The organism is Streptomyces cyaneus (assembly GCF_004028635.1).
Classification (GTDB): domain Bacteria; phylum Actinomycetota; class Actinomycetes; order Streptomycetales; family Streptomycetaceae; genus Streptomyces; species Streptomyces cyaneus.
This window is the reverse complement of the sequence record NZ_RQJW01000015.1, coordinates 1-57222: the sequence shown is the minus strand read 5'-3', so window position 1 is coordinate 57222 and position 57222 is coordinate 1. Positions and strand designations below refer to the sequence as shown.

47 protein-coding genes and 3 pseudogenes (1 of these 50 only partly in view) are annotated in these 57222 nt (G+C 71.3%); 18 read left to right on the top strand and 32 right to left on the bottom strand.

Annotated elements, in window-relative coordinates; genetic code table 11:
- Window position 1 carries a 1-nt sliver of a hypothetical protein gene (locus EHO50_RS37165; protein ID WP_128435735.1) on the bottom strand. Its footprint begins 551 nt before the window's first position, so a 1-nt sliver of its 552-nt coding sequence is all that appears in the window; only part of the start codon is in view: it crosses the left edge, with 1 base visible at window position 1; its stop codon lies beyond the left edge, outside the window.
- A 340-nt stretch (window positions 2–341) separates the two neighbouring features.
- Between EHO50_RS37165 and EHO50_RS37160 the strand changes: the two genes are divergently transcribed.
- Complete coding sequence (locus EHO50_RS37160) at window positions 342–776, top strand: protease inhibitor (protein ID WP_128435733.1); 435 nt, start codon at window positions 342–344, stop codon at window positions 774–776.
- A 150-nt stretch (window positions 777–926) separates the two neighbouring features.
- On the opposite strand, the gene EHO50_RS37155 is transcribed toward EHO50_RS37160, so the two are convergent.
- The 6 genes from EHO50_RS37155 to EHO50_RS37130 all read right to left on the bottom strand — a co-directional run bounded on the left by EHO50_RS37155 (window position 927) and on the right by EHO50_RS37130 (window position 4719).
- The gene (locus EHO50_RS37155; RefSeq protein ID WP_128435730.1) at window positions 927–1352 is read right to left on the bottom strand and encodes an STAS domain-containing protein; all 426 of its coding nucleotides are present in this window, start codon (window positions 1350–1352) and stop codon (window positions 927–929) included.
- Between the two features lie 185 nt (window positions 1353–1537).
- Window positions 1538–1744, bottom strand: a complete 207-nt coding sequence (locus EHO50_RS37150) for a CDGSH iron-sulfur domain-containing protein (RefSeq protein WP_128435727.1) — start codon at window positions 1742–1744, stop codon at window positions 1538–1540.
- Complete coding sequence (locus tag EHO50_RS37145) at window positions 1725–2399, bottom strand: HemK2/MTQ2 family protein methyltransferase (protein WP_128435724.1); 675 nt, start codon at window positions 2397–2399, stop codon at window positions 1725–1727. The genes EHO50_RS37150 and EHO50_RS37145 overlap by 20 nt, the downstream gene beginning before the upstream one ends.
- Window positions 2400–3431, bottom strand: a complete 1032-nt coding sequence (locus tag EHO50_RS37140; RefSeq protein ID WP_128435721.1) for an iron-containing redox enzyme family protein — start codon at window positions 3429–3431, stop codon at window positions 2400–2402.
- Between the two features lie 40 nt (window positions 3432–3471).
- The gene (locus EHO50_RS37135; RefSeq protein ID WP_128435718.1) at window positions 3472–3654 is read right to left on the bottom strand and encodes a hypothetical protein; all 183 of its coding nucleotides are present in this window, start codon (window positions 3652–3654) and stop codon (window positions 3472–3474) included.
- A 51-nt stretch (window positions 3655–3705) separates the two neighbouring features.
- On the bottom strand, window positions 3706–4719 hold the full coding sequence (locus EHO50_RS37130; protein ID WP_128435715.1) for a Ppx/GppA family phosphatase: 1014 nt from the start codon (window positions 4717–4719) through the stop codon (window positions 3706–3708).
- A 102-nt stretch (window positions 4720–4821) separates the two neighbouring features.
- Between EHO50_RS37130 and EHO50_RS37125 the strand changes: the two genes are divergently transcribed.
- Both EHO50_RS37125 and EHO50_RS37120 read left to right on the top strand, forming a co-directional pair.
- Window positions 4822–5175, top strand: coding sequence for an ArsR/SmtB family transcription factor (locus EHO50_RS37125; RefSeq protein WP_128435713.1), 354 nt, complete (start codon window positions 4822–4824; stop codon window positions 5173–5175).
- A gap of 6 nt (window positions 5176–5181) precedes the next feature.
- Window positions 5182–5712 carry an SRPBCC family protein gene (locus tag EHO50_RS37120; protein WP_128435710.1) on the top strand — a complete coding sequence of 177 codons (531 nt, stop codon included), beginning with the start codon at window positions 5182–5184 and terminating at the stop codon, window positions 5710–5712.
- A 6-nt stretch (window positions 5713–5718) separates the two neighbouring features.
- Here the strand turns inward: EHO50_RS37120 and EHO50_RS37115 are convergent, their stop codons facing one another.
- The 6 genes from EHO50_RS37115 to EHO50_RS37090 form a co-directional block, all read right to left on the bottom strand.
- Window positions 5719–7242 carry an alpha/beta fold hydrolase gene (locus EHO50_RS37115; RefSeq protein WP_246101765.1) on the bottom strand — a complete coding sequence of 508 codons (1524 nt, stop codon included), beginning with the start codon at window positions 7240–7242 and terminating at the stop codon, window positions 5719–5721.
- Window positions 7243–7440: 198 nt separating this feature from the next.
- Window positions 7441–10257 (bottom strand): NHLP bacteriocin export ABC transporter permease/ATPase subunit, encoded by a 2817-nt coding sequence (locus EHO50_RS37110; protein WP_128435707.1) that lies wholly within the window; start codon window positions 10255–10257, stop codon window positions 7441–7443.
- Between the two features lies 1 nt (window position 10258).
- A complete protein-coding gene (locus tag EHO50_RS37105; protein WP_128435704.1) occupies window positions 10259–12484 on the bottom strand; it encodes an NHLP family bacteriocin export ABC transporter peptidase/permease/ATPase subunit in 2226 nt (741 codons plus the stop codon).
- On the bottom strand, window positions 12481–13287 hold the full coding sequence (locus EHO50_RS37100) for an HlyD family efflux transporter periplasmic adaptor subunit (protein ID WP_128435702.1): 807 nt from the start codon (window positions 13285–13287) through the stop codon (window positions 12481–12483). The genes EHO50_RS37105 and EHO50_RS37100 overlap by 4 nt, the downstream gene beginning before the upstream one ends.
- A gap of 231 nt (window positions 13288–13518) precedes the next feature.
- Window positions 13519–13734, bottom strand: coding sequence for a hypothetical protein (locus tag EHO50_RS37095; RefSeq protein WP_030052098.1), 216 nt, complete (start codon window positions 13732–13734; stop codon window positions 13519–13521).
- Between the two features lie 475 nt (window positions 13735–14209).
- Window positions 14210–14623 carry a PaaI family thioesterase gene (locus EHO50_RS37090; RefSeq protein ID WP_128435699.1) on the bottom strand — a complete coding sequence of 138 codons (414 nt, stop codon included), beginning with the start codon at window positions 14621–14623 and terminating at the stop codon, window positions 14210–14212.
- Window positions 14624–14811: 188 nt separating this feature from the next.
- Here EHO50_RS37090 and EHO50_RS37085 point away from each other — a divergent pair, with 188 nt between their 5' ends.
- A complete protein-coding gene (locus EHO50_RS37085) occupies window positions 14812–16155 on the top strand; it encodes a S1 family peptidase (RefSeq protein WP_128435697.1) in 1344 nt (447 codons plus the stop codon).
- Between the two features lie 755 nt (window positions 16156–16910).
- On the opposite strand, the gene EHO50_RS37080 is transcribed toward EHO50_RS37085, so the two are convergent.
- The gene (locus EHO50_RS37080; protein WP_128435694.1) at window positions 16911–19061 is read right to left on the bottom strand and encodes a SpoIIE family protein phosphatase; all 2151 of its coding nucleotides are present in this window, start codon (window positions 19059–19061) and stop codon (window positions 16911–16913) included.
- 306 nt (window positions 19062–19367) lie between these two features.
- Here EHO50_RS37080 and EHO50_RS37075 point away from each other — a divergent pair.
- Window positions 19368–19949: pseudogene (locus EHO50_RS37075) on the top strand (LuxR C-terminal-related transcriptional regulator); the annotation flags it as partial.
- Here the strand turns inward: EHO50_RS37075 and EHO50_RS45920 are convergent.
- The 4 genes from EHO50_RS45920 to lanKC form a co-directional block, all read right to left on the bottom strand.
- Complete coding sequence (locus tag EHO50_RS45920) at window positions 19872–21821, bottom strand: ATP-binding cassette domain-containing protein (RefSeq protein WP_128435689.1); 1950 nt, start codon at window positions 21819–21821, stop codon at window positions 19872–19874. The pseudogene EHO50_RS37075 and the gene EHO50_RS45920 sit on opposite strands and share 78 nt — an antisense overlap.
- Complete coding sequence (locus EHO50_RS37065; protein ID WP_128435687.1) at window positions 21818–23509, bottom strand: ABC transporter ATP-binding protein; 1692 nt, start codon at window positions 23507–23509, stop codon at window positions 21818–21820. Before EHO50_RS37065 ends, EHO50_RS45920 begins: the two co-directional genes overlap by 4 nt.
- Before the next feature lie 108 nt (window positions 23510–23617).
- Entirely contained in the window at window positions 23618–23734 is a 117-nt protein-coding gene (locus EHO50_RS37060; RefSeq protein WP_128435685.1) for a SapB/AmfS family lanthipeptide, read from the bottom strand.
- A gap of 59 nt (window positions 23735–23793) precedes the next feature.
- Window positions 23794–26391 carry a class III lanthionine synthetase LanKC gene (gene lanKC, locus EHO50_RS37055; RefSeq protein WP_128435683.1) on the bottom strand — a complete coding sequence of 866 codons (2598 nt, stop codon included), beginning with the start codon at window positions 26389–26391 and terminating at the stop codon, window positions 23794–23796.
- 187 nt (window positions 26392–26578) lie between these two features.
- On the opposite strand from lanKC, the gene EHO50_RS37050 reads away from it, so the two are divergent.
- From EHO50_RS37050 to EHO50_RS37030, 5 genes are all read left to right on the top strand, one after another.
- Window positions 26579–29035, top strand: coding sequence for a SpoIIE family protein phosphatase (locus tag EHO50_RS37050; RefSeq protein WP_128435681.1), 2457 nt, complete (start codon window positions 26579–26581; stop codon window positions 29033–29035).
- Between the two features lie 94 nt (window positions 29036–29129).
- The gene (locus EHO50_RS37045; protein WP_128435678.1) at window positions 29130–30197 is read left to right on the top strand and encodes a glucose-1-phosphate thymidylyltransferase; all 1068 of its coding nucleotides are present in this window, start codon (window positions 29130–29132) and stop codon (window positions 30195–30197) included.
- Window positions 30194–31192, top strand: a complete 999-nt coding sequence (gene rfbB, locus EHO50_RS37040) for a dTDP-glucose 4,6-dehydratase (protein ID WP_128435676.1) — start codon at window positions 30194–30196, stop codon at window positions 31190–31192. Before EHO50_RS37045 ends, rfbB begins: the two co-directional genes overlap by 4 nt.
- The gene (gene rfbD, locus EHO50_RS37035) at window positions 31189–32070 is read left to right on the top strand and encodes a dTDP-4-dehydrorhamnose reductase (protein WP_128435674.1); all 882 of its coding nucleotides are present in this window, start codon (window positions 31189–31191) and stop codon (window positions 32068–32070) included. Before rfbB ends, rfbD begins: the two co-directional genes overlap by 4 nt.
- Window positions 32057–32854: a class I SAM-dependent methyltransferase gene (locus EHO50_RS37030; RefSeq protein ID WP_128435672.1), complete on the top strand. Its 798-nt coding sequence runs from the start codon at window positions 32057–32059 to the stop codon at window positions 32852–32854. The genes rfbD and EHO50_RS37030 overlap by 14 nt, the downstream gene beginning before the upstream one ends.
- Window positions 32855–32859: 5 nt before the next feature.
- Here EHO50_RS37030 and rfbC read toward each other — a convergent pair whose 3' ends face one another.
- Both rfbC and EHO50_RS37020 read right to left on the bottom strand, forming a co-directional pair.
- Window positions 32860–33456, bottom strand: a complete 597-nt coding sequence (rfbC, locus tag EHO50_RS37025) for a dTDP-4-dehydrorhamnose 3,5-epimerase (protein WP_128435670.1) — start codon at window positions 33454–33456, stop codon at window positions 32860–32862.
- A gap of 4 nt (window positions 33457–33460) precedes the next feature.
- Window positions 33461–35443 (bottom strand): glycosyltransferase family 2 protein, encoded by a 1983-nt coding sequence (locus EHO50_RS37020; RefSeq protein ID WP_128435668.1) that lies wholly within the window; start codon window positions 35441–35443, stop codon window positions 33461–33463.
- Window positions 35444–35647: 204 nt separating this feature from the next.
- On the opposite strand from EHO50_RS37020, the gene EHO50_RS37015 reads away from it, so the two are divergent.
- On the top strand, window positions 35648–36148 hold the full coding sequence (locus EHO50_RS37015; protein ID WP_128435666.1) for a metallophosphoesterase family protein: 501 nt from the start codon (window positions 35648–35650) through the stop codon (window positions 36146–36148).
- Between the two features lie 233 nt (window positions 36149–36381).
- On the opposite strand, the gene EHO50_RS37010 is transcribed toward EHO50_RS37015, so the two are convergent.
- Genes EHO50_RS37010 through EHO50_RS36980 form a run of 7 tightly spaced genes read right to left on the bottom strand, consistent with a single transcriptional unit; the run spans window position 36382 to window position 43889 of the window.
- A complete protein-coding gene (locus tag EHO50_RS37010; RefSeq protein WP_128435664.1) occupies window positions 36382–37002 on the bottom strand; it encodes an SRPBCC family protein in 621 nt (206 codons plus the stop codon).
- A gap of 20 nt (window positions 37003–37022) precedes the next feature.
- Window positions 37023–38123: an XdhC family protein gene (locus EHO50_RS37005; protein WP_128435661.1), complete on the bottom strand. Its 1101-nt coding sequence runs from the start codon at window positions 38121–38123 to the stop codon at window positions 37023–37025.
- Complete coding sequence (locus EHO50_RS37000) at window positions 38116–39231, bottom strand: vWA domain-containing protein (protein WP_128436128.1); 1116 nt, start codon at window positions 39229–39231, stop codon at window positions 38116–38118. Before EHO50_RS37000 ends, EHO50_RS37005 begins: the two co-directional genes overlap by 8 nt.
- Before the next feature lie 40 nt (window positions 39232–39271).
- Complete coding sequence (locus tag EHO50_RS36995) at window positions 39272–40168, bottom strand: AAA family ATPase (RefSeq protein WP_246101763.1); 897 nt, start codon at window positions 40166–40168, stop codon at window positions 39272–39274.
- A gap of 15 nt (window positions 40169–40183) precedes the next feature.
- On the bottom strand, window positions 40184–41038 hold the full coding sequence (locus EHO50_RS36990) for an FAD binding domain-containing protein (RefSeq protein ID WP_128435658.1): 855 nt from the start codon (window positions 41036–41038) through the stop codon (window positions 40184–40186).
- Window positions 41035–43419, bottom strand: coding sequence for a xanthine dehydrogenase family protein molybdopterin-binding subunit (locus tag EHO50_RS36985; protein ID WP_128435656.1), 2385 nt, complete (start codon window positions 43417–43419; stop codon window positions 41035–41037). Before EHO50_RS36985 ends, EHO50_RS36990 begins: the two co-directional genes overlap by 4 nt.
- Window positions 43416–43889 carry a (2Fe-2S)-binding protein gene (locus EHO50_RS36980; RefSeq protein WP_128435654.1) on the bottom strand — a complete coding sequence of 158 codons (474 nt, stop codon included), beginning with the start codon at window positions 43887–43889 and terminating at the stop codon, window positions 43416–43418. The genes EHO50_RS36985 and EHO50_RS36980 overlap by 4 nt, the downstream gene beginning before the upstream one ends.
- Before the next feature lie 253 nt (window positions 43890–44142).
- On the opposite strand from EHO50_RS36980, the gene EHO50_RS36975 reads away from it, so the two are divergent.
- The 5 genes and pseudogenes from EHO50_RS36975 to EHO50_RS36955 form a co-directional block, all read left to right on the top strand.
- Window positions 44143–46167 carry an elongation factor G gene (locus EHO50_RS36975; RefSeq protein WP_128435651.1) on the top strand — a complete coding sequence of 675 codons (2025 nt, stop codon included), beginning with the start codon at window positions 44143–44145 and terminating at the stop codon, window positions 46165–46167.
- Between the two features lie 44 nt (window positions 46168–46211).
- Window positions 46212–46865 (top strand): tetratricopeptide repeat protein, encoded by a 654-nt coding sequence (locus tag EHO50_RS36970; protein ID WP_128435649.1) that lies wholly within the window; start codon window positions 46212–46214, stop codon window positions 46863–46865.
- A gap of 97 nt (window positions 46866–46962) precedes the next feature.
- Window positions 46963–48822 (top strand): cellulase family glycosylhydrolase, encoded by a 1860-nt coding sequence (locus EHO50_RS36965; protein ID WP_128435647.1) that lies wholly within the window; start codon window positions 46963–46965, stop codon window positions 48820–48822.
- Between the two features lie 77 nt (window positions 48823–48899).
- Window positions 48900–49163 (top strand): annotated as a pseudogene (locus EHO50_RS36960) (TipAS antibiotic-recognition domain-containing protein); the annotation flags it as partial.
- Between the two features lie 89 nt (window positions 49164–49252).
- Window positions 49253–49602: pseudogene (locus EHO50_RS36955) on the top strand (nucleotide disphospho-sugar-binding domain-containing protein); the annotation flags it as partial.
- A 19-nt stretch (window positions 49603–49621) separates the two neighbouring features.
- On the opposite strand, the gene EHO50_RS36950 reads toward EHO50_RS36955, so the two are convergent.
- Window positions 49622–50875 (bottom strand): YncE family protein, encoded by a 1254-nt coding sequence (locus tag EHO50_RS36950; protein ID WP_128435645.1) that lies wholly within the window; start codon window positions 50873–50875, stop codon window positions 49622–49624.
- A gap of 198 nt (window positions 50876–51073) precedes the next feature.
- Here EHO50_RS36950 and EHO50_RS36945 point away from each other — a divergent pair, with 198 nt between their 5' ends.
- Window positions 51074–51736 (top strand): TetR/AcrR family transcriptional regulator, encoded by a 663-nt coding sequence (locus EHO50_RS36945; RefSeq protein ID WP_128435643.1) that lies wholly within the window; start codon window positions 51074–51076, stop codon window positions 51734–51736.
- A 32-nt stretch (window positions 51737–51768) separates the two neighbouring features.
- Here EHO50_RS36945 and EHO50_RS36940 read toward each other — a convergent pair whose 3' ends face one another.
- The gene (locus tag EHO50_RS36940) at window positions 51769–52098 is read right to left on the bottom strand and encodes a PepSY domain-containing protein (RefSeq protein ID WP_128435641.1); all 330 of its coding nucleotides are present in this window, start codon (window positions 52096–52098) and stop codon (window positions 51769–51771) included.
- Between the two features lie 118 nt (window positions 52099–52216).
- On the bottom strand, window positions 52217–53428 hold the full coding sequence (locus EHO50_RS36935) for a glycosyltransferase (RefSeq protein ID WP_128436121.1): 1212 nt from the start codon (window positions 53426–53428) through the stop codon (window positions 52217–52219).
- A 200-nt stretch (window positions 53429–53628) separates the two neighbouring features.
- Here EHO50_RS36935 and EHO50_RS36930 point away from each other — a divergent pair, with 200 nt between their 5' ends.
- Complete coding sequence (locus EHO50_RS36930) at window positions 53629–55590, top strand: RICIN domain-containing protein (RefSeq protein WP_128435638.1); 1962 nt, start codon at window positions 53629–53631, stop codon at window positions 55588–55590.
- Between the two features lie 235 nt (window positions 55591–55825).
- On the opposite strand, the gene EHO50_RS36925 is transcribed toward EHO50_RS36930, so the two are convergent.
- A complete protein-coding gene (locus EHO50_RS36925; RefSeq protein ID WP_342787033.1) occupies window positions 55826–56167 on the bottom strand; it encodes a hypothetical protein in 342 nt (113 codons plus the stop codon).
- A 5-nt stretch (window positions 56168–56172) separates the two neighbouring features.
- A partial coding sequence (locus EHO50_RS36920; protein WP_181449760.1) for a cytochrome c oxidase subunit I occupies window positions 56173–57222 on the bottom strand: 1050 nt, incomplete at its 5' end.

Below are 57222 nucleotides of genomic sequence, written 5' to 3'. Positions count from 1 at the left end.
TGTAATCACGATTACTCCGCCTCCGCATGAACGCAAGGGAGTGGCGGACGAGTCAGCCGAGAGCTCAACCGGAGGGCCCAATCGGAATGTTTCAGGCCTATTAATGAGCGTGCGAGATCCGGCCATTGGGCGACTTGGAACGATCAAGAACCGCCAAGTTACGGCGTTGGAACGTTCGAAGTCCGTTACTTCACGCCACTGATTCAATACGCAAGGTTACTGAAACGCGTGGTGTCGATGTGAGTTTCGGCGCCGGACTCGGCAGACTCCCGCTCGTCGCTCCGGCACCGATCGCGCCGGAGTCGGCACACACCCTCAACTCGAGCGGAAGGATGCACACAATGCGGAACACCGCGCGCTGGGCAGCGACCCTCGGCCTCACGGCCACCGCCGTATGCGGACCCCTCACCGGATCCGCCCTGGCCACCCCGGACGCCGCCCCCGCCTCGCTCTACGCACCCTCGGCCCTGGTGCTCACCGTGGCCCACGGTGACACCGCCGCCATGAGCACCCCGGTGCGCGCGGTCACCTTGAGCTGCGCCCCGACACCCTCCGGCACTCATCCCGACTCGGCCTCGGCCTGTGCGGAACTACGTGGCGTGGGCGGGAACTTCGAGGCCCTGACGGCCAGGGACGGTGTGCTGTGTACCAAGCAGTACGACCCTGTGATCGTCACCGTCGACGGGGTCTGGCAGGGCCGGCGCGTCTCGTATGAACGTACGTTCGCCAACGAGTGCGTGAAGGGCTCCTACGTCACGAGCCTCTTCGCGTTCTAAAGGACCGGGATCGCACGGTCCCCGTGCAGTTCGGCAGAAGGCTCGCGGATGGGGAGTGCGAGCTTTGCCGAGGGGCCCTCTGTGATCTCGCATCGGGGGTCGGCCGGGCGGAGTGGGGCCGCCCGGTCGACACCTCGGACCGCTATCGGGTCACTCGTCTTCCCCGGGGATCCGGGACAAGAGCGCAAAACGGCCCAGCAGGCCCGCGCCGTGCAGTAGCCGCCGGATCCGCGGCGCGTCGGAGACGACCCGGAGGCGGCCGCCGTGGTCCCTGGCCCGTCTCTCGGCCCGGCACAGGACGCGCAGTCCCGAGCAGTCGAAGAAGTCGACCCGCCGCAGATCGACCACCACGTCGGACTCCGGTCTCGCCGTCGCCGCGTCCAGATGCTCGGCCAGGAGCGCCGCCGTCGCCAGATCGATCTCACCCGCGACCTCGACCACGGTGAACGGGCCGCATCTGCGCGTGCGGGCATGGGCGTTCGCCGGGGGTGGCACTGACCGGAAGGGGTCCGCGGCCATGTCCTCGGTCATGTCCTCGGTCGGATGGGGGGCGCGGTCGTCGGCGTCCGGCGTCATGTCCGCTCCACCTCGGAAAGGGGCGCATTTGATCAGGGTTGTTACCCGGGTACGAGGGTGAGCATCCCTGCGGCGCCGTGCGCAAGATCTGGTTCACTCGACCTGGTGAATTCCACTCAAGACGGTTGACTCCACCTGAGGTGGTTGATTCTTCGCCGGTGTTCCCCTGTGCCGTACCGACCGGCTCACCGATCCTTGGCCCGGTCGCGGTGGCTGGTGTCGCACCACGGGTACCGGCGGCTGCGGCGGCAGGTGCAAACGGCGACGCGGAAGCGGTCGGAGGTGACGATCGTGCCGTCCTCCAGCTCCACCTCCACCGGGCCCTCCACCAAGAGGGGACCTTGGCGCTGGACCTTGATGCGGCGCGGCTCGTCAGACGGGGAGTTCGGCACGGACGACCACCAGTTCCTCCCGCTGCCCCGGGGCGGACAGCAGGCCGCTCTCCCGCAGCCAGCCCTCCCGTGACCGCAGCACGGGGCCGAACGGGATCACGCGACGTCGCGTCACGGATGCCTTCAGCCCTGCCCCGCGCAGGTGCGTCAGCGTCCGGCCGGGGCAGCTGAGCGCCGAGTGCACGACCAGGAGAACGCCGCCGGGCCGCAGCAGGGCGGGTGCCTCGCGGCAGATCCGGTCGAGGACCAGCCGCCCGTCCCGGCCCGCGTCCCAGGATCGGGCCGCACCGTGCGGTGCGCGGCCCGTGTCGGGCGTGGGGACATACGGCGGATTGGCCAGGATGAGGTCGAACGACTGCCCCCGCACCGGGGCGAAGAGGTTGCCGTGCCGGATGCGGACACGGAGGCCGGCCAGACGGGTGTTCAGCCGCGCCGTGCACACCGCCCGCCAGGACACGTCCACCGCGGTCACATGCGTGCCGCGTCGAGCGGCCTCGATCGCCAGCGCCCCCGAACCTGTTCCCACGTCGAGGACGTCCGCGCCGTCGGGCAGCGGCTCGTCATGCAGGGCACCGACGAGCAGGGCGGTGTCTTCCCGAGGGGCGTAGACGCCCGGTGGCACCAGCGGTTTCACGGCGCCCGGGTACCCCGGCATTCAGAAAGTAAGGGGCATTTCGGACCGTAGAGGCGTGCGCAGCGACGACCGTCCCGCCCGCCAGGCGCCGAGCAGCCGGTCGGCGAGGCGGTCCTCCAGATGTCCGGTGACGTCGATGCCGAAGGCGACGTCCGGGGCGAGGTGCGGCTCCTCGGCGAGCAGGCCGCCGATGACGTCATGGCGTACGACCTGCTCGTGCACCGCGTCCGCCTCGACATGCTCGTCGTAGAAGTGCTCGGCGGCGGGGCCGGCGCCCGTGCGGCGCATCGCCTCGGCCAGTCGCCGTGAGGCCGGTGACGAGGTGATCTCGACCGCCGCGAAATGGCCGACGAGCGCCCCGCGCAGCGCCCGGTGCAGGCCGAGCAGGGACATCAGATTGACCGTGGCCAGGGCCTGCGCGCTCGCCGCGTCGAGATACCGCCCGTACGTCGTGTCCAGGCCGAGGTCCGTCATCAGGTCGGCGAAGAGGCGCGCGTGGACGCGTTCGGGCCGGCCCCCGCCGTACTCGTCGAACTCCACCGCCGCCATGCCCGACTTGGCCCTGCCCCACAACCGGGGCAGCACCCAGGCGTGCGGGTCCGCCTCCTTGAGGTGGTACAGGGAGCGCTGGGCCGCGTACTCGCGCAGCTGCCACAACTCGCCCTCGGCGCACAGATAGTGGCTGACGCCGGTGCCGTCGACGGGTTCGACGAGGAGGTCGGCCAGCGCGTCCTCGACGCTGTCGTGCGTGGGCGCGTCCGCGCGCAGGGCGGTCAGGAAGCGGTGCTCCAACGCCGCGCGGACGCGCAGCAGGTCCGGGTCCCACTCATGGGCCTCGGACACCCCGGCGAAACCGCGGTAGTGCAGTTCGTAGCAGAGGTAGAGGGCCAGCTGGAGATCGTCGCCGTACACGGCGGTGCCGACGACATCCTGCTGCCGGGGCGGGGGGCCCGTGCCCCGCAGATACTCCTCGACGGCGGCGGAGACGTGGCCCCGCGCGGTCGGCAGCGGGGGCCCTTCGCCGCCGTGTGCCGGCCGGAGGTCGTGTGCCATGGCCGCCGAGTACCCGTGGGGCGCCGGGCCACCCGCCCGGTCACTCGCCCTCGGACTCCTCCTGGGCGCGTGTGTTGGGAGTGATGGCGTCGCCTGCCTCGCCCCTGCGGCGGCGCTGCTCGGCGGAGTCGCGGGTGCGGCGCTCGGCGTCGGAGATCTCGTCGATGACCTCTTCGAACGCCGTCTCGGGGTGCTCCTTGTGCTGCTTCTTGCCGTCGGTCACGGCGTCTCCTTCCGTCGACGTGCGGTTGCGTGCTGTGAGCCTTTCCCGAGGTCAGCTGGTCGCGGGCGCGCTCGCGATCCGCAGTGGCACCGGATCGGACGCAGCGGCCCCGTCATCGAGACGGGTGATCTCCGCCCACCAGGACACGCCGTCCTCAATGTGCCGCAGCATGATCCCTTCGCGAATCGCCCACGGGCAGATCGTCACCGTACTGAGGCCGGTCAGCTTCATCGCCGTGTGTGCGACCACCGCACCGGCCAGGCTCTGCCCGGCGCGCGGTGCGGAGATGCCGGGGAGAGCTGCGCGTTCGACGGCCGGCAGCGCGGCCAGCCGGCCGATGGCCTCGCGCAGGTTCGCGCGCGCCAACTGCCGTTCCATGAACGGCCCGTGGCGACCCGGTGCGGCCCCGCACAGACGGCCCAGCTGCTGGAACGTACGCGAGGTGGCGGCCGCCGTGTGCGGTCCCTCCCAGCGGATCCGGGCCGCCACGTCCCGCAGTTGATGGCGGACCTTGCGGCGCAGCGCCCGTACTTGTCGCGGCGCAGGCGGGTCCTCGTCGGCGAAGAACTCATGGGTCAGCCGCGCCGCGCCGAGCGGCAGCGACGCCACGAAGTCGGGTAACCGGCCTCGGCCGAAGGCCACTTCGAGCGAGCCGCCGCCGATGTCCAGCAGCGCGAGCGGGCCCGACCGCCAGCCCATCCACCGCCGCGCCCCGAGGAAGGTGAGCTCGGCCTCGACCTCGCCCGGCAGCGTGCACAGACTCACCCCCGTCCGCCTGCGCACGGTACGCACCACCTCCTGGCGGTTCGGTGCGGCGCGCACCACGGCGGTCGCGAAGGCCAGGGGAGCGGCGGCGCCCCATCTGGTCGCGGTCCGGCTCGCGGCGGAGACCGCGCAGACCAGCCGCTCGACGGCCTCCTCGGGGATGCTGTCCCCGGGCCTGACCTGTTCGCACAGCCTCAGCCGCCACTTCTCGGTGTGGACGGGCAGCGGTACCCCGTCCTGCGCATCGGCCACCACCAGCCGGACCGTGTTCGACCCCACATCCACGACGCTGATTCGCATGGGTCGCCAGTACCCGTTTCGGAGCGGGAGCAACGGGGGCGCACAGGGGCGAGAGATCTGTATTCCTTGACAGGAATATAACCACGGAGGCATATTAGACCCATGTCCGACGCCTCGCTCTGGAGCGCCCTCGCCGATCCCCACCGGCGGGCCATCGTCGCGCTGCTCCTGGAGCGGCCGCGGCCCGTCGGGGAGATCGTGGAGGCATGCGGGCTGAGCCAGCCGAGTACGTCGAAGCATCTGAAGGTGCTGCGGGAGGCGGGCCTGGTGCGGGTGCGGCAGGACGCCCAGCGCCGCGTCTACGCCCTCGATCCCGCCCCGATCGCCGAACTCGACGCGTGGCTGGCCCCGTACCGCGAACTGTGGAACCGCAGCCTGGACGCCCTCGGCCGCCGACTCGACGAGACACCGGACGACACCTCGCACGCCCCCGAGGAACCCACCATGAAGGACTGATCCACCATGACCGCCGACCTCACCGGCACCTGTCTGACCCTGGACGACGGCCGCCCGGCCGTCCGCTTCAGCCGTACCTACGACCATCCCGTCGAGCGCGTCTGGCAGTTCGTGACCGACGCCGACGAACTGGTCCACTGGTTCCCGTCCCGCGCCGAGATCGAACTGCGCCCCGGCGGGACGATCAAGTTCAGCGGCGACCCGAACATGGAGGCCTCCACGGGCCGGGTGCTCGCCGTCGACGAGCCCCGGCACCTGTCCTTCGCCTGGGGCGACGACGAACTCCACTTCGACCTGGAGGCCCTCGACGACAGGCGCACCCGCTTCACGCTCACCAACGTCCTCGGCGCCGAGAACACCGCCGCCCGCAACAGCGCCGGCTGGGAGGTCTGCCTGGCAGCCCTCGACGCGCACGCGCGCGGCGCGCGTTTCGAGGGACCGCACGCCGGGGCCGAAGCGCCCTGGAAGGAGTTCTACGACGGCTATGTATCGGCCGGCGTGCCCTCCGGCGCTTCGGTCCCGGGTTTGGACGCCTGAACGCGATCAGTTCGCCCCGGCAGGGGCGCAACTGCTCCCGGCGCTCGGGACCTCGAGCTGCGTGAGGTAGTCGTCCACGGCGTCACGTGTGCAGTCACTGCGGCCGTAGACACTGTGTCCCGCGCCCTCGTACGGCAGCAGGACGGTCGTCCCGCGGGTCTGCCGGTGCACATTGGCCGCCCACGCGAAATGGTTCGCCGGGTCGTGCCGCGAATGCAGCATGAGGATCTTGGGCGCCTCGGTCATCCGCAGACGGTGCTGCGGATTGTTCACCTCGTCGGGCCAGCCGATGCAGCCGGCCACCGCGGCATGCACACGAGGTGAGCCGCGCAGATGCGGTGCGGCCCGTACCTCGGCCTGGGCCAGCTCGGCGTACTCCCGGTGGTCCTTCGCCCGGACGCTCCAGTCCTGGCAGAAGACCGCGTAGAACGGTTCCGCTGTCGTCTGTCGGTCCGCGCTCTGCGACACCGGCGGCTGGGCCTGGCGAGGCTGCCCGGACCCTCGCCGCTCGTTCGGCTCCTGCGCGTCGAGGCCCGCCACATAGCCGGCCAGCTCGTCCCAGTACGGGCCGTAGAACTTCTTGAAGGCGAACAGGGCGATCGCGTGCGCGGTCAGGAGTCGATCCGGGCTCTGCGGATCGCGTATCTCCCCCCGGTCCGCCTTGGCGAGCAGGCCGTCCCAAACGGCGGTGACGTCCCGTCCGTGCAGGGCGCAGGAGCTGGTGCGGTCGCACCACTTCACGAACTCGTGGAACGAGTCCTCGGCGGTGGCCGCGGAGGAGACGAGGAACTCCCGGGCGCCGAGACTGTGGTCGATGTTGGCGGTGAGGGCCATCGACCGGATGCGCTCGCCGTACTCCTCCGCGTACTGCTCACCGATCAACGTGCCGTAGGAGTGACCGAAGTAGTTGATCTTCTTCTCGCCCAGCGCCTCGCGGAGCGCGTCCATGTCGTGGACCACGCTCAAGGTGTCGGCGTGGTCGAAGAGCGGACCGGTGTGCCGTCGGCAGTCCTCGCGCAACGCGCGGTTGAACTCGGCGAGTCGATCGAACTCCGCCTGGTTGCGGGGGTAGACCGACGGCTGTTGGTTCAGTAGTTCGGTGGAGCACTTCACCGGGTGGCTGCGGCCGACGCCCCGCGGGTCGAACCCGACGATGTCGAACCTCTCCTGGATGTCCGCGCTGAAGTGGGACTTGGCCTCGTCCACGGCGAAGTCCACCCCCGAAGCGCCCGGCCCACCCGGGTTGACCAGCAGCACGCCGACCCGGCGATCCGGATCGGTCGCGTTGCGGCGGGCCACCGCCAGATCGAACTTCTCTCCCGACGGGCGGGCTCGGTCGACGGGCAGGCGCAGCGTCCCGCATTCCGCTGTGGCGTCCTTGGGGCAGGGTTTCCAGTCGATCGCCTGTTGCTTCGTCGAGGCATGGCCGGGAGGGTCGGCTTCCGCCGCCGCCACGATCGGGCTCGACGCTCCGGCCAGTAATAATCCGGCGGCGAGCACTCCGGTGAGCGCCCTGAAGAGCGGTTGCATGAAGTCCCTTCCGAGAGTCCTGCGAAACGGATCACGGGGGTCGCCCGCATGATCAACGTGACAGTGATCCCATCGGGGGCACAACCGTGCAGGACGGGAATCAGGGCAGGCTCCGGGGCGAGGTCAGGGCCGCTCTCGGGGCGACACCTCAGGGGTTGCCGAACGAACCCCTGAAGCTTCCCCGGGCTTGATGCGCACTCACGCCATCTGGCGCCGCACCAGCTCGTGCAGCCGCCCGTTCGTGTCCGCGAGGAGCTGTGCGGGCGGGCCCTGCTGGGCGACCTTGCCGTCCTCCATCACGATCACGCGGTCGGCGTCCAGCACCGTCGACAGGCGGTGCGCGATGACGATGCGGGTGGCGTTGAGAGCCTTGGTGGACTCGATGACCGTGCGCTGTGTCTCGTTGTCGAGGGCGCTGGTCGCCTCGTCGAAGAAGAGGATGCGCGGGCGGCGGATCAGCGCCTGGGCGATCATCAGGCGCTGCCGCTGGCCGCCGGAGATCGCGCCGCTGCCCGAGACGATGGTGTGCAGGCCCATCGGCATCCGCTTGATGTCCTCGGCGAGCCCCGCCATCTCGGCCGCCGCCATCGCCTCCTCCGGCGTGTACGGCTCGGTGCCGCAGATGACGTCGAGGATCGAACCAGTGAAGGGCTGGGCGTGCTGGAGCACCACCCCGCACTGCCGCCGCACGGCCGACTGGTCCAGCGCCGACAGGTCCTGACCGTCGTAGAGCACACTGCCGGACACCGGTTTGTCGAAGCCGATCAGCAGCCTGAGCAGGGTCGACTTGCCGCAGCCACTGGGGCCGACGATCGCCACGAACTCGCCGGGGCGTACGTCGAAGGACACGTCGTCGAGGATCAGGGGACCGTCGTCGGAGTACCGGAAGGACAGGCGGCGCGCCTCGATCGACCCGGTCAGCGGGCCCGGCCGGGTGCTCGCCGTGCGCACCTCGGGCGTCGCGTCCAGCACCGGCTTGATCTCCTCGAACAGCGGCAGCGCGGCCACCACCGACACGAACGAGCCGGTCAGCTGGGTGACCGAGGTCAGCAGCATCGTCACCGAGGTGTTGAAGGTGAGGAACGCCGCCGCAGACATCGACCCGCGCGCCGGACCCGCCAGCAGCATGAACATCAGCAGCGTGCACACCGGCAGGTACACCGCGCCCATCACCGTGGTGAGGTTCTTGATCCGCCCCACCTTCTGCTGGAGCTCACGACTGCGCGCGAAACGGTCCGCCCAGGCCGCGTACGCGTAGTTCTCGGCCGCCGCCACGCGCAGCTTCGGCAGCCCGCGCAGCGTCTGGAACGCCTGGTTGTTCAGCTTGTTGCTCAGCACCACCAGCCGCCGCTGCCAGCGCACCTGCCACAGCCCGAGCCCCAGGAACACGGCCGCAATGACGACGAGCATGCCGATCGCCGCCATCGCCATGGGCACGCTGTACCAGAACAGCAGCGCCAGGTTCATCGCGCCCACCGTCACCGACGACGCGACGACGGGGCCGACTCCGGCCATCAGCCGGCGGATCGCGCTGATGCCCATGGCCTGGCTGGCCAGCTCGCCGGTCGAGCGCTCGGTGAAGAACTTCGTGGGCAGCCGCAGCAGCCGGTCCCACAGGGCAGGTTGGAGCGTCGCCTCGATACGACCCTCCAGGCGCAGGATCGTCAGGTTCTGCAGCAGCATGAACGCCGCGGCCACGACACCGCTGATCATCACGGCCAGACAGAACTGCACGATCAGCCCGGTCTGTGCCTTCGGCACGAACTCGCCGAGCACCTTGCCCGTCGCGATCGGCACCAGCGCACCGATCGCCACCGTCACCAGGCCGCTGATCAGGAGGTGCGTCAGATCCCCGCCCGTGCCCCGCATGCTGAACCGCAGCAGCCTCAGCGGGCTCAACGCACGGTCGGGCAGCGGACGGTAGAACATCACGGCACGCGGCTCGAACTCCTCCGCGTTCGCCTTCTCGACCGGCGTCTCCCGGCCGGTCGCCGGATGGACGGCGACATAGCCACCGCGCCGCCACAGCAGCGCCACCGGCGCACCGGACAGCGCCCGGTGACCGACGAGCGGGCCGACGTTGTCCCGCCACCACCGCCCGTCCAGGCGTACTGCCCTGGTACGGACGCGGGAGGCGATGGCCACGCGCTCCACCGGGTCGAGCCGGTCGCTCTCGGTGCCGCTCTGCGCGGGCTCGGCCAGCGTGATCCCGGCTGCTTCAGCGACCAGCTTGCAGGCCGCGTAACTGGCGTCCGCGTCGGCGGCCGTCGTGCGCTTGTCGCTGCGCTTGCCGATGGACGCCAGCAGCGTGCGGTCGGCCTGGGCGCGCACCGCCTCGCCGGCCTTGATGCCCGCCGCGGTGCGCGTCTCGTGAGTGCGCTCCAGCTGCTCGATCCAGCGGTCCAGCGTGGTCAGCAGGCGGTACTGCTGGTCGACCATGGACTGCCAGACCGCCGGGTCCATCAGCAGGTCGGCGGCGGCTTCCGCGCCGTACAGCGAGCCGTACTGCACACTGCCCGGCGGTACCTGCATCCAGAAGACGTCGTCGTCGGTCATCTCGGCGGCCCGCTCGGTGGCCATCGGCGCCTGGAAGAGGATGGAGAGGCTACGGCCGACGCCGAGCGCGAGGGCGTACTCCAGCGGGCTCGTCGTCGGTGGGACGTACTGCGGGTTGCCGTACTCGTCGTACGACCAGGTCTGGGTGTTCGCCGGCTGGTACAACTCGCGCAGGCCGATGCGGTGCACGACGCAGTCCCTCAGCGGGCGTGCCACCAGCGTGTGGTGCGGTCCCGGGACAGGGCCGAGGAGCAGCGAGCCTGCCTCCAGACGGCCGAGGTGGTGCCAGTGGCCCTGCTGTCCGGCGTCGACCGCGAACAGGTCCACCGCGCCGGACGCGACCAGCCACAGCACCTGCGGGCCTTCGAGGTCGAGGCGGTTGAATCCGGCGCAGTCGATGCGCGTGCCCATCTGCCCGAGCGCGTTGAGGACGAGGTCACCCTCGTGGACGGAGGTCATCTCACCGCTCCTTGACCAGCGTCGCGTACGCGCCACCGCGCGCCACCAGCTCCTCGTGCCGCCCGCGTTCGACGATCGTGCCGTGCTGGAGTACGACGATCTCGTCGCTGTCGCGCACGGTGCTGAGCCGGTGTGCGATCACCACACAGGCGCAGCCGCGCTTGCGCAGGTTGTCCATCACGACCTGCTCGGTCTCGGCGTCCAGCGCGCTCGTCACCTCGTCCAGCACCAGGATGCTGGGGCGACGTACCAGCGCCCGTGCGATCTCCAGTCGCTGGCGCTGCCCGCCGGAGAAGTTGCGGCCGTCCTGCTCTACCTTGCTGTGGATGCCGCCGGGGCGGCGCATGACCACGTCGTACAGCGCGGCGTCGCGCAGGGCGTCCACCACCGCGTCGTCCGGGATCGACGGGTCCCACAGGGCCACGTTGTCGCGGACCGTGCCCTCGAAGAGGAACACCTCCTGGTCGACGAAGGAGACGGAGGAGGCGAGGGCGCCGCGCGGGATGTCCTCGATGCGCTGGTCGTCGATGCGGATGACGCCCTCCCAGGGGGCGTACAGGCCCGAGATCAGCCGGGAAACCGTCGACTTGCCGCTGCCGGAGCCGCCGACGAGGGCCACCTGCTGGCCGGGTCCCACCGTCAGGTCGAAACCCGTCAGCAGGGGCTTGTCGAGCGGGCTGTAGCCGAAGGTGATGTTCTGCAGCTCCACATGGCCGTTGAGCCGGCGCGTCGACTCGCCGGTGCCGGGGCGGCCGTAGAGCGGGTCCGCCTCGAAGTTCTCCACGTCCTTCAGACGGGCCACGTCGGCGGCGAAGTCCTGGATGCGGCCCGCGACGCCGTTGAGGCGGGTGATCGGGGCGGTGAAGCGGGTGACCAGGGCCTGGAAGGCGACCAGCAGACCGACGGATATGCCCCCTTCGACCGCCCGCATGCCGCCGATCCAGAGGATGAGCGCGCTGTTGAGGGTCGCGAGCGTGGGGGCGACCACGCCCAGCCAGGCGCTCGGCACGCCGAGGCGCTGCTGTTCCTCCAGCGTGGTGGCGTGCTGTCCGGCCCACTTGCGGAAGTAGCCGTCCTCGCCGCCGGTCGCCTTCATCGTCTCGATCAGCTGAAGGCCGGTGTAGGCGGTATTGGTGAGCCGGGCGTTGTCCGCGCGCAGCTTCGCGGTACGGGTGGCGCGCAGACGGATGACGACCCGCATGGCGACGACGTTCAGCAGGGCGACGCCGATACCGACGAAGGTGAGCTGAGGGTCGTACGTATAGAGGAGGAGCGCGTAGAGGACGACGACCACCGCGTCCACGCCCGCCGCCGCGAGGTCGCGGGCCAGGGTCTCGGCCACCGCGTCGTTCGACTGCAGGCGCTGCACCAGGTCGGCCGGGCTGCGCTGGGAGAAGAACGTCACCGGCAGCCGCAGCAGATGCCGCAGGAAGCGGGCGCTGGACAGGGTGGAGGAGATGATGCGGCCGCGCAGCAGGTTCGCCTGTTGCAGCCAGGTCAGCATGAGGGTGAGCGCGACGCAGGTCCCCATGGACGCGAACAGCACGCCCAGCAGGGAGGTCTGGCCGCCGATGAGGAACATGTCGATGTAGGTGCGGCTCAGCGCGGGCACCGCCGCGCCGACCACCACCAGGAGCAGGCTCGCCAGGACGGCGGCGGGCATCGTGCCCGCGGTACCGCGCAGCCGGGCCGGCATCGCGCCGAGGACGCCCGGCTTGCGTCCGCCCTTGCTGAAGCCCTCGCCGGGCTCCATCACCAGCACGACGCCGGTGAAGCTGCCGTCGAAGTCCTCCATGGGCACGAAACGGCGGCCCTTGGCGGGGTCGTTGATGTACACGCCGCGGCGGCCGAAGCGGCGGCCCATGCCGTCGTAGACGACGTAGTGGTTGAACTCCCAGAACAGGACGGCCGGCGTCTTCACCTCGGCGAGCGCGGCCGTGTCCATCTGCATGCCCTTGGCCGTCAGCCCGTAGCTGCGGGCCGCCTTCAGCAGATTGCTGGCGCGTGAGCCGTCACGGGAGACACCGCACGCTATGCGCAGCTCCTCCAGCGGGACATGGCGGCCGTAGTGGCCCAGCACCATCGCGAGGGAGGCGGCACCGCACTCCACCGCCTCCATCTGGAGCACGGTCGGCGTGCGGACGGTCTTCGACCTGCCCTTGGGCACGGGGCGCTTCGGCGGGGCGGCGCGGCGCCTGCTGCTGCGGGTCTCCTGGGCGGCGCTCACGGCAGCAGCCAATCGACGGGACGCTGGTCGGCCAGCCGGATCGAGGCGTCGGCCATGGTCATGGAGGTGAGGGAGAACGGCGGCCCGTCCGCGGACGACCACTTGTAACCGCTCTTGGTGCTCGACTCCTTGTCCAGCTCGACCAGTACGGCGACCGGCCTGCCGTCTTTGGTGAACTGCTCGCCCAGTTGGTTGTCCCCGAGGAACGCGGCGATCTGCTGCGCCGACTGCGCGGAGCGGTCCACCGACTTCACATGGCCGCGCAGGACGCCGTATTCCTGGGTGGGCACGGAGGAGACGGTGAGGTCCACGGCGGCCTTGTCGGGGATGGAGGCCGCGTTCTCGGCGGGCACGTACACCGTGGCGTACAGCGCGTCCTTGGTGTGGGCGACCTTCTCCACGGCGGCGACGTTCGCGCCGGTCGAGATGATCTGCCCGATGGTGGCGGCGAGCGCGGTGACCCGGCCCGCGGCGACCGAACGGACGACCGTGTCGCCCTTGGCGGTACGGACCTTCAGCATGGGGGAGTTCGCCGGGAGCCGCTGGCCCTGCTCGGCGAGGACCGCGGTGACCTGGCCGGCGACCGGGCTCTGCAGGATGTAGCTGCCCTGCCCGTGGGTGAGGATGGCGGGCGCGCCGACCGTGGAGGCGACCGAACCGGTCACCGCCCACACGGATGCGGCGGCCATGACGACCACCGTGACGGAGAGCACCAGCCAGCCCTGGGGGCGGGCGAAGCGCACCGGAAGGTCGAGCTCCTCCGGTGACTGGAGCTTGGCGAGGGCCTGTTGGCGGAACTGCACGGAACTTTCCCTCACCTGAGGATGACGTGAGACCGGCGCTCGAGCGGGCCGGTCGTTCTGCGGATGGCGCCTTGTGTTGCTCCGGTTTGCCCCGTGATGTCCATGCCGGTCATCCGGCCGACCTGCTTTTCTGCCGGGGGGCTGGGGGTTGTCTCCGGGGGAAATGCAGCATGGCACCCGAGAGTCCCGGAGCCGGGAAGGGCTCCGGGACTCAGCGGTACAAAGGCGCGATCAGAGACCGGCGACCAGACCCGAGACCGGGGCGGTGTTCAGGCCGGTGACACCCTCCACGGTGCCGACGACCGTGTCGACCAGGCCGGAAACCGGGGCAATGCCGTTGACAGCGTCGAGGGCGCCGTTCACAGCGTTGACCTGCAGGCCGCCGGAGACGTTGTCGAGCTCGGCGTCGGAGATCTCGACGGTCGCAACCTGGGGGGTGGAGTTCATGATGGAACTTCCCTTCCTAATGGGTATTTCACAAGGGGGAGCGGCCCCCTCTGGGGACAGATGACGGCCGCGACCGCAGGCGCCCGACGCCCGTTTCCGGAAGCCGTTCGCGGCCCCTGCGGTGCGATGGATCAAAGCACGCTGCGGCTACGGGCTTCCAATCAAACTCCGGCCTCACCAGGGCACTTTGATCTCGGCGGCATCGATCCGTGCAGACGCGGGCACGTCTTGTCGGCGACTTCTTCACATGCGTCACAGCATCGGCTCTGGCGAGCTGTTGCGTCCGCCCGGCGAAGACCCGACCCGTGCGGTGTCGAATCCGACACTCCCGCCCCAAGGGGGTGACCGTGGGTAGCGCCCTGTGGAGAACCCCGGTCCACGGTGACTTCGTTGAGTATTGAATGTGCAGATTCCCTGAAGTCAGGGTTCCGGTCGGTGTTCACGACCGACCGCTACTGATCGGTAGCAGATCGTGTCAGCCCAGTAGTGCGTACACCGTGCTCGCCCGGGCCGCGATTTCTCCCGACCCCTCGTCGGTCATCGTGATGTCGGCGAACGCCATACGGCGGCCCAGCTTGGTGACGACCGCTTCGATCAGGACATCCGAACCGAGCACCGCGCGCTGGAACGACGTCGACTGCTGCACCGTCGTCATCGGCCCGTAGGCCCCGCGCGCCGCCGACACGGCGATCACGGTGGCGGTGTCGGCGGCGGCCATCAGCGCCTGCCCCGACAGCGCGCCGCCCTCCCGGGCGAGCCCGTCCGACCAGGGCATTCGCAGGATCGCGCGGCGCTCCTCCACCGCCTCCACCGTCAGGCCCAGTTGCAGGACCCAGGGGGCGAAGTTGGCGGAGAGGATCTTGTCGGCTTCGGCGTTGGTCATCGTCATATGGGGGATTGTTCCCGCCGCCGGACCTGTGGGCGCGGTCCTTGGCCGATTCGGTGTTTCGAACGGGGTGGGTGCGAACGGAGTTGAACGCTCCACTCGAAGCGTGCGTACCAACTGCCAACCAGGCGCCCCGAAAAGCTGCCGGACGAACGGCGGCACAGACCCCGTCCCCCAGGAGGTCGAGAAGTTTGAGTCACAAGCGAATTCCGAAGCGCAAGGCCGCGATAGCCGCGGGCAGCGTGGTGGCGCTCGGAGCGGCCGCGATCCTGTTGCCGAACGCCAACGCGTCCCAGGACGGCGCGTCAAACGACGCCGCCGCCCCCAAGACCCTGAAGGCGGCGGACGCGTCGGATCTCGCCTCGCAGCTCTCGGGCCTGCTCGGCGACGCCTTCGCCGGTTCGTACTACGACGCCGAGAGCCAGCAGCTCGTCGTCAATGTCGTCCCCGGCGACAACAACAACGTGATCGTTCAGGCGAAGAAGGCGGGCGCGAAGGTCCGCGAGGTCGAGAACAGCCTGACGGAGCTCGCGTCCGGCGCGCAGACCCTGAAGTCCGAGGCGACCATCCCGGGCACGGCCTGGGCGGTCGACCCCAGAACGAACAAGATCCTCGTCACCGCCGACTCCACCGTCACCGGCGACAACTGGGACCAGCTGGAGTCGACCGTCCAGAGCCTCGGCTCCGGCATGGCGACCATCAAGAAGTCGGCCGGAACCTTCAAGACCTTCCTCTCCGGTGGCGACGCCATCTTCGCCGGCGGCTCACGCTGCTCCGCGGGCTTCAACGTCACCGCGGGCGACGGCACCCCGGCCTTCCTGACGGCCGGGCACTGCGGGGTCGCGGCCGAGCAGTGGTCGGACGCCGAGGGCGGTCAGCCGATCGCCACCGTCGACCAGGCCACCTTCCCCGGCGCAGGCGACTTCGCCCTGGTCAAGTACGACGACCCGGCCACCGAGGCACCCAGCGAGGTCAACCTCGGCGACCAGACCCTCGCGATCAGCCAGGCCGCTGACGCCGAGGTAGGTCTCCAGGTCCTCCGGATGGGCAGCACCACCGGGCTGAACGACGGCCAGGTCACGGGACTCGACGCCACCGTGAACTACCCGGAGGGCACGGTCACCGGGCTCATCCAGACCAACGTCTGTGCCGAGCCCGGCGACAGCGGCGGCTCCCTGTTCACCCAGGACGGCCTGGCGATCGGCCTCACCTCCGGCGGCAGCGGTGACTGCACCGTCGGCGGCGAGACGTTCTTCCAGCCGGTGACCACCGCCCTGGAGGCGGTCGGCGCGACCCTCGGCGGCGACGCCGCGGGCGGCGCGGGCGCGGGCGAGGAGGCCGGTGCCGGCGACGAAGCGGGCGCGGGCGAGGAAGCGGGCGCCGGTGAGGAGGCCGGAGCCGGTGAGGAGGCCGGGGCCGGTGAAGAGGTCGGCGGTGAGGAAGCCGGGGCCGGTGAAGAGGTCGGCAACGGCAACGCCGACGGCACTGGCAACGGCCTCGGCGAGATCGTCGGCAACGGCGTCGGCGTGAACTGACACACCGACACCGGCGCACGGATCCGAGCCGATCCGCACGAAACGTGGTCCGACCCTCCGGCGGGAGGGTCGGACCGCTCCGCGTCGGGGGCCGCGGACCTCGCGCCCGCAAAGGTCGGGTGGAAGGTCGGGTAGTCAGCGCGCCGGCAACGGCCGGGTCGCCAGCCCGCCGCGCGGCTGTGTTGTCGGTGTCGGGTCTGCGGGGGTGTTGTCGGCCGACCGCTCCTGGCCGGGTTATTGGCCGGGGCCCGTTGCCGTGCCGTTGGTTTTGCCCTGGGGCCGCGGCTGTGTTGTCGGTGTCGGGTCTGCGGGGGTGTTGTCGGCCGACCGCTCCTGGCCGGGTTATTGGCCGGGGCCCGTTGCCGTGCCGTTGGTTTTGCCCTGGGGCCGCGGCTGTGTTGTCGGCGTCGGGTCTGCGGCGGTGTCGTCGACCCACCGCTCCTGGCCGGGTTATTGGCCCGGGCCCGCTGCCGTGCCGTTGGCTCCGCCCCGTCTCCGCAGCCGTGTTGTCGGCCCCAGGTCTACGGCCGTGCTGTCAGCCCTCCGCCCCGGCCGGGGCATCGGCCCAAGCCCGCACCCTGCCGTCAGCCGAGCCCCGTGTCAGGCCCCCACCCCGCACCCGCACTCGCAGCCGTGCGGTCAGTCCCCAGCCTCTACCCGCACCGGCAGCCGTGCGGTCAGCCCCCAACCCCTACCGCACCCGCAGCCGTGCGGTCAGTCCCCAGCTACATCCGTCCCCGCGCCCACCCCTGCCCTCAGCCCCGTGCCCGCAACAGCAGCAGTGCCACGTCGTCGACCCGTTCCCGTACCGACGCGGCGTGCTGGACCAGCAGGTCGGCCAGCTCGTCCAGGGGGCGTTCCCCGGCCTCGGTGAGTACCTGGCCGAGGTCGGCGAGCGCGTCTTCGATGTCGACGCCGGGGGATTCGATCAGCCCGTCGGTGTAGAGGACGAGTACGCAGCCGGGCGTGAGTTCGACCTCCGTCGTCGGATAGGTGGGCGAGCCGTCGATGCCCAGCAGCGGGCCACCGGCGAGGTCCAGCACCCGTACCCGTCCGTCCGGCCGTCTCAGCAGCGGCGGCGGATGCCCGGCGCGGGCCATCACCGCCCGCCCGTGTTCCGGGTCGAGCCGCAGGTACAGGCAGCTGGCGAACAGGTCGGAACCGAGGTCGAGCAGCAGCCGGTTGGTGCTGCGCATGACCTCCTCCGGCGCCTGACCGACGGTCGTGTACGCGCGTACGGCGGTGCGGATCTGGCCCATCAGGCCCGCCGCCGTGACGTTGTGGCCCTGCACGTCCCCGATCACCGCCGCCGCCAGGCCCTCCTCCGTCGGCACCAGGTCGTAGAAGTCGCCGCCGATCTCCATGCCCTGCATGGCGGGCAGATAGCGCGCGGCCGCTTCGACGCCGGGCAGCGTCGGCAGCGAGTGGGGGAGCAGGGCGGCCTGCAGGCCGTGCGCCAACTGGTTCTTGGCGTCATAGAGCTGGGCTCGCTCCAGGGCCTGCGCGATCAGCCCGCCCAGACTGGTCAGGACGGCCCGTTCGTCCGCCGGGAACGCATGCGGCTCGGCGTAGGCGAGCACGCACGTGCCGACCGGCCGGCCGGAAGCGATCAACGGCAGATACGCCCAGGCCGCGAAGCCGTCCGGAGTCGCGAGCCGCACCGGATACAGGCGCTCCAGCTGCTCCTGGGACTCGAAGAACGCGGGCACCCCGGTGCTCAGGGCATGCGTGCCCGGAGTCTGCTTGGTCAGCGGCATTCCGTCGAACCGCTCCACGATCTGCGGATCCGGATAGCCGCGGTGGCCGAGCACATGCAGCCGGCCCGCGCGCGAGCCCAGGACGACCAGGGCCTGGCTGCCGACGGCCGGCACGATCTCGTCCGCGACCAGCTGCACCACGTCCTGCACACCCGCCGCCTCGGTGAGCGCACCGGCCAGGCTCAGCACCTGGGAGATGGTCACCAGCCGAGCCGGCGCATCGCCGGGCTGGGGTCCGCTGCGGCCCATCTCGGCCACCGCGCGGGCCCTGCTGATCCGCACGCTCAGACCGGTCGTGCTCGGATACATCCGGAACGACAGCCAGTCCCCGGGCGGGCGCAGCGCGACGAACGACGTGGTCTGCTGGCTCATCAGCGCGGCCCGGTAGCGGTCCTCGTAGACGGGGTCGTTGAGCCAGGGCACCGACGCCCACAGCTGGTTGCCGAGCAGTCGGTTGGCCGGGACGCCGATCAGCTCGGCCGCCGCCGGGTTGGCGAAGCTGATCCGGCCGTGCAGATCGAGCGAGCACAGCCCGTACGGCAGCCGCGACACCATCCGGGCCGCCTCCACCGTGCCGAGCGTGCCGGCCGCGCCGCTGAACGCCGGCCCGGCGAGCAGATCGGGCTCGGGCAGCGGCGGGCGGCTGTCCTCCATGGCGCGCTCCAGCCGCACCGCGAGCCGGCGGCAGGCCGCGTTCAGATGTTCCTGCTCCCGCTCCGACAGCTCCGGGGAATGCGAACCGGGCCAGGTCACGAAGATCGCGCCGTAGACGGTGGTGCCGGTGGCCACGGGCAGCGCGGCCAGTGCGAACGGATACGGCAGGACGACGGCGATACGCGGATACCGGGCCGCCATGTCCTCCTCGCCCCCGACCCACACCAGGCGCCGCTCACGCACCGCCTCCGCGACCGGGATCGGCGCACTCAGCCCGACCCGTTCCCACGGCGCCGCGAACGCCCGGGGCAGCCCCGCCATCACCGCCATCTCCAGTACGGGCTCGTCCGCCGCCAGCAGGTACACGGCACCGGAGTGCGCGTGCACCTCGTCCATCATCGACGCCAGCGCCAGCGACAGCAGTGGCCGGCCGACCCGCGTCCTCGCGGCCGCCGGTGCCTGGGCGGACGTCTGCCCGTCGGACACGCCGACCACCTCCTCGCACGGGCGCGTCCCGGAGGCGACCCGAGCCGCTCACGCGCGTCGGGCCCCAGGGCTCAAATCTCCTCCCTCGCGGCCCTTCGCGCACGGCGAGCGCCCGGCGAGCGCCCGTCGGCACCGGCGCAGGGCCGTGTCCGGGCACGCGTGTGCACCCTCCCGGCGAGTCCGCCACGTACCCCCTCGGCCCCGGGTCATGCCCCCGCAGTCGAAGCGCAGGCCAGCGTACGGGCGCCGCGCGTGCGCCCCCGCGCACCCTGATGGCCGGTTCTTCGCGCCCGGTGGTGGTGCCGAACACGAACAATGGGGCACGCGCATTTCACCAAGGAACCGGTGCAGGGCGAGTCGAAGGGACGGGCAGTGATCCGGGTGCTTCTGGTGCACGACGCGTGTCTGGTCAGATCGGTCCTTGCGGAGTGGCTGCGCCGGGAACCGGACCTGGGGGTGTTCGACGCCTCGTGGCAGAGCGCGCCCCGCCGTCTGCGATCCGTGCGTCCGGATGTTTGCGCGGCCGACCTCGACTGCTCGGACAGCTACGGCATCCCACCGCTGGGCGACCTCTGCGGACGGGAGGCCGGCCGGACACCGCCCAGGCTCCTCGTGCTGGCCAGCGCGCACAGACCGGGCCTGCTGAAACGGGCCGCCGAGGCCGGGGCGCTCGGCTACGTCGACAAGGAGGGCTCGCCCGAGCAGCTTGTGCAGGGGATCCGGAAGGTCGCCGAGGGGGAACGTTTCGTCGACGACTCGCTGGGCTTCGGCTTCCTCAAGGCCGCCGAGATGCCGCTGACCCGGCGGGAGCTGAGCGTGTTATCCCTCGCCGCCGAGGGAGCCTCGGTGGCGGAGATCGCGGGGAGCCTGCATCTGTCGCACGGGACCGTGCGCAACTACATGGCCGCCATCACCCGTAAGACCGGTGCCCGCAATCGCATCGACGCGATCCGGATCTCGCAGGGCGAGGGCTGGCTCTGACGGCTCGGGCGTCCAGCTGCCGACGAGAGCGCGGTACGACGCCGAGCGGCGTACGAGTTCGTCGTGTGTGCCGTACGCAGTGTGGCGGCCGTCCATGACGAGTACCCGGTCGGCGCGGCGGGCCGAGCTGATGCGGTGCGCGACGACCACCAGGGTGCCGCCCGGCCGCTGGGCGAAGGCCCGCTCCGCCCGCTCCTCGGCCCGCGGGTCGAGGTGGCAGGTCGCCTCGTCGAGCAGGGCGAGCGGGGCGCGCGCGAGATAGGCCCGGGTCAGGGCGACGAGCTGGCGTTCACCCGCGGAGAGCGCCGCCGGATCCACCGTCGCGGTGGGCCCGCCGAGCGCCTCCAACAACGGCAGGAGCCCCACCGCCTTGGCCGCGGCGAGCAGCTCTGCCTCGGGCACGGGGTCCGGCCGCAGATGGCCGAGGTTCTCGGCGAGCGTGCCGGTGAACACGTACGCCTCCTGCGGGATGAGCACCCTGAGCGCGGCGGCCTCGGCCCCGGGCACCGGGTGCCCGCACAGCCGGACGGTGCCGCGCCCCGGTTCCAGCAGCCCGGCGACCAGCGCGGCAAGCGTGGACTTCCCGATCCCGCTCGGCCCCACGACAGCCAGATGGGCACCGGGCGCGAGGGTCAGGTCCAGGTCGTCGATGACGGGGGTCGCGTCGGGGCCGTAGGCGAAGGTGACGGAGGTGAGGGAGAGGACGGGCGGGGCTGCCCCAGGCCCGGCTCCGGTCTCAGGCCCAGCTCCAGCTCCGGTCCCGGCCTCAGCTCCGGTCTCAGCCCCAGCCCCAGCCCCAGCCCCAGACCCAGCCCCAGACCCGGCCCCGATCCCAGCTCCAGTCGCAGCCCCGGCCAGGGAGGACGTTTCCCGAGTCAGGCGTCGCAATACGACCGCCAGCCGTGAGCCACTCGTGCCCAGGCCGTGGACCAGGTTGCGCAGGGCGGGGAGCAGGGACTGGGTGACGTAGGCGAGGGCGCCCACCAGTGCGCCGGCGGTGACGCCGTGCTGGAGGAGCCAGGGGGCGCAGGCGAGGAGCAGGACGATCGGGAGTTGGCCGCCGAGGGCGAGTGAAACCACGCGCAGGACGCCCCAGCGGGCGAGGGAGGAGGCGGCCCGCAGCTCGGTGTCGACACAGATCCCCGTGGTGGCGGCGACCCGTTCCTCCGCACCGGCCGCCGTGATGTCCCGCAGCCCCGGGCAGACGGTGCCGAGCCGGTCGGCCAGCGCCTCGTCGGCGACGAGGAACGCCTCCTGGCGGCGGGCCAGCGGTCGCAGTGTCGCCGCGAACAGGCCGAGACCCGCGGCGAGCGGAGGTCCGACGACCAGCAGGAGCAGCGGGTCGAGCGACACCAGTCCGGCGACGGCGCCGACCGAGGTGAACACGAACGAACGCGACACCATCACCAGCCCGGCGAAGGTGTCCCGTGCGATCTCGACCTGCTGGGTCAGCCCGGACAGGGCCCCGGCGTCCGCTTCCCGTACCCCGCGCGCGACGACCCGCGCGACCAGCCGGTCCCGGAGCGGTTCGACCAGCGCGGCGACCGCGCCGTACACCCGTACCGTGCCGTACGCCCCGACGAGCACGCCGAGCCCGGCCACCCCGAGCCAGGCGAGTCCGATTCCGGGCCGTCCGGCCAGAAACCCCTCGTCCAGGGCGCGGGCGAGGGCGAACCCGGTGAGGAAGGTCTGGCCGGTCTCCAGAACGGACCAGCCGGCCAGGCGTGCCACGACCCGCCACCGGTCCCACAGGAAGCGCAGGCCGCGCCGGTGGACGTGCTCGGTCATGGCTGCTCCCCGTCCGCGAACACCGCCCGGTAGTCACGGATCTGCCACAGTTCCTCGTGCCGCCCCACCGCCCGCACCCGGCCCCCGTCCAGCCAGGCCACCGCGTCCGCGCGGGCGGCCGTGGCGGCGCGGTGGGCGATCAGGAGGCGGGTGCCGGTGTGCGGGCCGCTGCTCACGAGGGCCGCGGTGATGCGGGCCTCGGTCACCGTGTCGAGGCTGGAGAGGGCGTCGTCGAGGATCAGCAGACGGCCGCCGTGGGCGAAGGCCCGGGCGAGGCCGAGGCGTTGGGACTCCCCGCCGGAGCGCGGGGCGTCGGCGACGGCGGTGGCGTAACCGCGGGGCAGGCGGCGTACGAAGTCGTCCGCGTGGGCCGTACGGGCCGCCTCCCGGACGCGGTCGGGGGCGGGGGAGGAGAGGGCGAGGCCGATCTCCTCCTCCACCGTGCCGCCCAGCAGGGCGGGGCGCTCGAAGGCGTGGCCGACGGCCCGGCGCAGTGTGTCGTGGGTGAGTTCACGCAACGGCACGCCGTCGAGCAGCACCTCTCCCGCGTCCGGTTCGGCCAGCCGTCCGGCGATCGCGGCGAGCAGTGACTTGCCCGCGCCCGACCGGCCCACGACGGCGAGCGTCGTCCCGCCGGGCACCACGAGGTCGACTCCGTCGAGCACGCGACGCCCACCGCGCAGGGCGGTCACCCCGCGCAGTTCCAGCCGGCCCGGGCCGGGCGGGAGCGAGCGCTCGCCGTATCCGGGAGCGGGCTCGGCGAGGACCTCGTCGAGCCGGGCGGTCGCCGCCCGGGCCCGGGCCAGGCCCGCGAGATGACCGACCAGGACGCCGACGCCGGTGGCGAGGACCGCGTACCGGGAGGCCGCGAGCACCTCGCCCACCGTCAGCCGGTGCCGGGCGAGCAGCACCCCGGCAACTGCGACCACGCCGAGTTGGAGCAGCGGGGCCACCGCGACGGACCGGCCCGCGGCCCGCCCCTGGACCCGCCACATGCGGTGCCCGGCGTCGGACAGTTCGGGCAACGGCCGCAGGATCCGTGCCGTCTCCCGGTCGGCCGTACCCGCCGCCTCGATGGTGCGGTGGCCGCCCACGGCTTCCGAGAGTGCCTGCGCGATCCGCCCCTGCGCCTGCTGGTAGCGCGTCACGCAGTCCCTGGTGTCGCGGGCGAAGGCGCGCAGCAGCAGCGCCAGCACCGGTGCCCCGGCCAGCAGTACGGCCGCGAGCCACGGGTCGATGAGAGCGAGCGCCACCACGCCGCCGACCGGTCCGGCGAGCGCGGCGAGCAGAGCGGCCCGGGCGGTCGGTGCCGTGCCGGCCTGGGCGGCGTTGCCGACGAGACGCGCGACGAGGTCGCCGGGTCCGAAGCGGGCGGCGGCGCGGGGGCCGACGGTCAGGACATGCCCGGTCAGACGGCGGCGCAGCCAAGCCGTGGTGCGGGCGTCCACCGTGCCGCCCAGCACGGTCTCGCAGGCGTCGAGCAGGGCGAGCAGCACGACGATCGCGGTGCAGTACAGCACCCAGCGGGTGGCTGGGGACTGGGACAGCAGCAGGTCCAGGGTGTGCCCCAGCGCGGCGGGCAGCAGCAGACCGACGCCGGTGGAGGCCGTGCTCACCAGGCACAGGACCACACAGCGGGCGGGGGCCGGGCCGAGCGGCCCGGGGAGCGTCCTGATGGCTTGTGTCATACGGCTCTGGCCCTCACCCCTCGGTTCACCCCTTGGTGTGCGCAGGACCCCGGGCGGCCCCTCCCTCGCGGGAGTGGACCGCCCGGAATCATGGGCGCACGGTGCTCGTCAGAGACAGAGCGTCAGGCTCGCCGCGCTGACACAGGACAGCAGGCTGAGCGTGCTGGCGCCGCCGCCGCCGGTGAGCTCGTCGGACTCCATCGTCTGCAGGTCGAGAAGTGCCATCTCGTTTTCCTTCCTTCGGTGTCGTCCACCCGTGGGGACGGGGTTGGGTCACGGCTCCGTCAAGTCGCGGAACCGCGTATGTGGGGCCGCCCGAGCGGCGGCAGGAACGGCAGGTGAGCGGTGGCCGGGGTGTCGAGGGCCGCGCCGAGCGCGAGCAGGCACCCTGCCGTTCCGGTGCTCAGGTCCATCGACAGCCGCATCATCTGGTGGCCGGGGAAGGCCAGTTGGCCTTGGTAGTCCATCGCGAACCAGCCGAGTCCCTCGATCTGTTCGGCGAGCCGCTCCCGGGTCGCGCCGGGCGTGTCCGTGCGCGCGAGGTGCAGGATCATCCCGGCGCGGCCCTGGAACAGACCGGGCTGTACGTAGAAGCGGCTGGTGGCGGCGGTCAGGATGCCGGCGCGCGCACGCTCGAACTCACCCTCGGAGTCGGCGCCGTGGGCGAGGTAGTCGTCCAGGACCATCCCGATGCCCGCGCTCCCGTCACCGAGGTACGGCAGCGTCCGCCAGCCCTCGTCGACCTCCAGCGAGCCGGTCGGGTGCGTCATACAGCAGTCCAGGTCCCGGCGCAGCGCCACCTCGGCAGCCTTCAACAGCAGTGGCTCTCCGGTCCGTTCGTGCTGTCGCAGCAGGAAGAGCGCGGGCCCGCTCGCCCCTCGCAGCAGCCCGGCCCGACGTCGCTTCGGGCTGTCCGCAAGGGGCTGCGCGAGTCGTCGTACGAGAATGTCGGCGGCTTCGGCGGCACGGTCCAGCAGCTCCGACTCGCCTGTGGTACGGGCCAGTTCGCCGAGCACCAGCCCGAGTCCGGCCAGTCCGCCGTGCAGGTCGGAGGCGAGGTTCTGCCACCGTTCCGCGAGGATCCTCTCGACCAGGTCGAGGGCGCGCTGCCGGTGGCCGAGCCGGTCCAGGACGTGGGCCACGCCCGCGAGACCGTCGTACAGCCCCAGCGGTGTGCCCGTCGGCGGCGGCGCGGTGCGGGCCAGGAGCCAGCGCTCGCCCTCCTCGTACCGCTCGGCGCCGACCGCGTCCAGCGCGTACAGCACTCCGGCCGCACCGTGCGCCAGCCCGAGGCCGCCGCCGTCGTTGAACTGTGTGATGTCGCCGGGGAAGAGCCGGTCATCGCGCTCCGGCGTCGCCGAGGCGAGCAGCGCCTTGACCATCGAGTCGCGGCTGAACGGCCACTCGCCCGGCTCGACGAAGGACGGTGCGGGCGCTGTGGTGCCCCGCGTGATCTCCGCGACCGCCTCGTCCAGGAACTCCCTTGGCACGTCCGGGAACTGACGGATGATCACCTCCGCCAGATGGGCCGCCTTCCCCCGGTCGACCACGAACAGCGTGGTGACCGGCAGGAACAGGGCGAGCCGCAGACAGGCCAGCGCATAGCGGTCGACGTCGGCGCCCGTGCGGTCCGGTGGGGCGAAGAAGCCGGGATGGGCGACCACCTGGCGGCCGTTCTCCTCGACCGGCGCCGCCGCCTCGAAGTCGAGCAGGGACACCGACTCCTCGTCGGGGCCGACCATGATGTTGAAGACGTGCAGGTCGTTGAAGACGATCCCGCGCGCGTGCACCGCCTCCACCGCCCGCTGCACCGCCCCGTGGATGCGTACCGCCCACGCCGTGTACTCGGCCACCGCCTTCGGATCGGGATCCGGGGTGAGCAGCGGATGCCGCTCCGCGAAGAACGAGTTCAGCGGGCGCCCCTGAAGGAAATCCATGACCAGGAACCGGTGGTCGCCGAGCGTGAACCAGTCCCGCACCTCCGGCACCACGCCCGTCCCCGCCACCTGCTCCAGGGCGGACTTCTCCCGCTCCAGGCGGCTGATCGCGTCCGCCCCGTCGGCGGCCAGCCCCGCGTGCGGCCGCCCCTCCTTCAGCACGACCTTGCGCCCGTCCCGGGTGTCGGTGCCCGAGTACACCCCGCCGCCGTTGGAGAAGTGCAGCGCCTTCTCGATGCGGTAGGGCAGTTCGCCCACCGTCGTGGTGTTGCGTGCGGCCAGATGCGGCTCCAGGAAGGCCGGCAGCGTCACCCACTCGGGCACCTGGAAGGACGGCGCCCGCCGGTCCGGCACCCGCTTGCCCTCGCCGTCCACCACCGCCGGCACGAGCGAGCCGCGCTCGTCGACGACGAAGGTCCGCGCGAAAGCGCCGTAGCGGACGTAGAGCGGGCCGTCGTACCACCGCAGATCGGTGAGGATGTACGGCCCCTCGAAGCCCTCCAGGAGCTTGCCGAGCTCGCGCAGCACGACGTGCAGCTGCTCCTCGTCGGCCGGGTAGATCGTGACGAACTTGCCGCTGGTGTCGCGGGCCGCGTACTTGGTGTTGCGCAGATGCAGCAGATGCGGGCTGGGCACGAACTTGAACGAGATGCGCCGGGGCACGCAGTAGTCCCACACGATCGCGGCCACCCGCTCCGCGTTGCCCCGGGTGGCCGAGGCGTGGATCTTCCAGCCCTGGGCCGGACCGGGCACCGGGGCCCCGTCCGCGCCGAGCGGCGTGAGCGTCAGCCAGTCGCCGATCCGCGCCGCGTCCCAGCCCTCCGGCACCTCGCGCCGTGCCGTCTCGTAGCCGAGCCCGGTGCCCGGCGTCCCTGCCGACATACGTTCAGGCGTCTCGTAGAAGTGCCGGTCGGCGAGCGCGTACACCTCGTACCGCTTGTCCATGCGTCCCCCTCCGTGGCCCGACGTCGACACTTCCAGCGGGCCGGCGGGCGCGGACAGTCATGCCTGTCACGAGATCGACGTGCGGAACGCATACGTCAAGAAGTGTTCGGAGGTTTTCGAGCGCGACCCTCGTCGACCCTCCATCGAACGGTCACAGGGGCTGCGCAGGTGTCTCATAAGCGCTGTAATGGCGAACGTGGTCAATGAGGGTGCCGCGGGACGCAGGACGAGGAGTCTGCGCGCCGAAGACGCCCTGAAGGCGCTTGCCGTCGAACCGGACTCGCCCGAGCGGCTGCGCCGGGTCCTGGAGCAGGCGCTCGTCTTCGGCGGAGCCTCCTTCGCCGCCGTGTACACGCCGAGTGAGGACGGCGAGCTGCTGTGCCTGGTCGAGTCCGCCGGCGTGCCCCGGACCCTGTACGGACTGCGCGACGGCTACGCCCTGGCCGGACCGTCCCCGGTCGCCGACGCCCACCGCACCGGCTTACCTCTGTGGCTGGGCCCGGCGGAGCTCGCCGACTGCGCGGAGGCACGGCGCGTGCCGTCGCGGGACTTCCACCTGGCCGTCCTGCCCCTCCACGGCGACGACGGCGGCGGCTGTCTGGCGGCCGTGAGCGAGAGTCCGGGCGGCTTCGACGCCGAGGACCGCGCCTGCCTGCAGCTGATCGCCGAGGCCGTCGCCTTTCCCGCCCTGCCCGCGGCCGCCGAGGGCGGCGAGCTGCCGGCGGGCGCGTTCAGCCTCGCCATGGACACCGGCCGCGTCGAGGTCGGCGACGACATCCTGGAGCTGTTCGGCCTCCGCCCGGACCACTTCGACGGCAAGGTCGAGACCCTGCTGGGCCTGACCGTCCCGGAGGACCTGCCGTCGCTGATGTCCGTCGTCGAGGCCGGCCACATGTCCATCGGCGACCGCGAGCTGGAGTTCCGGGTCCTGCAGCCCAGCGGACCGCCCAAGTGGCTCAGGCTGCGCGGCCGCCTCCTGCCCGGCGGCGAGGGCCACCCGGCCCGCCTCGTCGGCACCGTCGCCGACACCTCCACCCTGCGCGCCGAGGTCACCGACGTGGCCCGCGTCCAGCGTCTGGCCGCCGCCCTCGCCACCGCCGGCACCGTCCGCGACGTCAGCCACGCCGTCGTCACCGCCCTGCGCAAGCCGCTGCACGCCGACCGCATCGCGCTCGCCGAGCTGGAGAACGACCGCCTCGTCGTCACCGTCCTCGACCCGCCCCAACCCGAGTCCTGGCCGCAGCTGTGGCGCACGGAATGGCGTACCGAATGGCCGGACGCGCCGGTCCGGGCCATGCCGACCCTCGCCGCCGCCCTGCGCGAGGGCCGCCCCCAGATCTGGCCCGCCGGCACCCCCCTGGAGCCCGCCCTCGCCGACGTCGGCCCCGGCGGCCTCGCCGTCCTGCCCCTGCCCGCCGGGGGCCGGATGGCCGGCGCCTGCCTGATCGGCTGGGACGCCCCGCACGACTTCGGCCCCGACGAGCGCGCCCTGCTCACCGCCTCCGCCGGCCTCGCCGGCCAGGCCCTCCTGCGCGCCCACGCCGTCGACGCCGAACACGAACTCGTCGGCATGCTCCAGCGCCAGCTGCTGCCCCGCCGACTGCCCCGGCTGCCCGGCGCGAAGGCCGTCGCCCGCTATCTGCCCACCACGGCAGGACTGGAGGTCGGCGGCGACTGGTACGACGTGATCCCGCTGCCCGACAACCACGTCGCCCTCGTCATCGGCGACGTCCAGGGCCACAGCGCGGCCGCCGCCACCCTCATGGGCCAGATGCGCACCGCACTGCGTGCCTACGCCGCCGAGGGGCACCCGCCGGACGTGGTGGTCCACCACGCCAACCGGCTCCTCATCGACATGGAGACCGACCTCTTCGCCACCTGCGCCTACGTCGACGTCGACCTGGAGGAGGGCACCGCCTGGTGCGTGCGCGCAGGCCACCTCCCGCCGGTGCTGCGCCACCCCGACGGCAGCACGGAGATCGCCGAGGCGGAGGGCGGTCCGCCGCTCGGCGTGATGCGGGAGGCCGACTTCCCGATGAGCCCGCTGCGGCTGCAGCCCGGCACCGTGATCGCCCTCACCACCGACGGCCTCGTCGAGTCCGCCGACGCCGACATCGACACCGGAATCGACCGGCTCGCCCACGCACTCGCCCGCTCCGACCCCGCCCACCTCGGCCTCGTCGCCGACGCCCTGCTCGTGGGCGCACGCCGCAGCGACGACGTCGCCCTGCTCCTCCTGCGCTACGAGGGCATGGCCGTGCGCCCACTGCGCGAGAGCTGGACGGTCTGGCGCGTCCCGGAGGCCGTCGGCCACGCCCGCCGCTTCACCCGGCGCACCCTGCGCTCATGGGGCCTGCCGGCGCAGGACATGGACGCCGTCCTGCTCGTCGTCTCGGAACTCGTCACCAACGCCCTCGTGCACACCGACGGCCGGGTCCGCCTCGACCTCACCCTCGTCAACCAGCGGCTGCGCGTGGCGGTCGCCGACGCCTCACCCCGCACACCGGTCAAACCGGCCGGCATCAGCTGGGAGGCCACCGGCGGCCGCGGCATCCTCCTGGTCGAGGCCATGTCGGCGGCGTGGGGGACGGTGCCGGTCAGTGGCGGAAAACAGGTGTGGAGCGAGGTCGCACTGGGCGGGTGAGGCCGATCCCGGTGAACGGCCTGCGGCCCGGCAGTGACGAACAAGCCAAACCCGGCGCCGTCAAATCGGCGTAATCGGGGCTAAGGTGAAGCAGATGAAGGCTCTCGTGCTGTCCGGTGGCGCCGGTACGCGCTTGAGGCCGATCACGCACACTTCGGCCAAACAGCTCGTGCCTGTGGCCAACAAGGCCGTGCTCTTCTACGGGCTGGAATCCATCGCCGCGGCCGGTATCACCGACGTCGGTGTGATCGTCGGTGACACCGCCGCGGAGATCCAGGACGCCGTCGGCGACGGTTCCAAGTTCGGTCTGGAGATCACCTACATCCCTCAGGAACGCCCGCTGGGACTGGCCCACGCCGTCCTCATCGCCCGCGACTACCTCGCCGACGACGACTTCGTGATGTACCTGGGCGACAACTTCGTCGTCGGCGGAATCACCGACCTCGTCGAGGAGTTCCGCGGCAACCGCCCCGACGCCCAGATCCTGCTGACCCGCGTCCAGGACCCGCGCTCCTTCGGCGTCGCCGAACTCGACGACGCGGGACGGGTCATCGGCCTGGAGGAGAAACCGGAGCACCCCAAGAGCGACCTCGCCCTGGTCGGCGTGTATCTGTTCACGCCGGCCATTCACGACGCGGTCCGCGCCATCACACCGTCCTGGCGTGGCGAGTTGGAGATCACCCACGCCATCCAGCACCTGATCGACGCCCGCGCCGACGTGCGCTGCACGGTCATCAAGGGCTACTGGAAGGACACCGGGAACGTCGCCGACATGCTGGAGGTGAACCGCACCGTCCTGGAGGGCCTCGCGCGCCGTATCGACGGCGACGTCGACGACGCGTCGGAGACCGTCGGACGGGTGGTCGTCGAGGAGGGGGCGCGCATCGTCAACTCGCGCATCGTCGGCCCCGCCGTCGTCGGCACCGGCACCGTCGTCGAGGACTCCTACGTCGGTCCCTTCACCTCCATCGCGGAGAACTGCCGTATCACGGACAGCGAGTTGGAGTTCTCCATCGTGCTGCGGGACTCCTGGATCGACGGGGTGGGTCGGATCGAGTCCTCGCTCATCGGCCGGCACGTCGAGGTCACCCCCGCGCCCAGCGTTCCCAGCGCCCACCGCCTCGTCCTCGGAGACCACAGCAAGGTGCAGATCCACACATGAACCTCCTCGTCACCGGCGCCGCCGGCTTCATAGGCTCGACGTACGTCCGCACGCTGCTCGCCCGCGACGCACCGAACGCACCCGGCGCGCCCGAAACACCACGGATCACGGTGCTGGACAAGCTGACCTACGCAGGCACCCTGGACAATCTCGAACTCGGCCACCCCCGGCTGAAGTTCGTGCGCGGAGACATCCGGGACGCCGAGCTGGTCGACAAGCTGATGGCCGAGGCCGACCAGGTGGTGCACTTCGCCGCCGAGTCCCACGTGGACCGCTCGATCGCCGGCGCCGACGACTTCGTCCTCACCAACGTCGTCGGCACCCACACCCTGCTGGACGCGGCCCTGCGCTACGGCGTCGCACCCTTCGTGCACATATCGACGGACGAGGTCTACGGCTCCGTCGAGACGGGTTCGGCCACCGAGGAGGACCCCCTGCGGCCCAGCTCGCCCTACTCCGCCTCCAAGGCCTCCTCCGATCTGCTCGCCCTCGCCTACCACCGCACTCACGGCCTGGACGTCCGCGTCACCCGCTGCTCCAACAACTACGGCCCGCATCAGTTCCCCGAGAAGGTCGTCCCGCTCTTCATCACCAACCTCCTCGACGGCGAGCAGGTCCCCCTCTACGGCGAGGGCCTCAACGTCCGCGACTGGCTGCACGTCGACGACCACTGCCACGCCGTCGAGCTCGTCCGCACCAAGGGCCGCCCCGGCGAGATCTACAACATCGGCGGCGGCACCGAGTTGAGCAACAAGGACCTCACCGCCCTGCTGCTGGAGGCATGCGGCGCCGACTGGGACCGGGTGGAGCACGTCGAGGACCGCAAGGGCCACGACCTGCGCTACTCCGTCGACTGGACCAAGGCCCGCACCGAACTCGGCTACCGGCCCCGCCACGACTTCGCCGCGGGCCTCGCCGCCACCGTCGCCTGGTACCGCGACCACCGCGCCTGGTGGGAACCCCTCAAGCGACGCGTCGGTGAGGAGCACGGATGAGGTGGCTGGTCACCGGCGCGGGCGGCATGCTCGGCCGCGACCTGGTCGAGGAACTCCTCGCCCGCGGCGAGCAGGTGGCCGGCCTCGGCCACGCCGCCCTCGACATCACCGGCGCCGACGCCGTCGACCGCGCCCTCGCCGCGTACCGCCCCGACCTGGTCGTCAACTGCGCCGCATACACGGCCGTCGACGACGCGGAGCAGGACGAGGAGCGCGCCCTGCGCATCAACGGCGACGGACCGGGCCTCCTGGCCCACACCTGCACCGCGTACGAGGCCCGCCTGATCCACCTCTCCACCGACTACGTCTTCGCCGGCGACGCCCGAACCCCCTACGCGGAGAACCATCCCACCGCCCCACGCACCGCCTACGGCCGCACCAAACTCGCCGGCGAGCGGGCCGTACTGGACGAACTGCCGGCGTCCAGCGCCATCGTGCGCACCGCCTGGCTGTACGGCGTCCACGGCCGCAGTTTCGTCCGCACGATGATCGAGCTCGAGGCGAGCCGCGACACCGTCGACGTCGTCGACGACCAGCGCGGCCAGCCCACCTGGACCGCCGACGTCGCCGCGACGATCGCCGACCTCGGCCCGCGCGTCGGCGTCGACGCGACCGGCATCCTCCACGCCACCAACTCCGGCGAAGCCACCTGGTACGACCTGGCCCGCGAGGTGTTCCAGCTGCTAGGCGCCGACCCCGACCGGGTGCGCCCCGTCACCAGCGAGGCCTTCCCCCGGCCCGCGCCCCGCCCCGCGTACAGCGTCCTCGCACAGGGCCGTCGGCAGCGGCTCGGCCTCGCGCGAGCGCGCGACTGGCGCACCGCTCTGCACGAGGCACTGCCCCGGATCCGCAAGGAGACCCTTCGTGAAACGCCATGAGTTCCTGAGGGAACTGCACAAGGTCAGCGGCAACCGCAACTACCTGGAGATCGGCGTCAACGACGGCCGCAGCCTCAGACTCTCCCGCGTCCCCACCGTCGCCGTCGACCCCGCCTTCAAGGTCGTCACGGAGATCCGCTGCGACGTCCACCTGGTCAAGGCCACCAGCGACGACTTCTTCGCCCGCGACAACCCGCTCATCCACCTCAAGGGCGGTCGTCATCCCTTGCGCAACCTGCGCCGCGGGCGCAGTCCGTTCGGGTACTGGCGGCGTACCGTCCTCGACCTGTCGTTCATCGACGGCATGCACCTGTTCGAGTACGCGCTGCGGGACTTCATCAACATCGAGCGGCACTCCGACTGGGCCAGCGTGATCGTCTTCGACGACATGCTGCCGCGCAACGTCGACGAGGCGGCTCGCGACCGGCACACCGGTGCGTGGACCGGTGACGTGTACAAGATCGCCGAGATTCTCGGCCGGTATCGTCCTGATCTGGTGACCGTGCTCGTCGATACGGAGCCCACCGGGCAACTCGTGGTGTTCGGTGCCGATCCTCGCAGCACGGTGTTGCGGGATCGGTACGACGAGATCGTGGCCGAGTACGAGGTTCCCGATCCGCAGAAGGTCCCCGAGACGATCCTGGACCGGGCCGGTGCGGTGGCGCCCGAGGCGCTGCTCGGGGCGGGCTTTTGGCGGCCGTTGACGCGGGCTCGCAGGCTGGGTGTCGGACGGTCGCGGGGGTGGGAGGCGTTGCGTACGGCGGTTGAACGGTTCACCGGGTAGCGCCCCTAAGGGGCGCGCAGCTGGTCGTAGTAGGCCCTGCACGTCTCGTACGACGGGAGTAGGCCCGCCCGTTCGGCCTCGGCCAGTGACGGCGCCTGCGCGTCCTTGGGGGAGAGAACCGGCGGGATGTGTTCGGGCCAGGCGATGCCCAGGTCGGGGTCGAGCGGATGTACCCCGTGTTCGCGCTCCGGGGCGTAACCCGTCGAGCACAGGTAGACCACGGTGGCTTCGTCGGTGAGGGCCATGAAGGCGTGGCCGAGGCCCTCCGCGAGGAACACGGCGTGGTGGCTGTCGTCGTCGAGGCGCAGGGCCTCCCAGCGGGCGAAGGTGGGGGAGCCGACGCGGAGGTCGACCACCACGTCGAGGACGGCGCCGCGCAGACACGTCACGTACTTGGCCTGGCCGGGCGGCACGTCCGAGAAGTGCACGCCGCGCAGTACGCCCCAGCGGGAGACCGAGCAGTTCGCCTGCGCCAGGGACAGGTCGTAGCCGGTGGCCTCGCGGAACTCCGCACCCCGGTACCACTCATGGAAACTGCCCCGGTCGTCAGGGAAGACCTTGGGCTCCAGCGCCCACGCGCCTTCGATGCCGAGCGATCGCATGCCGTCACCCCCTGCGGGCCCGGGCCCGCAGCCGGGCCGCCGTCCGCCCCAGGGCTGTACCGAGCCTTCGCCGTGCCCTGCGCAGAAGTCGGCGCAGTGGATCGGGGCGAGACGTCTGCACCACTTGCACTCCGCCGACCCCGGCACGCAGGGCGAACGGCAGCGTGAGAAAGCGCGGGCCAGGTGTGCCGAGCGCCGTGCGCCAGGTCGTGCCCCGCAGGTCTGCCAGCGGCAGCAGGGCTTGTAGAAGGGCTCCGGACCCTTGCGGGGACAGGGTTGCGGGCACGTCATGGGTGGTGCCGGACGAGGTGAGTCGGAGCGAGACGTCCGTGCCGTGGTGGGGGGCGTGCAGGGGGAGCAGCGCGCGCAGTCGGGCGCCCGAGGCCGTGACGTCGTCCGGGGTGACGGCGCCGAGACCGACGCGGTGGGTCGCGCGGTCCACGTCCAGGGCGAGGTTGGTGTGCGGTGCGGTCCAGTACGGCAGGACCACGTGGCCGCCGACGACACCGGCGTGCGGGGCGGGGCGGCCCTCGCGCGGGGCGGGGCCGAGGCGGCACTCCTTGGTCCAGCCGCCCAGCTTGACGCGGACGAAGGCGTCCCACACGCCGCCCAGTGTGAGGGTGGCGGGGTCGACGGCGGCGGTCGCACGCAGCACCAGCCGGACCCGGCCGTCGTCGCCCGCCGGCACCTCCTGCCGGGTGAACTCCAGCGGCTGGAAGTACTGGGCGGCGCTGGAGCGCTCGCGCAGCAGCAGGTCAGCGGTGGCCTTGCCGAACCGGGCGACGGTGTCGACGCCCACCCGGGCGATCGCCGCGGCCAGATCCCCGGGCGGGCCGTCGAGTGGCGTACGGGCCGAGTCGGCGGCGACGGCCGTCGGCTCACCGTCGGCGACGGCCATCGGCTTACCGCCGACGAAGGTCATCGGCTCACCGGCGGCCGTGTACTCGGCCGAGAAACCGACCCGTAGCGTGCCGTCCTCCCACACCACGTGCTCGGGGGCGGCCGTGAGGGCGATGCCGGCCTCCCACTCGGCGAAGGCCTCCACGTCGTCGTACCGATCCGCCACGATCAGCGCGGCGACGACCTGCTGCGTCGGCTGCAGCCCGGCCGCGACACCGGGCCCGAAACGCTCCACGACGACCTGGTGGATCTCCTCGAACAGCTCCCGGCGATAGTCCCCCGGCATGGCGAGGAAACGCCGCCCGCGCAGCCGCTCGACCATCTCCACACGCAGCCAGCGGCGCAGCAGCCGGTCGCGCAGTGGCCCCGGCTCGGTGTACCGCTCGACGACGTCCAGGGCCTCCCGGAGGTTCTTGAAGTAGCCGCCGGGGTCGAAGCGCTGGAATCCGGCGTTCGAGGCGTCGTCGCGGCGGACGTGGTAGTAGCAGACGTAGTCGCTGAGCACCGAGACATTGCTCGCGCGCAGGTACGCCTCCGTGACGAAGACGTGGTCCTCGAGGCGTCGCCTGCCCTCGGGGTAGCGCAGGCCGATGTCGTCGAGGAAGGCGCGGCGGAACATCTTGTGCGGGGTGAGGCTGTCGATCAGTGGCGCGTTGGCGACGGTGGCACGCGGGTGGTTGCGGCGGAACAGCTCCACCGGCACCGCGCGGCCCTTGCCGGCCATCTTGCCGACCACGACATCGGCGCCGTTGGCCACGCCGTAGTCGTACATCCGCTCCAGGGCCTCGTCGCCGAGGTGGTCGTCGTGGTCCACGAACATCACGTACTCGCCGCGAGCGGCGGCGATCCCGACGTTGCGGGGCTTGCCCGACCAGCCGGAGTTCGCCTGGTGAACGACCCTCACCCGGGGATCGGTGGCGGCGAGCGCGTCGAGCCGGGCGGGTGTGTCGTCGGTGGAACCGTCGTCGACGAAGATCACTTCGTAAGCGTCCGGCGGCAGCGACTGCCTGAGCAGCGACGCGATGCAGTCCTCGACATAGACCCCGGGGTTGTACACGGGGACGACCACGCTGACCTTGACCGGCATCGGTCTTCGAACCCCCTGGGGGTCGCTGGGCGTTTGCGTCGGATTACGGCATCCGTGGCCAAATCCTAGCCCTGTCACGCCTTTTGTCCACCGCTCAACGATCGATGCCGTGCGCATGGATGCCAGGTCTGCCCGTGTGTCGATGCCCGGTGTGCCCTGGTGGAGAACCGGCCGGAAGATCGTCCACGCCGGTAGCCTGACGGCGTGCGTCTGCTGCTGATGTCCGATACCCACCTGCCCAAGCGCGCCAAGGCACTGCCTGATCCGCTGCTCGCCGAACTCCCGGGCGCCGACGTCGTGTTCCACGCCGGGGACTGGGTCGACGCGGCCACGCTCGACCTGCTGGAGAGCCGCTGCGCCCGGCTCGTCGGGGTCTACGGCAACAATGACGGACCGGACCTGCGCGCCCGGCTACCGGAGGTGGCGTACGTCGAACTCGGCGGTCTGCGCTTCGGCATGGTCCACGAAACCGGGCCCGCCCAGGGCCGCGAGACGCGCTGCGCCAGCCGTTTCCCCGACCTCGACGTGCTGGTCTTCGGCCACAGCCACATCCCCTGGGACACCACCGCCCCGACCGGCCTGCGCCTGCTCAACCCCGGCTCGCCGACCGACCGCCGTCGCCAGCCCCACTGCACCTACATGACCGCCACCGTGACCGAGGGTCGCCTCACGGACGTGGAACTGCACCGGTTGCCTCCGCGCTGACAGCCGGCGTCAACGGCGCGTGGGCCTCAACAAGATCCGGGCCGCCCCACGCAAAGGGAAACGGCCCGGACACTGCAATGCGCTGTCATGGACCTCCTTCCCGCTCAGAGGCGTTGTTCGGGGGCACGAATGCCTCCTTGTGGAGCCCCGTACCCCTTCTCGCCCGCCTTACACCCCCGGAATCGAGTCACTCCGGGCCTCTCGGGACGCCGGGATCAGGTGCGACGCCGGGATCAGGCGCGGCGGGCACGCCGCCACCGCAGGATGCGCGCCACCCCGAGTACCGCCCCGAACACCAAGCCTGCCGTCGCCACCGCCATCGCGGCCCGCTTCGCCACCGGCACCCCGGCCGTGCGGATCAGATCGAGCGGCTGCTCCAGCTGCTCGTCGGTCGTCGCCGCATCCCCCGCGGGCCCGGCCAGCCGCTGCGACAGGGACGCGGCGAACTGCCCGACCAGCCGGTCGCCGACCTCGGCCATCACCCCGCGCCCGAACTGCGCCGGACGCCCGGTCACGGTCAGATCGGTGTCCACCGACACGGCCGTACCGCCGTCGCGCTCACTGAGTGTGCCGGTCACCGTGGCCCGTGCGGTGCCCTGCCCCCGCGTCTCGCGGCCACTCGCGGTCAGCACCATGTGATGCGCCGACTCGTCCTGCTCCTCGAAGACCGCGGTGCCCTTGTACGTCACGGTGATCGGGCCGACCTTGACCTTCACCGCGCCTGTCACGGTCTTGCCGTCGTACTCCTCGACGCTCGCGCCGGGCATGCAGGGGGCGACGCGCTCGATGTCGAGGAGTGTGCGCCAGGCCTCGTCGACCGGGACGGGGACGGTGAACTCGTGGTGCAGCTCCATGACTTCCTCCAACCGGGGGGCTACGACGATGGATGGATCGCGCCCGCCGTGGCCGCGAGCGGGGCGCCCGTGCCGCCCCAGCGCAGCGCGATGATCTCCGCGGCGACGGACACGGCGACCTCCTCGGGCGTACGGGCCCCGAGGTCGAGCCCGACCGGAGAGCGCAGCCGGGCCAACTCGCCCTCGCCGAGCCCTGCTTCGGCCAGCCGCTTCATCCGGTCGTCGTGCGTACGGCGGCTGCCCATCGCCCCGATGTACGCCGCCGGGCGCCGCAGTGCCTCCTCCAGCAGCGGCACGTCGAACTTCGGGTCGTGGGTGAGTACGCAGATCACGGTGCGTTCGTCGGTGTCGGTGCCGCTCAGGTAGCGGTGCGGCCAGTCCACGATCACCTCGACGCCCTCGGGGAAGCGTTTCGGCGTGGCGAAGACCGGGCGGGCGTCGCACACCGTGACCCGGTAGCCCAGGAAGTCGCCGATGCGGGCGACGGCGGCCGCGTAGTCGATCGCGCCGAAGACCAGCATGCGGGGCGGCGGCGCGAAGGAGTGCAGGAAGACGGTGACCGCGTCCTCGCGGCGCTCGCCGTGCGCCCCGTAGTGTCGCAATCCCGTGGCGCCGAGGGCGAGTTCTCCGCGGGCGTCGGCCGTGACCGCCACGTCCAGGCCGGACGTGCCGAGCGTCCCGGCGACCCGGTCCGGCCACACCGCCAGCGTCGCCCCGCGCGGCGCGGGTCCGTCGGTCACCGTCGCCGCGGTCACCGGCCGGCCCGCCGCGACCGACTCCGCGACCTCGCCGAAGGAGGGGTCGCCGTCAGGCGTGACGGGCCGCACCAGCAGGGTGATCTCGCCGCCGCAGGTGAGCCCGACCGCGAAGGCGTCCTCGTCGCTGTACCCGAAGGTCTCCAGTTGCGCCTGTCCGCTCGCCACCACCTCCTGCGCGAGCTCGAAGACGGCCCCCTCGACACAGCCGCCGGACACACTGCCCACGACCTCGTCGTCGGGGCCCACCGCCATCGCGGCCCCGGGGTCGCGCGGGGCACTGCGGCTCGTGGCGACCACGGTGGCGAGTCCGAACGGCGCCCGAGCCGCGTACCAGCCGCCGAGCACCGGGAGAATGTCACGCATCGTCCGCTCCTCTCACCACCGCCGCCAGCCGCTCCAGGGCGGCCAGGCTGTGCCCCTCGACGAACGCGTCCACGCTCGGCAGCGCCGCCGCCATCCCGGCCGCCAGGGGCGCGTAGCCGGGGCGTGCCTTGCGCGGATTGGCCCAGATGACGCGGTGTGCCAGGCGGTGCAGGCGGCGCATCTGCGTCCTCAGCAGCTCCGGGTCGCCGCGCTCCCAGCCGTCGGACAGCATCACCACGATCGCACCGCGGGCCATGCCGCGCTGCCCCCAGCGGTCCAGGAACGCCCGCAGCAGCTCGCCCAGCCGGGTACCCCCACGCCAGTCGGGCACCGCCGCCGCGACCGCGGCCATCGCCAGGTCCGGATCCCGGTGCGACATCTCCCGCGTCACCCGGGTCAGCCGGGTACCGATCGTGAACACCTCCGTACGGCTGCCTCGGGCGGCGGCCGCATGTGCGAAGCGCAGGAGCGCATCCGCGTAGGGCGCCATGGAGCCGCTGACGTCCACCAGCAGCACGACCCGGCGGGGCCGCTCGGCGCGCGCGTGCCGCCGCAGGCGTGCGGGCTCCCCGCCGCGCCGCAACAGCTCCCGCACCGTCCGGTGCGGATCGACCGTGCCACGCCTGGCCGGGCGCCGGCGTGCGGAGCGGCGTACCTCGCCGCGCAACGCGAACGCGGCCAGCAGCCGGCGCACCTGCTCGCGCTCGGCGGCGTCCAGGTCGGCGACGTCGCGATGGCGCAGGACCTCGGCGGAACTGGCGAGCGAGGCCGTCGGCGGGGCCGCGGGCTCGGCGCCCGAGGAGGAGCCGGTGCCTCCGCTGACGAGAAGCCGCGGTCGAGGCGGGGGAGGAGCGGGCGCGACACGGCTGACCCGCTCACCGCCACCGAAGTACGCGGCGAACACCCGTTCGTACCGCTCCAGGTCGTCCCGGTCCCCGCACAGCGTCAGCCGCCCCGCCCAGTACACGTCCGCCCGCACGCCGGGTCGCAGGACGTCCAGCGCGGACAGGAACGCGTGCACCCGCTCGGCACTCGCGTCGACGCCCGCCGCGCGCAGGGCACGGGCGAAGCCGAGGAGCGCGGCGTCCGCGGCGAACACGCCCGCCATGCCTGCCATGCCTGCCATGCCTGTCAGGCCCGTCACGCCCTCACGCTCCTCGCGTCGCGAGCACCGCCGCGAAGTCCAGCCCCCGTGCCCGCTCCGCGTCCTCCCGGTACTTCAGCACCGACCCCAGCGTCGCCACCGCCAGCTCCGCGTCCACCTCGCTCGCGCCCAGCGTGTCCAGGGCCTCGGCCCAGTCGATCGTCTCGGCGACACCCGGCGGCTTGAGCAGGTCCTGCGCGCGCAGCGCCTGCACCAGCGCGGTCACCTGCTCCGCCAGCCGCGCCGTCACCTGCGGCAACCGCCGCCGCACGATGGCCAGTTCGCGGGCGAACCCGGGATGGTCGAACCAGTGGTACAGGCACCGTCGCTTGAGCGCGTCGTGCACCTCGCGCGTGCGGTTGGAGGTGAGCACGACCACCGGCGGCACCTCGGCCCTCAGGGTTCCCAGCTCCGGGATCGTGACCGAGTACTCCGACAGCAGCTCCAGCAGGAACGCCTCGAACTCGTCGTCGGCACGGTCGATCTCGTCGACCAGCAGCACGGACGGCTGGGTCTCCAGGGCGCGGAGCAAGGGCCGGGCGATCAGGAAGCGCCGGTCGTACAGCTCGCCCTCCAGCCGGTCGGCGTCGTGTGCGCCGGCGGCCTCGGCGGCCCGCAGGTGCAGCAGCTGACGTGGGAAGTCCCAGTCGTACAGGGCCTGGGAGGCGTCGATGCCCTCGTGGCACTGCAACCGGATCAGCGGGGCGCCGAGCGCCTCGGCGAGGGCGGCGGCGAGCGCGGTCTTGCCGACGCCCGCGTCGCCCTCGCAGAAGAGCGGGCGGCCGAGGCGCAGGGCCAGGAAGCAGGCGACGGCCAGCCCGTCGTCGACGAGATACCCCGTCGCCTCCAGGCGGGCCCGCACCTGCTCCGGGCCGTCCATGCCGGTGATCGGGCCGCCCATGCCGGTGATCGTCTCTCACCCCATCCCGGCGGCCGCGAGTACCGCCCGCTTGGTGAGCACCCGCGCCAGATGCGCGCGGTACTCGGGGGAGGCTGATGTGTCCTGGGACGGCCGGGTGCCCTGCGCCGCCTCCTGAGCGGCCTGCGCCACGGCATCCGGGTCCCCGGCGCCGGAGAGTGCCTCCTCGGCGGCCGGGGCCCGCAGCGGCGTGGTGCCCATGTTGGTCAGCCCGACCCGCGCCTCGGCGATGTGCCCGTCGTCGCGCCGCACCAGCGCGGCCACGCCGACGATCGGCCAGGCCTGGGCCACCCGGTGGAACTTCTCGTACCGGAAGCCCCAGCCCTCCGCCTTCGGGATCCGCACCTCCACGAGGAGTTCGTCGGGCGCCAGCGCGGACTGCAGATAGTCGACGAAGAACTCCCGCGCCGGGATCGTGCGCCGCCCGCGCGGTCCTTGGGCCACCAGCTCACCGTCCATGACCAGTACCACCGCGGGCAGATCCCCGGCCGGGTCGGCGTGCGCGAGCGAACCACCGAGGGTGCCCCGGTGCCGTACGGCGGGGTCCGCGACCGTCGAGGTGGTGGCCGCCAGCAGTCCGGCGTGCCGTCGGACCAGTGGATCAGCGATGACGTCGTGGTGCGTGGTCATCGCGCCGATGACCAGGGCGTCGCCGTCCTCCCGGACCCCGCGCAGCTCGGGGATCCGGTTGACGTCCACGACCAGCTCCGGGAAGGCCAGCCGCAGCCTCATCAGCGGCAGCAGGCTCTGTCCGCCGGCCAGCACCTTGGCGTCCTCGCCCGCGTCGGCGAGCATGCGCACCGCCTCGTCGACGCTGCTGGGGCAGGCGTACTCGAATGCGGGGGGAATCATGCCGACGCCTCCTTCCCGGACTGACCGGACTGACCGGACCGAAGGGCCTGCCAGACCCGTTCGGGTGTGCAGGGCATCCGGATGTCCTGCACACCGAAGGGGCGCAGGGCGTCCACGACCGCGTTGACCACGGCGGGCGTGGAGGCGATCGTGCCCGCCTCGCCGACCCCCTTGACGCCCAGCGGGTTGGAGGTGGCCGGTGTCTCGGTGCGGTCGGAGACGAACTCGGGCAGGTCCGGTGCGCCCGGCACCAGGTAGTCGGCCAGCGTGCCGGTGACCAGGTTGCCCTCCTCGTCGTACACCGCCTCCTCGTACAGCGCCTGCGCGATGCCCTGCGCGATGCCGCCGTGCAGCTGGCCCTCGACGATCATCGGGTTGATCACCTTGCCGACGTCGTCGACGCACACGTACGACCGGATGTGCGCGGCACCCGTCTCGGTGTCGACCTCGACCGCGCACAGATGGGTGCCGTGCGGGAACGAGAACGTGTCGGGGTCGAGGACGTGTTCGGCGTTGATCGACGGTTCCATGCCGTCGGGCAGGTCGTGCGAGGCGAAGGTCGCGAAGGCCACCTCCTGGATGGTCTTGCGCGCCTCGGGCGAGCCCTTGACGGAGAAGGCGCCGTCCGCGAAGTCGAGATCCGCCTCGTTGGCCTCCAGCAGGTGGGCGGCGACCTTGCGGGCCTTGTCGACCACCTTGCGTGCCGCCTCGTGGACGGCGACGCCGCCGATGACGAGCGAGCGCGAGCCGTAGGTGTCCATGCCATGAGGGGCCAGCATGGTGTCGCCGTGCATGACCTCGACGTCCTCGAACGGTACCCCGAGGGCGTCGGCGGCGATCTGGCTCCAGGACGTGACATGGCCCTGGCCGTGCGGGCTGGTCCCGGTGACGACCTCGACCTTGCCGGTGGGCAGCACCCGGATGCTCGCCGCCTCCCAGCCGCCCGCCGCGTAGCGCATCTCGCCCAGCCAGCGGCTCGGTGCGAGGCCGCACATCTCGGTGTACGTGGAGACGCCGATGCCGAGGCGTACGGTGTCCGCGTGGTCGACGCGGTCCGCCTGCTCGGCGCGCAGCTTGTCGTAGTCGAACAGGGCAAGGGCCTTGTCGGTGGCGGCCTCGTAGTTGCCGCTGTCGTAGGTGAGCCCCGCGATCGTGGTGTACGGGAACTCCTCGTGCCGGATCCAGTTGTGGCGCCGCAGGTCGACGGGGTCCATGCCGAGTTCGGCGGCCAGGTCGTCCATGATCCGCTCGATCGCGAAGGTCGCCTCCGGGCGGCCCGCGCCGCGGTAGGCGTCGATCGGGGTGCGGTTGGTGAAGACGCCGGTGCAGGAGAACTCGTAGGCGCCCATCTTGTAGATCGCCGGGTACATGGAGGCGCCGAGGATCGGGATGCCCGGGGTGAGCAGCATCAGGTAGGCGCCCATGTCGGCCAGCAGTGAGACCTTCAGGCCCAGCAGGGTGCCGTCGCGGCGGGCGGCGACCTCGATGTCCTGGACCTGGCTGCGGCCGTGGTGGGTGGCGACGTTGGCCTCGGAGCGGGACTCGGTCCACTTCAGGGGCCGGCCCAGGCGCTTGGCCAGCACCAGGGTGATCACTTCCTCGCCGTACACCTGGAGTTTCGAGCCGAATCCGCCGCCCACGTCGGGGGCGACGACGCGGATCTTGTTCTCCGGGATGCCGGTGGTGACGGCGAGCAGGACCCGCAGGACGTGCGGGATCTGGGTGGAGGAGTAGAGCGTGAAGTCTCCGGACGCGGCGCGCGGGGTGACGACGACGGAGCGTGGCTCCATCGCGGTCGGGATGAGGCGCTGCTGGTGGTAGCGGCGGGTCAGGACGACGTCGGCACGTGCCTTGGCGGCCTCGTAGTCTCCGCTCGCGGAGTGGTAGTCGTAGCAGCGGTTGGTGCCCTTGTCGGAGTGGACCAGCGCGGTGCCCTCGGCCAGCGCCGACTCGATGTCCAGGGCGGCGGGCAGCGGTGTGTAGTCGACCTCGACGGCCTCCAGCGCGTCGGCGGCCGTGTACCGGTCGCGGGCCACCACGACCGCCACCGGGTCGCCGGCGTAGCGCACCTCGTCGACGGCGATCGGCGGGTGGTCCGGCACCACGGTGTCCTCGGCGACGGGCCAGGCGCACGGCAGCGAGCCCATCGCCTCCGCGACGTCGCGGCCGCTGAACGCGGCGATGACGCCGGGGCGTTCGAGGGCCGCCGACACGTCGACGCGGTCGATGCGGGCGTGGGCCATCGGACTGCGCAGGATCGCCAGGTGCAGCAGGCCGTTGACGCTGATGTTGTCGGTCCAGTTGGTCTGCCCGGTGATCAGGTGGGCGTCCTCCTTGCGGGGTCGGGCACGGCCGACCTCGCGTGCGACGGTCTCGATCATGCCGTGACCTCCTCCTCTTCGGAGACGTCCAGCACGGCCCGCACGATGTTCTGGTAGCCGGTGCAGCGACAGAGGTTGCCCTCCAGGCCGTGCCGTACTTCGTCCGGGGTGGGGTGCGGGTGCTCGCGCAGCAGATCGCGGGCCGCCATGATCATCCCCGGGGTGCAGTAGCCGCACTGGAGCGCGTGCCGCTCGTGGAACGCCCGCTGCAGCGCGGTCAGCTCCCCGTCATGGGCGAGTCCCTGGACGGTGGTCACTTCGCTCCCGTCCGCCTGCACGGCGAGCACGGTGCAGCTCTTGACGGCCGTGCCGTCCAGCTCGACCGTGCAGGCCCCGCAGTTCGAGGTGTCACAGCCGATCGGGGTGCCGGTCAGACCGAGGCGGTCACGCAGGTAGTGGATCAGGAGGAGACGGGGCTCCACCTCGTCCTCGTACGTCGTGCCGTCCACCTTCACCGAGATGTGAGTCATGTGCCCTCCAGAGGCCGAGTGGAGATCAGAGGGAGAAACATCGGCCGGGCGTGATGTACGTCACTCTATGGCGGCTCCGGTGTCACGGCGAGTGCTGCGGCGGCGTTCGTTGAGCGTTAATCCATTGCCGGTGCGGGGTCGGTCCTGCTGCACTGCACGGGTCCCGTCACCGCGCACGAAGGAGCAGCAATGCGCACTGCGTTCATGTCCCCCCAGGAAGGAACGACCCCCTCATCGAAGGACATGACGCTTCGTGCACTTGCTCAACCTCGGGATCCTCGCCCATGTCGACGCCGGTAAGACCAGCCTGACCGAACGCCTGCTGCACACCGCAGGTGTGATCGACGAGATCGGCAGCGTCGACGCCGGGAACACACAGACCGATTCCCTCGCGCTGGAGCGGCAGCGCGGCATCACCATCAAGTCCGCCGTCGTCTCCTTCGCGCTGGACGACGTGACGGTCAACCTCATCGACACCCCCGGTCACCCTGACTTCATCGCCGAGGTGGAGCGGGTACTCGGTGTCCTCGACGGCGCCGTGCTGGTCGTGTCGGCCGTGGAGGGCGTCCAGCCGCAGACCCGCGTCCTGATGCGCACCCTGCAACGGCTGCGCATCCCCACCCTCGTCTTCGTCAACAAGATCGACCGGCGTGGTGCGCGGTACGACGCCGTCCTGCGGGCCATCTCCGAACGGCTGACGGCGGCCGTCGTACCCATGGGAACGACCACCGCGCTCGGCGCCCGGGACGCGCGGTTCCTGCCCGGCCTCGGCCCGGGCGCGCTCGACGTCCTCGCCGACCTCGACGACGACCTGCTGACCGCGTACGTCGAGGACAAGGTCTCCTGCGACCGTCTCCACGCCGCCCTCGCCGACCGGACCCGGCAGGCCCTCGTCCATCCCGTGTACTTCGGCTCAGCCGTCACCGGCGCGGGCGTCGACGCGCTGATCGGCGGGATCAGAGAGTTGCTGCCCGCCGCGGGCGGTGACCCCGACGGACCGGTGTCGGGGACCGTCTTCAAGGTGGAGCGGGGTCCGGCGGGGGAGAAGGTCGCGTATGCGCGGATGTTCTCCGGGACCCTGCGCACCCGTGACCGGATCCGCTTCGGCGCGCCGGGCGAATCGGGCGACGTCGGCGAATCGAGCGACCCCGGTGCCCTCGGCGACACCCGCGCGGAGGGCCGGATCACCGCGATCAGCGTCTTCGACCAGGGCGCGGACGCCCGGGACGACCTGGTGGCGGCGGGCCGGATCGCCAAGCTCCGGGGTCTGGCCGACATCAGGATCGGCGACGCCATCGGCGAACCCCCCAAGACGCACGGACACTTCTTCGCCCCGCCCACCCTCGAAACCGTCGTCGTCCCGGGCGACGGAGCGGACCGGCGGGCCCTGCACCGCGCGCTCACCCTGCTCGCCGAACAGGACCCGCTGATCGACCTGCGCCACGACGAGGTACGGCAGGAGACCTTCGTATCCCTCTACGGCGAGGTTCAGAAGGAGGTCATCCAGGCCACGCTCGCCGACGAGTTCGGCCTCGACGTCACCTTCCGCGAGACGACACCGCTGTGCGTCGAGCGGCCGGTCGGCTCGGGTGCGGCGGTCGAGTTCAACAAGAAGGACGGCAACCCCTTCCTCGCGACCATCGGCCTGCGCGTCGACCCCGCCCCGGTCGGATCCGGCGTGGCCTTCCGGCTGGAGGTGGAGCTGGGCTCCATGCCGTACGCCTTCTTCAAGGCCGTCGAGGACACCGTCCGCGAGACCCTCGGCCAGGGCCTGCACGGCTGGCAGGTCCCCGACTGCACCGTCACCATGACCCACTCCGGCTACTCACCCCGGCAGAGCCACGCCCACCAGGGCTTCGACAAGAGCATGTCCAGCACCGGCTACGACTTCCGCGGCCTGACCCCGCTGGTCCTGACCGAGGCCCTGCGCCGGGCAGGCACCCAGGTCCACGAGCCGATGCACCGCTTCCGCATCGAGGCCCCGGCCGACACCCTGGCCGCACTGCTGCCGGTGCTGACCAGGGTGCGTGCGGTGCCGCAGACCACGCAGACGCGCGGCACCTCCTGCTCGCTGGAGGGATCGGTGCCCGCGGCCCATGTGCACGAGCTGGAGCAGCAACTGCCAGGGCTGACGCGCGGTGAGGGCGAGTTGGAGAGCGCCTTCGACCACTATGCCCCCGCCCCGCGCGGCACGGTCCCGGAGCGCCGGCGCACCGACCTCAACCCGCTGAACCGGAAGGAGTACCTGTTGAACCTGACGCGCAGGATCGGCAGCTGAAAAGTCGTTGGGAGGGCGCGGGACTGCTTTCGTACGATCGCTGCATGACTGCGGACCCACGAATAGAGCAGGCCCAACTCCTCTACGAGCGTGCGGTGTTCGGAGGTGACAGCAGCGCACTGGAGCCCGCCGAGCGGGGGCTCGACGCGGTCGAGGCGGATCTCGCCCTGACCCGTGGCAAGGTCGTCCATGCCCGGTTCCTCGAGGAGCGGGCCGAGGACGCGCGGGAGCTGGAGCTCTTCGAGCGCGCGGCGCAGCTGTACGAGCAGCTCGGCGACGTGCGGGGCGAGGGGGAGGCGCTGTTCTGGGTCGGCACCTTCCACCAGGTGGTCCGCGACGACACCGAGGCGGCCCTGCCCGCCTTCACCCGCGCCCTCGACCTCGCCACACAGGCCGACGACCGGCTGACCATGTCCTACGCCCTTCGGCACCTCGGCTTCGCGGAGCACATGGCCGGACGACTCGATGTGGCGCGAGACCGTTTCGAGGAGTCCACCCGCCTGCGCCGTGAGCTCGGATTCCTGCCGGGGGTGGCCGCCAACCTGATCGGGCTCGCCTACGTCGCGGCCCAGCAGGACCGGCGGGAGGAAGCCGCGGAACTCCTCCGGGAAGCGGTGGAGGCGGCCGAGAAGTCCGGGGCGGAAGGTGTCCTGCGGTGGGTGGCCGAGGCGCGTGAGGACCTCGATCTGCCCGGGTAGGGACGGCAGGGACGAGACCGGTGTGCCGGCCGAGACAGAACTTACTCCAGAGTCAGGGGTGTTGACTGAGTCCTGAAATCACCGGACTGTAGTGGACATGCCGAATATTCGGACGCGTCTGCTCGTTGTCCTGGTCGTCCTCTTCGGATCCCTGACGGTGGCGGGCCCCACTCCCGCCACCGCCGCCACCCTCCCCGACTCCCTCTGGTTCGACGAAACGCCCCTCACCGTCCAGGGCGGCCGCTTCACCGACGGAAACGGCCGCGAGGTCGTACTGCGCGGCTACAACGTCTCCGGCGAGACCAAGCTGGCCGAGAACAAGGGCCTGCCCTTCGCCTCGGTCGCCGACGCGAAGAAGTCCGCCACCGCGCTGCGCGCCCTCGGCGGCGGCAACTCGATCCGCTTCCTTCTCTCCTGGGCCTACGCGGAACCCGTACGCGGACAGGTCGACACCACGTACCTGGCCGCCGCCACCGCCCAGATGCGCGCCTTCCTCGACGCCGGCATCCGCGTCTACCCCGACTTCCATCAGGACCTCTACTCCCGGCACCTGTTCGACCCCGACAGCTGGTACACGGGTGACGGCGCCCCCAAGTGGGCCGTGGACGCCGGGAACTACCCGGACGAGAGCTGCGGGATCTGCCTGTTCTGGGGCCAGAACATCACCCAGAACGAGGCCGTGAAGCAGGCGTCGCACGACTTCTGGCACAACGAGTACGGCCTCCAGGACGCCTTCCTGGCCACCGCCCAGAAGACGATGGCGTACGTCAAACAGAACGTCTCCGCCGCCGAGTTCGCGGGTGTCGTCGGCTTCGACCCGTACAACGAACCGCACGCCGGCAGCTACGACTCCGGCCAGACCAGCCGCACCTGGGAACGCGACGTCCTGTGGCCGTTCTACGAGAAGTTCCGGTCCCGCATGGACGCGGCCGGCTGGCAGGACAAGCCGCTGTTCGCCGAGCCGAACCTCTTCTGGAACGCCAACATCGACTTCCAGAAGCAGGAGGGCGGCCTGCTGGACGCGGGCACACTCGGGCCGCGGTACGTCTTCAACACCCACTTCTACGACCAGAAGGCCATCTCGGGGGTCTTCATGTGGGGCAAGGCGGCGGACGGACAGTACGCCGGTGACTTCGGCACCGTCCGCGACCGTGCCTCGGCCACGAAGACGCCCGCGATCGTCAGCGAGTTCGGCCACCCGCTGGCGGGGTCGGTCTCCGACAAGGCGCCGACCGTGCTCAAGGCGATGTACCAGGCCCTCGACTCCCGTGTACCGGGCGCGAGTTGGTGGTCGAACCCGGCCGGCTCCGGCCCGGTGCTCTCCGGTTCGCAGTGGCAGTGGGACATCTACAACGGACGCCACCACGAGCTGATGAACGACAACCCCGACAAGGTCCTCACCACCGGTGACGCCTGGAACGACGAGGACCTGTCCGCCGTACGCCTCGACGACTCGGGAACACCGGTGCTGCGGCAGGACGCCCGGCTGCTGGACCGCATCTACCCGAGCGCCACGTCCGGGACGACCGTCGCCTTCACCTACGAGGACCGCTCACGGGACGGCAACACGACGCTGACCTGGAACCCCGTGCCCAGCTCACTGCCGAATGTCGCGCAGCTGGTGGGGTCGGGACAGTACGGGCTGCTGCTGTGGCGCTCCAACAGCGGCACGGCACCCACCGAGCTGCACCTTCCGGCGTCCTTCCCGACCGGGTCCACCACGGTGGTCTCCGATCTGGGCACGGCGTACGCGCCGCCGTCGTACACCTCGACCACCCCGGTCGGCGTGGCCGCGGAACCGGGCGGCACGGGAAGCCGCCGCCTGCTGCTCACCGACTCGGACTCCGGCGTCCTGCACTACGCGCTGGTGACGAACGGGGCGAGCACGCCCTCGGCCGCTGTACTGAACGCCGCACGGTCCGAGCTCTCCGCGTGGGCCGCGCGGACCGTCGGATAAGACGGGACCTTCTGACAAGCCGGACAAGAGCCGGACCGGAACACCGCGGGGCAGTCACGGTCTTCGCCGGGGTGACCGTGCGCACGCTGCACCACTACGACCGGGCGGGACTGCTCTCGCCCAGTGGCCGCAGCGGCGCCGGTCACCGGCTGCATAGCTATGCCACCGAGGAACAGCTCAAGTGGCGGGATTCGGCCGGGCAGATGGAGTCGATGGCGCGCGCCGCCGCGCACAGCAAGGAGGACTGGCGCCGGCTCATGGGCGAGGCCGCCGCCTGGCGCGCGGAACTGCTCGCGGCCTTCGACGACGGGGAGCCCGTCGACGGCGAGCGCGCCATGGACCCTGGGCCCTGTCGGCGGATTCCCGCCTGCCCGGCGGCGTCTGGCACGCACTCCCCCGGACGGGGCACCCTCAGCCGCGTTGCCGAACCGACGGCGACGACGTCCTGACGATCGGCGACGTCCGCACGAGCTGCTGTTCCTGGGGGTGGCCGCGGCGGTCCACCACGCCGGGGCGGGCACCGCGGCGGCGGCTCTGCGGGCCGGGGTCCCCGCCGTCCCGGTGCCGGTGACGGCGGGCCGGCCGTTCCGGGCCGGGCGGCCGGCCTCGATCGGCGCGGCCACCGACCCGATCCCCTTCGCGTCCCTCACTGCCGAACGGCTCGCCGACGTGCTCGGTCAGGCCGTACGGCAGCAGGCGTACACCCGTGCCGCCCCGGTCGCCGCGCGGCACATGGCGACCGAGGACGGGGTGGGTGCGGTGCTCAAGGCCCCGAGCTGAACTTCGGGACGCGGGCTGATCAGCCGGCCGACGGGCTGGTCCAGTCGGCCGGTACGTGGGCCAGCCGGACCCGCTGCGGGTGGTCGCCGACCGGGACGGACACCTGCTTCTTGCCGGTGGCGAAGTCGATGGCCGTGACCTGGTCGGTGCCGCTCTCGGAGACCACGCAGGACTTGCCGTCACCGCTGACCGTGGCCCAGTAGGGCTTGGAGGCGGTGACCAGCGGACCCTCCTGCAGGGTGGTGCGGTTGACGACGGTCGCGTAGTCGTCCATCGTGCCCGCGACGCACAGCTTGCTGCCGTCGGGGCTCATCGAAAGCCCGTGGTGGCGCGAGTCGTTGACGAAGGTGGTGCGGTCGTCGCTGGTCGCGGGGTTCTTCGGCAGGGTCTTCGTGCGGGTGATCTTGTCGGTGGCCAGGTCGTACTCGAAGAAGCCGTTGAAGAACGACACCTGGAAGTACAGCTTCGACTCGTCCGGCGAGAACACCGCGGGCCGGACCGCGTCGGAGTGGTCCGTGAGGCCGATCGCGTCCAGCTTCGGGCGCATGTCGATCACCTTGACCTGCTGGTACGTGGTCGCGTCGACGACGGTGATGCGCCGGTCGCCCTTCGTCCAGTCCAGCCAGGGGGCGTCGGTCTGCGTGTTCACGTCGCCGATCGCCATGTTGTAGATGTACTTGCCGTCCTGGGTGAAGATGTTCTCGTGCGGCTTGTCGCCGGTGGCGAACTTGCCCAACTCCTTGCCGGAGTTGATGTCCAGCACATGCACGGTGTTGGAGGTCGAGGCCGACACCGCGACCCGTTTGCCGTCGGGGGAGACCGCCATGTGGTCGGCGCGGTAACCGGACACGGCGAAGCGCCAGTTGATGTCGCCGGTGGTCAGATCGATGGAGACCACGTCGGCGAAGCTCGGCCGGGAGACGACCATCGACGTGCCGTCGGGCGTGGAGTACATGTCGTCGACGAACTGATCGTGGCCCTCGCCGACACTGTTGCGGATCGCCATGAAGTAGATCCACTTGATCGGATCGGCGTTGATCTCCGCCATCCGCTCGTCCTTGTCGGGGACGACATCGATACGGCCGATCTTCGCGAAGTCGCCGGAGGACTTGATGACATCGGCGGTGCCGTCCCAGTTGTTGCCGACGAACAGCACCTCACGCAGGGCGGCCGCCGAGGAGTCGGCGGCCGTGGCGGCGGTTGCGGGAGCGGTGACGGTCAGGGCGAGGGCGGCGGCTACGGAGCACAGGTGCCTGGGTCTGATGGCAGGCATGACTGCTCTCTTCCTCTGAGGTGGGGCGTCGGGAGTGGGGCATGCCAAGAGGCGATGGTGACTGTGAAGCACGGCGAATCTGAACACAGGTGCTTTCAGAATCAACTTACTGAAAAGTAAGGAGGGGGTGCCCTTCTCCACAAGACTGCGTACACGACAAAATTGGCCGTCGGGTCGGCGAGGCAGCGGGAGGACAGCGTGGCGGGCAGGCTCAAGGCGCCCACCGGCCGCTACGGCGGCAAGTCGGCCGAGGAGCGACAGGCCGAGCGGCGGCGCCGCTTCCTCGACGCCGCGCTCCAACTGTTCGGCGGCAGCCCCGGATACCGGGGCACGACGGTCGCGGCGCTGAGCGAGGCCGCGGGCCTGTCGACGCGTCAGTTCTACGAGGAGTTCCGCACGCTCGAGGACGTCCTGGCCGCCCTCCATCTCCAGGTCAACGCGTGGGCGGAGGAGGCCGTTCTGGCGGCGGTGGCCGGCGCGGAGAACCTGCCGCTGGTCGAACGGGTCACCGAGATCTTCCGCGCGTACGCCGCGAACGTAACCTCCGACCCGCGCCGCATCCGCATCACCTTCGTCGAGATCATCGGCGTCAGCCCCCGCATGGAGGAACAGCGCCTCGCCCGTCGCGCCGGCTGGGTCGAACTCGTCTGTGCCGAGGCGGCGGCCGCCGTCAGCCGCGGTGAGGCGGCGCCCCGCGACTACCGCCTCGCCGCGACCGCGTTCATCGGCAGCGTCAACGGGCTGCTGCACGACTGGAGCGCGGGGTGGGTGGACGCGACCCTCGACGAGGTCGTCGACGAACTCGTCCGCCTCCTCCTCGGCATCCTCCAACCGGCGGATCCCCGGGCTGCCGGCGCCTGAGCAGGTCGCGTTGCTCCCGGTGCCTGCGAGGGTCAGTCCTGGTCGTTCTTCTCGTTCTCGCTGTCCGCCTCGGTGCTGAGGACCTTGAAGTCCTTGTCGAGGTGGACGTCGCTCTGCTTGCCCTTGAGGGTGACCTCGACCTCGTAGTACCCGTCCTCGTCGCCGACCTCGGTGTCCGTGACCTTGCCGCCTCCCATGTGCGCCAGTGCTGCGGCGCTCGCCTTCTCCAGCGCGACGCCCGTGATGGGCTTCTCGGAGGAGTCGTCGTCCCCGCCGGCGGTGGCCACGGCGAGCCCGGTGCCGCCGCCGATGAGCGCGGCGGAGATCACGCCTGCGGCGATCCACTTGCCCTTGTGCCTCATGTCCGCTCCCTGTGTTGCGCCCGCCCTCTCGGGTGGTCCGACCTGCGCTTCCAGGATGCGATGCCGTCGCTGAACGCCTGCTGAACGAAGCTGAACGGCGATTCAGCTCTGCTCGGGCTCAGCCCTGGAGCCGGTTCACAGCATCGAGGACGGGAGCCACACCGTCCTCGGCGCGCAGTCCGTCGGCCAGGGCCCGGGCGCGACGGCCGTAGGACGGATCGCCGGTCGCCTGCCGCAGTGCGGCTGCCAGCGCCTCGGCCGTGAGGTTGCGCAGCGGCACGGCGCGGGGCGCCACGCCGAGTGCGACCAGGCGACCGGCCCAGAAGCCCTCGTCGAACTGGACCGGGATCGCAACGGCCGGCACCCCGGCGCGCAGCCCGGCGGCGGTCGTGCCCGCCCCGCAGTGGTGGACCACGGCGGCCATCCTCGGGAACAGCGCGGAGTGCGGCACCTCGCCGATGGTCAGTACGTCGTCCCCGGCGGCCTCCAGGCCACCCCAGCCCCGCTGGATCACCCCGCGCAGCCCGGCCCGGCGCAGGGCGCCCACCACCTCGGCGCTGAGTCGCGCGGGATCCGGTACGGTCGCGCTGCCCAGTCCCACGAAGACCGGCGGCTCACCCGCGTCCAGGAAGTCCCGCAGCTCGGGCGGGAGTTGGGCCTCACCGTCGTACGGCCACCAGTAACCGGTCACCTCCAGATCCGGCCGCCAGTCGCGCGGCCGGGGCACCACCAGGGAGCTGAAGCCGTGCAGTACGGGGCCCTCGCGCGTGCCGCGTGCCCTGCTGCGAGAGAGCCCCAGTAGCGCTCGCACCTCCGGTACGGCCGCCGAGAAGACCCGCTCGATGGCCAAGCTCACGCCGTGCCCGGCGACCCGGTTCCCGACGGCTCCCCAGGAGCGGCCCCCGAGCATCGGTGGACCGAACTCCCGGGTGGGGGCGAGTGGTTGCAGGGGCACGTCGATGGTCGGCAGCGACAGGCCCTCGGCGATGGCCCGCCCTAGCGGTGCGGTGGAGCCCGCCAGGAGCAGGAGGTCGCTGGCCCGGGCGGCGGCCAGCATGTCGTCCGTCATCCGGCCGGCCAGGGTCCGCGCCATCCCCACCACGCGCACCAGCTTGCCGACGCCGGTGGTGCTCCGGTGCAGACTGCGGCCGCGCGCCGACTCCAGTTCCGCCCGTGGATCCAGCGGCATCGGATGGAAGCGTACGCCCGACCCCGCGACCAGCCGCTCGAAGCAGCCGTGGGTGACCAGGGTGACCTCGTGCCCGGCCAGGGACAGGGCGTGCCCGAGTCCGGTGTAGGGGGCCACATCGCCCCGGGAGCCCGCCGTCATGATCGCTACGCGCACGTCGGCCAGTATGGCGGCGCCCGCCGCGGTGTGGGAACGGCCCGTGGGCGAGGGCGATTTCAGCTCCGTCCCATCCGTTGACTTCCTCATCTCCTGGCTCTACTTTCAGCGCGATATGTTCGATGTTCCGACTGGCATTCGAGATATCGAACATGCTGGGTGATCCCCCCGCGCTAAGGAGCCGCATGTACCCCCCGCCCCGAACCTCTCTCTTGCGCCGTTGCAGATCGGCCGGCGTGCGCGCCCTCGTCCTGGCGCTCACCGCCACGGCCGCGCTCCTGTTCGCCGGAACCGCTCCGGCTCAGGCAGTGACGAACCGTCAGATACCGGTGCCGGCCGCCCCCATGGGCTGGGCGTCCTGGAACGCCTTCGCCGCGAAGGTCGACTACAACGTCATCAAGAAGCAGGTCGACGCGTTCGTGGCGGCGGGGCTGCCCGAGGCCGGCTACGACTACATCAACATCGACGAGGGCTGGTGGCAGGGCACCCGCGACAGCGCCGGCAACATCACCGTCGACGAGGCCGAGTGGCCGGGCGGCATGAAGGCCATCGCCGACTACATCCACAGCAAGGGCCTGAAGGCCGGGATCTACACCGACGCCGGCAAGGACGGCTGCGGCTACTACTTCCCGACCGGCCGCCCCGCCGCGCCCGGCTCCGGCAGCGAGGGCCACTACGAGCAGGACATGCTCTCCTTCTCCCGCTGGGGCTTCGACTTCGTGAAGGTCGACTGGTGCGGCGGTGACGCCGAGGGCCTCGACCCGAAGACGACCTACCAGGCGATCAGCAACGCCGTGACCGCGGCGACCGCGGCGACGGGCCGCCCGCTCGCTCTCTCCCTGTGTAACTGGGGCTACTCCAACCCCTGGAACTGGGCGCCGGGCATGGGCCCGATGTGGCGGACGAACACGGACATCTTCTTCCACGGCGGGACCCCGTCGTACAGCAACGTCCTGACCGCCTTCGACCGCAACATCCACCCCACGGCCCAGCACACCGGCTACTACAACGACCCCGACATGATGGTCGTCGGGATGAACGGCCTGACCGCCGCACAGAGCCGCTCCCACATGAACCTGTGGGCGATCTCCGGGGCTCCGCTGCTCGCCGGCCTCGACCTCACCACCCTCACCACCGAGTCGACGAACATCCTCACCAACCCCGAGGTCATCGCCGTCGACCAGGACCCGCGCGGCCTCCAGGGCGTGAAGGTCGCCGAGGACAGCTCCGGTCTCCAGGTGTACGGCAAGGTCCTCGCCGGCACCGGCAACCGTGCCGTCGTGCTCCTCAACCGCACGTCGACCACGCAGAACATGACGGTCCGCTGGTCCGACCTGGGCCTGACGAACGCCTCCGCGACCGTCCGTGACCTGTGGGCCCGCCAGAACGTCGCCACGACCGGCACCAGTTACACCGCCTCCGTGCCGGCGAACGGCTCCGTGATGCTCACGGTCACCGGGGGCACCGAGCAGTCGGCGAGCACGTACAACGGCACGGCGAGCTTCTCCGGCGTGGTCGCCGACAGCGCCGGTCTGAAGACGGTCGACGTCTCCTACACCAACAACACCTCCACCGCCCGGACCGCCACCCTCACCGTCAACGGCCAGACCTCCACGAAGGTCTCCTTCCCGCCGACCGGCTCGAGCGCCGGCAACATCTCGGTCAACGTCTCCCTCGTCAAGGGCAGCACCAACACGATCTCCTTCTCCGGCGCCCCGACCCTCGACGGCATCGTGGTGCGGCCGCTGCCGGGCAAGAACGGCAGCCTCGTCACCGGCACCCAGTCCGGCCGTTGCGCGGACATCAACGACAACACCATCGCCAACGGCACCGACGCCCAACTGTGGGACTGCACCGGCGGCCAGAACCAGGTCTGGCAGTACAACAGCACCCGCAAGGAGCTGGTCGTCTACGGCAACAAGTGCCTCGACGCCTACAACCAAGGCACCACCAACGGCACCCGGGTCGTCATCTGGGACTGCAACGGCCAGAACAACCAGAAGTGGAACGTGAACAGCGACGGCACGATCACCAACGTCAACGCCGGGCTCTGCCTGGACGCGTACGGCGCGGCCACGGCCAACGGCACGAAGCTGGTGCTCTGGTCCTGCAACGGCCAGAGCAACCAGAAGTGGACGGTGAGCTAGCGCCGGCCGGGCGATCCGGGCTGGTTCCCCCAGGAGTCCGGGAACCAGCCCAGCCCGGGACGCGCTTCTTGCTTCGCCCTAAAAGACTGCGAAACTATACGAATTGGCGGTCATCAGCTGTTAGGTGGACGTGCCGGCGGAGAGCGGGGCGGGCGGCATGAATGCGCGCGGTCCGCCAGGACAGCATCCGGAGGCGGTGGAGTCTGCCGACAGTTCGGATCAACTGGTCAGCCGGTCAAAGCGACATGCTCCCGGCGAGTCTGAGCACCAGAACACCCGCGGCCGTCAGCGCGGCGCACGCCACCAGCCAGGCGGCCAGCAGGCGGCGTCGCAGGCCGCGGTATCTCGCCTCGTACTCGCCCCGCAACTCCCCGGCACGCTCGGCCGTACGTCGCCAGGAGTCACGGGCGAGAGCGAGGTACTCCCTCTCGAACTGCCGTTCCAGCTCCTCGCGCTGGCCGTCCGTCAGCCAGTGCAGGGGCGCGGTGAAGCGCTCGGCGGCCGCTCGCCCCTGTCGGCGGGCGGCTGTGAGGAGCAGGTGGCCCTCGATGTCGTTGATGAGCGCACGGGTGTCCATGGCCTTCACAGCGCCGTCAACTCCCGCTCCGGGGCCGCGGTGCCGGGGTGATGGAGGTCGAACGCCGGGGATTCGCTGCGGATGCGGGGGAGTGCCGCGAAGTTGTGCCGCGGTGGCGGGCAGGAGGTGGCCCACTCCAGGGAGCGGCCGTAGCCCCAGGGGTCGTCGGACTCGACCTGCCTGCCGTACTTCGCGGTTCTCCAGACGTTGTAGAAGAAGGGCAGGAGGGACAGGCCGAGCACGAACGAGAACACGGTCGACAGTGTGTTGAGGGTCGTCAGCCCTTCCACCGCCAGATAGTCGGGAATCCGGCGCTGCATTCCGTTGACGCCCAGCCAGTGCTGGACGAGGAAGGTGCCGTGGAAGCCGATGAACAGCGTCCAGAAGGTCATCTTGCCGAGGCGTTCGTCGAGCATTTTGCCCGTGAACTTGGGCCACCAGAAGTGGAATCCGGCGAACATGGCGAAGACGACCGTGCCGAAGATGACGTAATGGAAGTGGGCCACCACGAAGTACGTGTCGGACGTCGGGAAGTCCAGCGGCGGTGAGGCGAGCATGACGCCGGTCAGTCCGCCGAAGACGAAGGTCACCAGGAAGCCCATCGCCCAGAGCATGGGGGTTTCGAAGCTCAACGAGCCGTTCCACATCGTTCCGATCCAGTTGAAGAACTTCACGCCGGTCGGTACGGCGATGAGGAACGTCATGAAGGAGAAGAACGGCAGGAGTACGCCGCCGGTGACGTACATGTGGTGCGCCCACACCGTCACGGACAGACCCGCGATCGCGATGGTCGCCGCGATCAGACCCATGTAGCCGAACATCGGCTTGCGGGAGAAGACCGGGATGACCTCGGAAATGATGCCGAAGAACGGCAACGCGATGATGTACACCTCCGGGTGGCCGAAGAACCAGAAGAGGTGTTGCCACAGCAACGCTCCGCCGTTGGCGGAGTCGAAGACGTGGGCGCCGAACTTTCGGTCCGCCTCCAGCGCGAACAGCGCGGCCGCCAGGACCGGGAAGGCCAGCAGGACCAGCACCGCGGTCAGCAGCACGTT

What these genes read in the sequence shown, in the direction of transcription:
- EHO50_RS37160 (WP_128435733.1), top strand. Translation starts at nt 342, where the DNA reads ATGCGGAACACCGCGCGCTGGGCAGCGACCCTCGGCCTCACGGCCACC.
- EHO50_RS37155 (WP_128435730.1), bottom strand. Translation starts at nt 1,352, where the DNA reads ATGACGCCGGACGCCGACGACCGCGCCCCCCATCCGACCGAGGACATG.
- EHO50_RS37145 (WP_128435724.1), bottom strand. Translation starts at nt 2,399, where the DNA reads ATGCCGGGGTACCCGGGCGCCGTGAAACCGCTGGTGCCACCGGGCGTC.
- EHO50_RS37140 (WP_128435721.1), bottom strand. Translation starts at nt 3,431, where the DNA reads ATGGCACACGACCTCCGGCCGGCACACGGCGGCGAAGGGCCCCCGCTG.
- EHO50_RS37130 (WP_128435715.1), bottom strand. Translation starts at nt 4,719, where the DNA reads ATGCGAATCAGCGTCGTGGATGTGGGGTCGAACACGGTCCGGCTGGTG.
- EHO50_RS37125 (WP_128435713.1), top strand. Translation starts at nt 4,822, where the DNA reads ATGTCCGACGCCTCGCTCTGGAGCGCCCTCGCCGATCCCCACCGGCGG.
- EHO50_RS37120 (WP_128435710.1), top strand. Translation starts at nt 5,182, where the DNA reads ATGACCGCCGACCTCACCGGCACCTGTCTGACCCTGGACGACGGCCGC.
- EHO50_RS37115 (WP_246101765.1), bottom strand. Translation starts at nt 7,242, where the DNA reads ATGCAACCGCTCTTCAGGGCGCTCACCGGAGTGCTCGCCGCCGGATTA.
- EHO50_RS37110 (WP_128435707.1), bottom strand. Translation starts at nt 10,257, where the DNA reads ATGACCTCCGTCCACGAGGGTGACCTCGTCCTCAACGCGCTCGGGCAG.
- EHO50_RS37095 (WP_030052098.1), bottom strand. Translation starts at nt 13,734, where the DNA reads ATGAACTCCACCCCCCAGGTTGCGACCGTCGAGATCTCCGACGCCGAG.
- EHO50_RS37090 (WP_128435699.1), bottom strand. Translation starts at nt 14,623, where the DNA reads ATGACGATGACCAACGCCGAAGCCGACAAGATCCTCTCCGCCAACTTC.
- EHO50_RS45920 (WP_128435689.1), bottom strand. Translation starts at nt 21,821, where the DNA reads ATGACCGAGCACGTCCACCGGCGCGGCCTGCGCTTCCTGTGGGACCGG.
- EHO50_RS37065 (WP_128435687.1), bottom strand. Translation starts at nt 23,509, where the DNA reads ATGACACAAGCCATCAGGACGCTCCCCGGGCCGCTCGGCCCGGCCCCC.
- EHO50_RS37060 (WP_128435685.1), bottom strand. Translation starts at nt 23,734, where the DNA reads ATGGCACTTCTCGACCTGCAGACGATGGAGTCCGACGAGCTCACCGGC.
- lanKC (WP_128435683.1), bottom strand. Translation starts at nt 26,391, where the DNA reads ATGGACAAGCGGTACGAGGTGTACGCGCTCGCCGACCGGCACTTCTAC.
- EHO50_RS37050 (WP_128435681.1), top strand. Translation starts at nt 26,579, where the DNA reads ATGGCGAACGTGGTCAATGAGGGTGCCGCGGGACGCAGGACGAGGAGT.
- EHO50_RS37045 (WP_128435678.1), top strand. Translation starts at nt 29,130, where the DNA reads ATGAAGGCTCTCGTGCTGTCCGGTGGCGCCGGTACGCGCTTGAGGCCG.
- rfbB (WP_128435676.1), top strand. Translation starts at nt 30,194, where the DNA reads ATGAACCTCCTCGTCACCGGCGCCGCCGGCTTCATAGGCTCGACGTAC.
- rfbD (WP_128435674.1), top strand. Translation starts at nt 31,189, where the DNA reads ATGAGGTGGCTGGTCACCGGCGCGGGCGGCATGCTCGGCCGCGACCTG.
- rfbC (WP_128435670.1), bottom strand. Translation starts at nt 33,456, where the DNA reads ATGCGATCGCTCGGCATCGAAGGCGCGTGGGCGCTGGAGCCCAAGGTC.
- EHO50_RS37020 (WP_128435668.1), bottom strand. Translation starts at nt 35,443, where the DNA reads ATGCCGGTCAAGGTCAGCGTGGTCGTCCCCGTGTACAACCCCGGGGTC.
- EHO50_RS37010 (WP_128435664.1), bottom strand. Translation starts at nt 37,002, where the DNA reads ATGGAGCTGCACCACGAGTTCACCGTCCCCGTCCCGGTCGACGAGGCC.
- EHO50_RS37005 (WP_128435661.1), bottom strand. Translation starts at nt 38,123, where the DNA reads ATGCGTGACATTCTCCCGGTGCTCGGCGGCTGGTACGCGGCTCGGGCG.
- EHO50_RS37000 (WP_128436128.1), bottom strand. Translation starts at nt 39,231, where the DNA reads ATGGCGGGCGTGTTCGCCGCGGACGCCGCGCTCCTCGGCTTCGCCCGT.
- EHO50_RS36995 (WP_246101763.1), bottom strand. Translation starts at nt 40,168, where the DNA reads ATGGGCGGCCCGATCACCGGCATGGACGGCCCGGAGCAGGTGCGGGCC.
- EHO50_RS36990 (WP_128435658.1), bottom strand. Translation starts at nt 41,038, where the DNA reads ATGATTCCCCCCGCATTCGAGTACGCCTGCCCCAGCAGCGTCGACGAG.
- EHO50_RS36985 (WP_128435656.1), bottom strand. Translation starts at nt 43,419, where the DNA reads ATGATCGAGACCGTCGCACGCGAGGTCGGCCGTGCCCGACCCCGCAAG.
- EHO50_RS36980 (WP_128435654.1), bottom strand. Translation starts at nt 43,889, where the DNA reads ATGACTCACATCTCGGTGAAGGTGGACGGCACGACGTACGAGGACGAG.
- EHO50_RS36970 (WP_128435649.1), top strand. Translation starts at nt 46,212, where the DNA reads ATGACTGCGGACCCACGAATAGAGCAGGCCCAACTCCTCTACGAGCGT.
- EHO50_RS36965 (WP_128435647.1), top strand. Translation starts at nt 46,963, where the DNA reads ATGCCGAATATTCGGACGCGTCTGCTCGTTGTCCTGGTCGTCCTCTTC.
- EHO50_RS36950 (WP_128435645.1), bottom strand. Translation starts at nt 50,875, where the DNA reads ATGCCTGCCATCAGACCCAGGCACCTGTGCTCCGTAGCCGCCGCCCTC.
- EHO50_RS36940 (WP_128435641.1), bottom strand. Translation starts at nt 52,098, where the DNA reads ATGAGGCACAAGGGCAAGTGGATCGCCGCAGGCGTGATCTCCGCCGCG.
- EHO50_RS36935 (WP_128436121.1), bottom strand. Translation starts at nt 53,428, where the DNA reads ATGACGGCGGGCTCCCGGGGCGATGTGGCCCCCTACACCGGACTCGGG.
- EHO50_RS36930 (WP_128435638.1), top strand. Translation starts at nt 53,629, where the DNA reads ATGTACCCCCCGCCCCGAACCTCTCTCTTGCGCCGTTGCAGATCGGCC.
- EHO50_RS36925 (WP_342787033.1), bottom strand. Translation starts at nt 56,167, where the DNA reads ATGGACACCCGTGCGCTCATCAACGACATCGAGGGCCACCTGCTCCTC.